Here is a 55,689-nt window from a genome sequence, read left to right as displayed (position 1 = left end):
AGGGGGAAGAATTGCTTGGCTGCGTCGATCTCATCCGTGGCTATCCCACACCGGATACCGCCTATCTCGGTCTGCTGCTGTTGAAGGAGTGCAGGCAAGGCCGTGGCATCGGCAGCCAAGTCGTCCTACGGCTCATGGAGATGGCGGCAAACTGGGGTTGCACCAACATGCGGCTCGGGGTCATAGAAACCAACCTGCCAGCCCTGCATTTTTGGACCAAGCACGGCTTCCAGCAAGTAGATCGCAAACAGATCGCCGGGTTCAGCGGCGATACCCTGGTCATGACCTGCATCGTTCGCCGTCCCCTTCCCTCGGACCTGCCATAGACTGCTGATTTTTCTGGCAATCCCTTGTATATGACCGACGCCGTGGCAGAATTTGCCCTTTCCCGTCTCGTTCGTCCGGAGTTTTGATGAAAAAGTGGTTCATCCCCCTGCTGGCCCTCTGGCTTTATGGCTGCAACGCAGGTCCCGGTGAAGAGACCATCCAGAGCCAGGTCACCGCCAGGTTGCAGGCGGGCACAGATGCTGACCTGTTCGACATCCGCGACTTCGCCGTGCTCGGCAAGGAGGAGCGGATGGAGGGGGTCTATCTGGTCAAGGTGAGCTACCAGCTCCACTTCAAGCAGGGACTGGATCAGTTGCAGGTGCTGCACGACGAGGATCTCGTCTATGACAGGGTCGGCCCCTTCCAGCAGGAGATGGGGCTGATGGAGCTCGAGCGCAAATATGGCGACTTTGAGGCAGGCCAGGCCCTGGCGCAGGAGACCCAGGTCTGGATGATGAAGACGGAGCAGGGCTGGCGCCTGGCCGAGCCAGACGCGACGCAGCAGGGATAATCCCGGGCCCCCCCTCCCCCTAGAGCAGATCCTTCAGCCGATACCAGAGCATCCCTAGCGCCAGCAACGGAGAGCGCAGCGCCGGGCCACCCGGGAAGGTCATGTGAGGGACGCGGCTGAAGAGATCGAAGCCCCGGCTCTCCCCCTTGATCGCCTCCGCCACCAGCTTGCCCGCCATGTGGGTGGCATTGAGGCCATGGCCCGAATAGGCCTGGGCATAGAAGACGTTGGGATGCTGCTCGAGGCGGCCTATCTGGGGCAGCCGGTTGGCGCCTATGCCTATCATGCCCCCCCACTGGAACTCGATGGCGGTACCCGCGAGCTCGGGGAAAACCCGCAGCAGCTTGGGCTGCATGAAGGCCTTGATATCGCGGGGGTCACGGCCCGAGTAGTTGCAGGCCCCGCCGAACAGCAGGCGACCGTCCGCCGACAGCCGATAGTAGTCGAGCGCCACATTCTGATCGCACACCGCCATGTTCTGTGGCAGCAAGCGCTGGCGCAGGCGCTTCTCCAGTACCTGGGTGGCGAGAATGTAGGAACCCGCCGGCAGCACCTTGCCCCCGAGATCGGGCTGGAGGTCGCCCAGATAAGCGTTGCAGCCGATCACCAGGTAGTCCGCGCTGACCCGGCCGTGGGCCGTGGTCACCTCGACCCGCTCGCCGTAATCGATGTGGGTCACCCTTGAGTGTTCGAACAGGGAGACCCCGAGACTGGCTGCCGCACGCGCTTCGCCGAGGGCCAGGTTGAGAGGATGCAGGTGACCGGAGCCCATGTCGATCATCCCGCCGATATAGCGATCCGACCCGACCACGGTGTGCATCTCCTCCCGTGCCACCATTTTCAGTGCGTGCCGGTAACCCAGGCTAGCCAGGTGCTCGGCATCCTCCTCGAACCCCCTCAGGTGGCGCGCCTTGGTGGCGAGATCGCAATAGCCCCAGGTGAGATCGCACTCGATATTGAAACGCTCGACCCGCTCGCGCACCAGCTGCACCGCTTCGATCCCCATGAGATCCAGCTCCCGCACGCCCGCTTCGCCAATCCAGCGGGCAAACTGGCTGGTATCGTGGCCGATGCCGCGGATCAGCTGGCCGCCGTTGCGCCCCGACGCTCCCCAGCCAATGCGGTTCGCCTCCAGCAGCACCACCTTGTAGCCGGCATCGGCCAGGTTGATGGCGGTGTTGAGGCCGGTGAAACCGCCACCGATGACGCAGACGTCCGCATCCAGCTCACCACTGAGCTCGGGCCACTGCCGATGGTCGTTGCGAGTGGCCGCGTAATAGGAGGCCGTGTGTTCCTGATGTCCCTGTCTTCCTGTCTGCATGCTCAGCATCCTGCCTGGTTGCATTCGTTTACTAAATTAAACGGGTGTCATCGATAATACTCAGCCCCCCATCCCCAATCCAGCCCGTCAGGATCACAGAAATGCAAAAGGCGCCCCGAAGGGCGCCTTTTCATGCAATCAAGGTGCTGCGAATTACAGTACGTCGATGGCGTTCAGGTCGGAGAAGGCCTTCTCCAGACGCGCGATCATGGAAGTCTGACCGGCACGCAGCCATACGCGCGGATCGTAGAACTTCTTGTTCGGCTTGTCGGCACCTTCCGGGTTGCCCAGCTGGCCTTGCAGGTAGGCTTCGTTGGACTTGTAGAAGTTCAGCACGCCTTCCCAGGTCGCCCACTGGGTGTCGGTGTCGATGTTCATCTTCACCACGCCGTAGGAGATGGATTCGCGGATCTCTTCCAGGGTAGAGCCGGAGCCACCGTGGAACACGAAGTCCAGGGACTTGGCAGGCAGACCGAACTTCTCGGAGACGTACTTCTGGGAGTTGTCCAGGATCTTCGGAGTCAGCTTGACGTTACCCGGCTTGTACACACCGTGCACGTTGCCGAAGGAGGCAGCGATGGTGAAGCGCGGGCTGATCTTGGACAGACGCTCGTAGGCGTAGGCCACGTCTTCCGGCTGGGTGTACAGGGAGGATTGGTCCAGGTGGCTGTTGTCCACGCCGTCTTCTTCACCGCCGGTGCAGCCCAGTTCCAGCTCCAGAGTCATGTTCATCTTGGCCATGCGGGTCAGGTACTCGCAGCAGATGTCGATGTTCTCTTCCAGAGACTCTTCGGACAGATCCAGCATGTGGGAGGAGAACAGCGGCTTGCCGGTTTCGGCAAAGTGCTTCTCGCCCGCGTCCAGCAGACCGTCGATCCACGGCAGCAGCTTCTTGGCGGCGTGGTCGGTGTGCAGGATCACCGGTACACCGTAGGCTTCGGCAACGGCGTGCACGTGCTTGGCACCGGAGATGGCACCCAGGATGGCAGCTTGCTGGCCTTCCAGCTTCAGACCCTTGCCGGCGGTGAACACGGCACCACCGTTGGAGAACTGTACGATAACCGGGGCTTTGACCTTGGCAGCAGCTTCCAGCACGGCGTTCACGGAGTCGGTACCGACGCAGTTGACGGCCGGCAGAGCGAAGCCGTTTTCCTTGGCGATGGCGAACACTTTCTGAACGTCATCACCAGTGATCACGCCGGGTTTTACGAAGTCGAAAATTTTCTTAGACATGTTTAATCGTCCTGTCTCGTATGCCGTTAATAAAAAGTGGGGGGTTCATCATGAACCGGCACAGCGGCCACATGATAAACGAAACGGGAGGCTTTTGCCCCCCGTCCCGGGTCAATTAGGCTTTGGCGCGCTCTTCGAGAATCGCGACAGCCGGCAGTACCTTGCCTTCTACGAACTCCAGGAAGGCGCCGCCGCCGGTGGAGATGTAGGAGACCTTGTCGGCGATGCCGAACTTGTCGATGGCAGCCAGGGTGTCACCACCGCCAGCAATGGAGAAGGCCGGGGAAGCGGCGATGGCTTCGGCGATCACCTTGGTGCCTTCAGCGAACTGGTCGAACTCGAACACACCGACCGGGCCGTTCCACAGGATGGTCTTGGCGTTCATGATGATGTCGGCCAGGGCCTTGGCGGAATCCGGACCGATGTCGAAGATCATGTCGCCGTCAGTCACGTCGGACACGGACTTGATGGTGGCCGGGGTGGATTCGGAGAATTCGCTACCCACAACCACGTCGGTGGTCACCGGAATGTTGGTCTCGGCAGCCAGTTTCTTGGCGGTGTCGATCAGGTCGTGCTCGCACAGGGACTTGCCGACGTTGTGACCGGCAGCAGCGATGAAGGTGTTGGCGATGCCACCACCGACCACCAGCTGGTCAGCGATCTTGGAGAGGGATTCCAGTACGGTCAGCTTGGTGGAGACCTTGGAGCCGCCCACGATGGCAACCATGGGGCGCTCGGGCTTGAGCATGGCTTTGCCCAGGGCTTCCAGTTCACCGGCCAGCAGGGGGCCTGCACAGGCAACCGGCGCGAACTGGGCCACACCGTAGGTGGAGCCTTCGGCACGGTGAGCAGTACCGAACGCATCCATTACAAAGACGTCACACAGGGCGGCGTATTTTTTGGCCAGCTCTTCGGTGTTCTTCTTCTCGCCTTTGTTGAAACGGCAGTTTTCCAGCACAACCAGCTCACCGGCGGCGACGTCTACGCCATCCAGGTAGTCTTTGGCCAGACGAACCGGGCAGGACAGTGCGTCTTTCAGATAGTTGACAACCGGAGCCAGGGAGAATTCTTCGTTGTATTCACCCTCGGTCGGACGACCCAGGTGGGAGGTGATCATCAGCTTGGCGCCCTTTTCCAGAGCCAGCTTGATGGTCGGCAGAGTCGCAACGATACGTGCATCGGAAGTGACCTTGCCGTCTTTTACCGGCACGTTCAGGTCAGCACGGATCAGAACGCGTTTGCCCGCCAGATCCAGGTCGGTCATCTTGATAACAGACATATTCAGTCCTCTATATATTTTCAGGTAATGTTAAAAAAACAGTAACCTTGCGCCCGGTGCAGACTTTCAGCCTGCGGCCATCATGGCCCGGGTGGTATCCAGCATGCGGTTGGCGAAGCCCCATTCGTTATCGCACCACATCAACATCTTGACGAGGTTGGCATCGCTGACCCGGGTCTGGGTACCATCAATGATGCAGGAGTGTGCATCATGATTAAAGTCTACGGAGACCAGTGGCTCTTCCGTGTAGTCCAGAATACCGTGTAATGTACCTCTGGATGCCCGTTGCAGGGCTTGATTTACGTCACTAACTGTCACTTTTTTACGAACAGTAATGCTCAGATCCATGGCGGTTACATTGATGGTGGGTACCCGCACCGCGATCGCCTCGAACTTGCCGGCGAAGTGGGGAAGGATACGTTCCAACCCCTTTGCCAGCTTGGTGTCCACCGGGATGATGGACTGGCTGGCTGCCCGGGTTCTGCGCAAGTCGCCGTGATAGGCATCGATGACTTGCTGATCGTGCATGGCCGAATGAATTGTCGTAATAGTACCACAATTTATCTCGAATTCTCGATGCAATGTTTCGATGACGGGGACCACGCAGTTGGTGGTGCAGGAGGCGTTGGAGACAATCCGCTCCCGCCCGGTCAGCACCAGGTGGTTGACCCCGTAGACGATGGTTGCATCCACGTCCGCGTCCGCCGGATGGGAGAAGAGCACCTTGCCCGCTCCCGCCCCCAGATGCAGCTCGGCATCGGCCCGGGAGCCGAACACCCCGGTGCAGTCCAGCACCACGTCCACTCCCAGCGCCCGCCAAGGCAGCCTGGACGGATCCTTCTCGGCAAACAGGGCGATGAGATCCTCCCCCACCTGCATGCTGTTGCCCGCCAGTTGTACCGGATAGCGGAAGCGGCCGTGACTGGTGTCGAAGCGGGTCAGGTGCACCATGGCCTCGGGGGCCGCCAGCTCGTTGATGGCCACTATCTTGATGGTCTTGTCGCGGCCGCTCTCGTAGAGGGCCCGCAGCACGTTGCGGCCGATGCGGCCATAGCCGTTGATGGCAATCTTGATCATGGAAACGTTGTGTCCTTAGCTGCGACAAAGGGATGGGAGGAAGGGGCGACTCACGAGAGCAGTGCCTCGCGAAAGACGCCGCGGGCCAGCAGTGCGGCACCGAATACCCCGGCGCTGTCCCCCAGGGCCGGCGCTATCATGGGGGTGGCGAAGCGGGGGTTGAACAGGAAGGGCAATACCGTTTCGCGCCCGGCGCGATAGAGGCTCTGCACATTGCCCACGCCGCCACCGATGACGATGACGTCCGGATCGAGAATATTGATCACGTTGGCGAGGGCCTGGCCGAACAACAGGTGCAACCTGTCCATGGTGAGCCTGGCGACATGATCATGGGCACTGGCCGCAGCAATCTGGGCGAGCGAGAGACGGCGTTTGGTCCTGGCCTCGTACCAGGCCTCCAGGGCCGGGCCGCTGATGAGGGTTTCGACGCAGCCGCGCTTGCCGCAGTAGCACTCTGGCCCCTCCGGCAACAGGACGTTGTGCCCCCACTCCCCGGCGATGCCGTGGTGACCGTTGAGGATCTGGCCGTTGATGACGATGCCGGCCCCGACTCCGGTGCCCATGATGATGCCGAACACCACGCGTGCAGAGGGGTGATGCTGGCGCACCGCCCCCAGATGGGTTTCCGCCAGGGCGAAACAGTTGGCGTCGTTGGCGATGAGCACGGGGACGCCCAGCCTGCGCTCAAGATCTTCCTTGAGCGGCTTGCCGTTGAACTCGGTGGTGTTGCTGTTTTTCAGCAGCCCGGTCTGGGGGTCCCGGGCCCCCGGCGTCCCCATGCCGATGAGTGCAGGACGCTGACCGAGTTTGGCGGCACACTCGTCCACCAGTTTGGCGATCTGGCCCAGCATGTGCTGGTAGCCGCCGTGCCGTTCAGTGGGAATGCGGTGGCGCAGCAACACCTCGTCGCCATCGAGCACCACGCACTCGCACTTGGTCCCGCCAAGGTCGATGCCCCAATCCCACGCCCGCTTCTCCATCCAGCCTCCTGCCCCTCAACGACCCCATCCCGGCCACGACGGCCAACATGGGGGTGCAGTGTAACCCGAGCCGCGACCAGGATGCAGCCCCCTGTGTCACGGACAGCAAAACGGGGCCCGCAGGCCCCGTTCATCACGCTGTTTGCCGCCCTCAGCGACCATGGTACCGGGCGGAGAGCTCATGCACCGCGTTGACGAACACGCCGGCATGTTCCGGGTCCACATCCTGATGGATGCCGTGGCCCAGGTTGAAGACATGACCGTTGCCATGACCGAAACCGGCCAGAATGGTGGCGACCTCTTCGCGGATCCGCTCCGGGGTGGCGTAGAGCATGGAGGGGTCCATGTTGCCTTGCAGCGCCACCTTGTCGCCCACCCGGCGTTTGGCGTCCGCGATGTCGGTGGTCCAGTCCAGCCCCAACGCATCGCAGCCGGTGGCGGCGATCTGCTCCAGCCACTGGCCGCCGTTCTTGGTGAACAGGGTGACCGGCACACGGCGGCCCTCATGTTCACGGACCAGGCCATCGACGATCTTGTGCATGTACTGCAGGGAGAAGTCACGGTAATCCCGCGGGGTGAGCACGCCGCCCCAGGTGTCGAATACCATGACCGCCTGGGCACCCGCCTTGATCTGGGCGTTGAGGTAGGCAATCACGCTGTCTGCCAGTTTGTCGAGCAGCAGGTGCAGGGTCTGCGGCTCTGCATACATCATCTGCTTGATCTTGGTGAACGCCTTGGAGCTGCCCCCCTCCACCATGTAGGTGGCCAGGGTCCAGGGGCTGCCGGAGAAGCCGATGAGCGGCACGTCGCCCTTGAGCTCGCGGCGGATGGTGCGCACCGCATTCATCACGTAGCCAAGCTCGTCTTCCGGATCCGGGATGGGCAGGGCCTGCACGTCGGCCATGGAGGTGATCGGGCGCTCGAAGCGCGGGCCTTCCCCGTGCTCGAAGTAGAGGCCCAGCCCCATGGCATCGGGCACGGTCAGGATGTCGGAGAAGAGAATGGCGGCATCGAGTGGATAGCGGCGCAGGGGCTGCAAGGTGACTTCACAGGCCAGCTCGGCGTTGCGACACAGGGACATGAAATCCCCCGCAACGGCGCGGGTCGCCTTGTATTCCGGCAGATAACGGCCAGCCTGACGCATCATCCATACCGGGGTCATGTCCACTTCCTGGCGCAGCAGGGCACGCAGGTATCGATCGTTTTTCAGCTCTTTCATCCCAGTTCCTGAGTCATGTCACGCATAAAATGGCGGACATGATACCACTTTGTGCAAGGCTGAGGGCGCCCCTGACGCCGCACATCGCCGCAGGAGTGCAAAGATGTGAGGGGGCGCATACAAGCGCCCCCGTTTTCCCTCAACGCGCCTCGGCGAGGCACTGTTCGATGAGCCGGCGCGCTATGGTGCCATGAGGGGGCAAGCGCGGCAGCCGGTCAGCCTCAAAGAAACCTGCCGCCACCAGTTCGTCATCCTGCACCCGGATCTCGCCGCTCTCGTAGTCGGCGGTGAAGCCCATCATCAGGCTGTGGGGGAAGGGCCAGGGCTGGCTCGCCACGTAACGCACATTGGTCACCCGGATGCCGCTCTCCTCGAACACCTCCCGCGCCACGCACTGCTCCAGATTCTCCCCTGCCTCCACGAAGCCGGCCAGCACGGTATACATGGGATCATCCGCCTGATAGTGACGGCGGTGGGCTGCCAGCAAGATAGCCGGCCCCTTGCGCACCGCGACGATGATGCAGGGGGAGATGCGCGGATAGACGACATGGCCATGATGACACCCCTGGGCCCACTCTCCTTCCCTCGGGGTCATGGGGGCGCCGCACTCACCGCAGAAACGATGGGTTCGGCGAAAAGTGGCGAGCTGCCAGGCCCGTCCTGCAAGGCGAAAGCCCTCTTCGTCCCCCGCCACCATGAGCTGGCGCAGCGGGGCCATGGCCCCGGTCTCCGCCTCCGCCCCCAGATCCAGCAGATGGCAAGGCAGGCCGTCCCACTCGTCGAAGCGCTCGAAGGGGGCGGTGTGCAGATGGGTGGGCAAAACGGCGCGGGCCCCTTGTGGAATGCGCCCCTGTTCATCCAGCAGGACGAGGTGATCGCCCCCCAGCACGAACCAGAAGGCCTGTTCAGTTGATGACATATGATGAAGGCTCTTGTTGAGAATGCTCGCGGCACAGGATCGTTCGCCTCATATTACGAGCGGGAAGGGCCGATGGCGACCCCCGACATGGCCCTCTTCTCGCCAGACACACCATGAAAAAAGGCCGCCTCTGGCGACCTTTCATCCTGTTGACCGCAGGGGCGATCAGTTCATCCAGCGCTCGCTGCTCTTGCGACGGCGCGGGAGCATGGGCAGGAGGATCCCGAGCAGGATGCCGCCCCCCACCATGGCACCACCGCGGATGAACCAGTCCATCTGCATGTCGTGCTCACGGTTGTCATAGCTCTGGGTCAGGGCGTCGTTCTGTTCCTTGAGGCTGCTCATCTCGGCGCTCTGGCTGTCCAGACGGGCTTTGAGGCTGGCGATCTCCTTGCTCTGCTCGGCGATCTTGCCATCCTTCTCGGCGAAGCGTTTCTCGTTATCGCCATTGAGGTTCAGCAGACGGGCCTTGGCTTCGTCCAGCTCTTTCTGAACCTGGGGAAGGCGTTCACGCAGGCTGATCTCCCCCTGCAGCTCGCTGTTCTTGATCCAGCCCTCGCGGCCACGACCGTCCACCACCTGGGTGAATCCGGCCTCCTGGTTCACCGCCTTGACCTCCAGCGGCTCACCGGCCTTGACGCTGCCGAGGATCCGGTACTGGGTACCCGGACCGTTGTGGATATAGGTAAAGATGTTGTCTGAAACATAGCGGGTATCGGCTAGTGCCTGTTGGGCACACAAGCAGATCAGGATCCCGAGAAGGGCGCGCATGGTCGATCGATTCTCTTCGTTGGATTAGGTTGCAGGCCGAATGTTAAGCCGCCTGCGGGTCAAAGGACAAGCAAAGAAAAGCGCCATCTCCCCGAGTGAGAGCTGTCTCGCAGCGCCGCCGGTTTACGACGCGACCATTCCAGACGTCGCACCTACTTCTGTTTCAGCGCCTGCACCTCGGCGCGCAGGGCTTTGAGCTCTTTGAGCAGTTGCGCCTGCTGTTCGCTCTGTTGGCGTCGCCACACCGCGGTGTCGTCGTTGGTCTTGCCGGGATGGACGAACAGGCTGGCCATGAAGCCGCTGAGGGCGCCAAACAACCCCACGCCAAAGAGGATCAGCAGGCTGGCGACGAAGCGCCCCTCCTCCGTCTTGGGCACCAGATCCCCGTACCCCACGGTAGAGAGGGTCACCAGCGTCCACCAGAAGGCATCGTAAGGAGTCTGGATCTGGCTGCCGGGTTGCCCCGTTTCCAGCCAGTACATGACGCCGGAGCCGACCCCCAGCAACAGGAAGAAGAGGAAGAGAATGCCGGAGAGGGTGGTTTCGTTGCGTTCACGACGGAACATGGCCAGCAGATCCGGTCTGTCCCGGAGCAACTGGTAGACCCGCCACAGCTGGATGAGCCGCGCCCAGCGCAGTTGTTCCACCATGGGCAGGCTGCCGGGCAGATAGAACCAGTTGCTCTTGAAGAAGGCCATCCTGTCGGAGGCGCGCGCCCAGCCATAGGCGAAGTGAGCGAGGAAGAAGTAGCAGATCAGGCTGTCGACATCATAAAAGAGCTGCAAAGTCTGGGGGCTCAGTTCACCGTGCCCCAGCCAGCGAGCTGCCACCAGGCAGACCGAAATCACGGAGAGAAACCCCATCAGCAGATCCATGGTACGCAAATGAGTTAAGTGATGTCGCATACATTTTCCAACTTTAAGCACGGTGCAAATTAATAAAAAGGAAGATAATGCCGATAGCTATGACGGCAAAGGAATAATGGACGTTGAAAGGAGAAAAATTATGCAGTTGAACCCGCTGGAGAGGCGCATGAGCAACATCCGACTGGTGCCCAAGGTGGTGCTGCTCATGGTGTTCAGCACCCTGCTGCTGCTGGCCAAACTCTGGTTCGATGCCAGCAACCTGGAAGCGACCCTGCTCAGCGAGGGCATTGATGCCGCCATGGCCAACACCATCGCCGATCGCCTGCTCTGGACCGGGCTGGTGGAGACGGCGCTCATGGGGGTCGTCTTCGTGGTGCTGCTGCTCACCGGCTCCCGCCTCATGGTCAAGCAGGTCCACTACCTGGTGGGGCTGCTGGAGCGTTTCGCCAACAAGGATCTCAGCCACAGCGTGCTGCTCAAGTCCCGGGACGAGTTCGGCGACATCGCCAAGGCGGTGGCCCACTCCCAGGAGAACCTCAAGGAGGTGTTCGGGACCCAGCGTGCCGCCTGCAAGGAGCTCAACGAGATCGCCTCCCAGGTGACTCTCTGCATGGATGAGGCGAACGAGGCCATCAACGAGGAGTTCACCCAGATTGAGCAGCTTGCCAGCGCCATGAGCCAGATGGTGGGTGCCATTCGAGAAGTGGCCAACCACGCGGAGCAGGCGTCCCACGCCACCGCCGAAACCAGCCAGCTGGCCGAGGAGGGCAGCCGCTGCGTGGCGGCTACCGTCAACACCATCGACACTCTCTCCGGCAACATCCAGCGCTCCTCCACCGTGGTCAACGAAGTGGAGCACGGGGTCGATCGCATCGGCTCCGTGGTGGACACCATCCGCAGCATCTCCGAGCAGACCAACCTGCTGGCCCTGAACGCCGCCATCGAGGCCGCCCGCGCCGGTGAGGCGGGTCGCGGTTTTGCCGTGGTCGCCTCCGAGGTGCGCGAACTCGCGAACCGTGCCCAGGCAGCCACCGTCGAGATCCAGAAGATGATCGAGCAGCTTCAGGGCAACGCCCGCCAGGCCGTCGGCCTGATGGCCGAGAGCGTGCAGCAGGCGGACAAGGGGGTGGAGCAGGTGACCCAGGCAGGTACCCAGCTCGACACCATAGTGCAACGGGTGCAGGGAGTGGCCGACATGAACCGCCAGATCGCCGCCGCCTCCGAGCAGCAGAGCTCGGTCGCCGAGGAGATGAATGCCAACCTGGAGCAGGTCAAACAGGTGGTGGAAGGCTCCGTCGTGGTGCTGCGGGAGCTGAAAGATGCCTCCGAACTGGTGGAACACCACAGCCAGACGCTGGACAGCCATATCCAGGCCTTCAAGCTGGCCTGATGCTGGCGCCCATCGTCAAACCTACAGGCTGGCCTGAGGTCGTGATTTGAGTACACTGGAAGGCCCCCTTAGGGGCCTTTCTTTTTTCATCACGGCAAGGAGCCAGGATGCAGACCACAGAACCTGCGCTTGAGATAAGCGACGACAAGGGACGCCTCGACGTCCCGCTCATTCACCGTTTCCTCAGTGAAGAGGCCTACTGGTGCCTCGGCATTCCCCTCGCCACCCTGCAGCGGGCCATCAACCACTCCCTGTGCTTCGGAGCCTATCTCGATGGCCAGCAGGTCGCCTTCGCCCGGGTCATCACCGACAAGGCCACCTTCGGTTATCTCGCCGACGTCTTCGTGCTGCCCGAACATCGCGGGCGCGGTCACAGCAAGGCCCTGGTGGCAGCGATCCTCGCCCACCCGGAGCTGCAAGGGCTGCGCCGTCTCTCCCTCGCCACCTCCGATGCCCACGGCCTCTACGCCGGTTTCGGTTTTGTGCCGCCGAGAAGCCCCGGCAGCCTGATGGAAATCTACGACCCCGAGATCTACCGGCGTCCCTGAGCCCGGCCGATCGCCAGATCCGTCGCCGGATCACCTTCCGGGCAGCGGCGCTGTGACGCCAGCGCCCGGGAGTGCTAGATTGGCAGCCGGCATTTCACTCTCCCTGCAGACTCGTCAACCACAAGGATGGCAACCGTGGCCCAGCACTCTCCCTCTTTCTCCGCCTTCTCTCCCTTGTTGCAGGAGCAGGCCCTGCGCCACTGGCAGCGGCTGCTCGCCCTGGCGCCCCAGTATGACGCACTGCCCGAGCCCACCCGCCAGACCCTGCTGACCCTGCTCGGCCTCTCCGACTTTGTCGCCGACTCCCTTATCAAGCAGCCGGGGCTGCTGGCCGAGACCCTGGCATCGGACGCACTGACCCGGGCCGAGCGCTGGCCCGCCTATGAACCTGAGCTCGCAGCCCTGCTCGCCGAGGTCGCGGACGAGGAGGCGCTCAAGCGCATCCTGCGCCAGTTCCGCCGCAGCCGCATGCTGGTGATCGCCTGGCGCGAGCTGCTCGGGGAGTCCGAGGTCGAAGAGAGCTTCATCCATCTCACCAAGCTGGCGGATGCCCTCATCTGTGGAGCCCGCGACTGGCTCTACGCCAAACAGTGCAGCGAGCTGGGCACCCCCATGGACGGCGATGGTAACCCCCAGCCGCTGCTCATCCTCGGGATGGGCAAGCTCGGCGGCGGCGAGCTCAACTTCTCCTCGGACATCGACCTTATCTTCACCTTCCCCGAGAACGGCTACACCGTTGGCGGGCGGCGGGAGCTCGCCAACCAGCAGTTCTTCATCAAGCTGGGGCAGCGTCTCATCAACGCCCTCCACCAGCCCACCCAGGATGGTCAGGTGTTCCGGGTCGACATGCGGCTGCGCCCCTTTGGCGATGCGGGGCCGCTCGCCATCTCCTTCGCCGCCATGGAGGACTACTACCAGCATCACGGCCGCAACTGGGAACGCTACGCCATGGTCAAGGCGCGGGTGCTGGGCCCCCAATGCGAACACGCCATGGCCCTGACCGAACTGCTGCGCCCCTTCGTGTTCCGCCGCTATATCGACTTCGGCGTCATCGACGGCCTGCGCCAGATGAAGGCGATGATCGCCGCCGAGGTGCGCCGCAAGGGACTGGAGGGCAACATCAAGCTGGGGGCCGGGGGCATTCGCGAGGTGGAGTTCATCGCCCAGGCGCTGCAACTCATCCGTGGCGGGCGCGAGCCCGCCCTGCGGGTACGCCACCTGCCCGAGGCGCTGGCCGCCATCGCCCAGGGGGGCGCCCTGGAGGGGAGCCAGTGCGAACGCCTGCTCACCGCCTATCGCTTCCTGCGCCGGGTGGAAAACATCTTGCAGGAGATCGGCGATCAGCAGACCCAGACTCTGCCCACCGAGGATCGGGATCGCCAGCGGCTCATCGCCACCCTCGGCTTTACCGACTGGGACGCCTTCATGGCCCACCTCGATGAGGAGATGGCCGCCGTCCATCAGGAGTTCGTCGCCGTGGTGGGGGAAGAGAAGGAGGCCCCCGCCCACCTGGAACAGCTCTGGCTCGATCTCTGGCGCACCGAGCTTGATGCCGCCGAGCTGGAAAAACTGCTGACCACGCAGGGAGTGGTGGAGCCCGCCCCCCTCTGCGCCGCCCTGCTGCGTTTCAAGGAGGAGTACAAGCGCCGTCAGGTGGGGCCCCAGGGACGCATCGCCCTGGACTGGCTGATGCCGGAGCTGCTGCGCCTGGTGGTGGCGAGCCGCGAGCCCGCCCGCCTGTTCGAGCGGGTCTGCACCCTGCTGACCCGCATCTTCACCCGCAGCGCCTATCTGCAACTGCTGGCGGAAAACCCCGCCGCCCTGCGCCAGCTGGTGCGCCTGTGTGACGAGAGCAACCTGGTGAGCGAGCAGCTGGCCCGCTACCCCATCCTGCTGGACGAGCTGCTCGACCCGCAACACCTCTACCACCCCACCCCGCTGGATCAGTACAAGCCCCAGCTGCGCCAGTTCCTGCTGCGCATCCCCGAGGAGGACGTGGAGCAGCAGATGGAGGCGCTGCGCCAATTCAAGCAGGTGCAGCTCCTGCGCATCGTCGCCGCCGACATCGCCGGTGCCCTGCCGCTGATGAAGGTGAGCGACCACCTCACCTGGCTGGCGGAGGCGATCACCGAGGAGGTGGTCAATCAGGCGTGGGCCCAGATGAGCGAACGCTACGGGGTACCGCCCGAGGTGGCGGTGAGCGGCCAGCGCGGCTTTGCGGTGGTGGCCTACGGCAAGCTGGGGGGCATCGAACTCGGCTACGGCTCGGATCTCGATCTGGTGTTCCTGCACGGCGGCGACCCCAACAGTTACACCGATGGCCGCAAGCCCATCGACAGCCGCCAGTTCTACCTGCGCCTGGCCCAGCGGATCCTGCATCTGTTCAGCACCCGCACTCCGTCCGGCATCCTCTACGAGATCGACATGCGGCTGCGCCCCTCCGGCGACGCCGGCCTGCTGGTCTCATCGCTGTCGGCCTATGAGCAGTACCAGCAGCAGGAAGCCTGGACCTGGGAGCATCAGGCCCTGGTGCGAGCCCGTCCCATCTATGGCGATGATGCCGTGGTCGCCGAATTTGCCCGTATCCGCCGCGACGTGCTGGCCAAGGAGCGGGATCTGCCCACCCTGGCCCGCGAAGTGCGGGAGATGCGCCAGAAGATGCGGGATCACCTGCTCAAGGCGGGAGAGGGAGAGTTCGATCTCAAGCAGTCCCCCGGTGGCATGGTGGACATCGAGTTCATCGCCCAGTACCTGGTGCTGGCCCATGCCTGCGGTGAGCCGGACGCCCTCACCCGCTGGTCAGACAATGTGCGCATCTTCGATGAGTGCGTCATGGCGGGGGTGCTCACACTGGAGCAGGCGGAGGGGCTCAAGCAGGCCTATCTGGAGATCCGCAACCTTGGCCATCGCCTCAATCTCTCGGAGATCTCCCGCAAGGTGGGGGACGATCAGTTGCCGCGAGAGCGGGGCCATGTGCTGGCGGTCTGGCAACAGCTGCTGGGAGAATAAGCAGAAGGGGCGCCATGGCGCCCCTTCTCGTTGACGAAAGGCTTGTTGAAGATGACCTAGCGCCCGCCCGCCACATCGATAAAGGTACCGGTGGCATAGGAGGCCTCGTCCGACAGCAGCCAGGCGATGGCGGCCGCCACCTCACGGGGTTCGCCGCCCCGTTGCAGCGGAATGGCCCCCTTGATCCTGTCCACCCGGCCGGGCTCGCCGCCGTCGGCATGCATGTCGGTGTAGATGAAACCAGGACGCACCCCGTTGACCCGGATCCCCTGAGCCGCCAGCTCCAGCGACAAGCCTCTGGTCAGCACGTCGACGGCCCCCTTGGCGGCGGCATAATCCACGTACTCCCCGGGGGAGCCCAGGCGCGCAGCGGCAGAAGAGACGTTGACGATGGCGCCCCCCGCCGTCATGCGGCGCACCGCCTCGCGGCAGCAGAGAAAGCAGCTGGTGACATTGGTGGTCAGGGTCTGGTTGATGCGCTCTGCGCTCATCTCCAGCACCCGCATCTGGGGCTGCAACCTGCCGGCGTTGTTCACCAGATGAGTGACGGGGCCGAGCCTCGCGTCCATCTCCTCGAACAGGCGCACCACCTCGGCCTCCACGCTGACATCGGCCTGCACCGCGATGCACTCGACCGGATGGGTGGCCAGGATCTCGGCCACCACCGCCTCGGCGGACACCCTGTCCTGACGATAGTTGAGACAGAGATGGTAACCCTGCGCCGCCAGATAGCGGGCTGTCGCGGCCCCGATACCTCTGCCGCCGCCGGTGATCAGCACCCGTTTGTTCATGAACCCTCCTGGCTCCCGGTTTCGAAGACTGTTTCGCATAGTACCTCATGTTGCCGACCACACCTCGTTCCGTGACGCCCGGCACCACAACAAAGAGCCCGCACGGGGCGGGCTCTTGATGGCAACAACGGGAAGTTGGCTATTTGAACAGGCCCTTGAGCAGCTGGTCGGCCATCCCCTTCACCCCTTCGTTGTCGGCCTTGTCACCCAGCAGCTTCTTGAGACCGCGCTCGGCCTCCTTGCGGGCCTTCTCCTCCAGCACCTTGTTGTTGCTGAGCAGCTCCTTCACGTCAAGCTTGTAGCTCGGCGCCTGCCAGTGGCCGCCGATGCGCACCGGTATGGTGATGTCCTTGAGCTCGTCCACCGTCTTGCCCCCCTGCCCCTTGCTGCTCTCCACCACGGAGGTGAGGAACAGGAAGTCGAGGGTCTCCGGCACCAGAGCAGTCTGGCCCTGCCCCTTCACTCGCAGGGCGGGGGCAAAGAGCTGGATGTCGTCGCTCCTGGCAATCCCGTTGGCAATCTGGAAGCTGGCGGTGAGGGCGCTGAAATCGGTCTTGCGCACCTCCTTCACCTGATCCGCCCCCTTGCCGGTCAGGGTGGCCCGCGCCTCACGGATCATCTCCGCCAGGTTGATGCCGTGCAGGGCGCCATCGCTCAACTTGAGCTTCACCTGGCCCTGCATCCGGCTGCGCAGCGCCTGCTCGGAAAGACCGCTACCCTGCACCTCGACCTCCAGATCCCCCTTGCCTTCCAGCAGGTCGGTCTGGGCCAGGGTCTGCAGCAGGGGCCGCACATCGACCCCCTGCACCCGCTTGTGCACCTGATAGCGGGCGGGTTGCTGACGGGCATCGAGCAGACCGCTCACCGTCACCTGGCCGCCGGCCACCCCGGCACTGAACTGCTTGAGGGTGAGCTGACCACCCGCCAGCGCCAGTTGCAGATCGACGGCGCTGAGATCCAGCCCCTTGAGGCGCAGGCTGCCCAGTTGCAGGCGGCCAGCCAGGTCCACCGCCTTGAGGGCGGTCAGATCAGGCTCTACCGTGGAGAGCGCCCTGTTGGCGGGCGCCGCAGCCTGCTCCTTTGCTCCGGCCGGTGCAGCCGCTCCCGAGGTGGCGGCCACAGGTGCAGCCTTGGCCGGTTGACCGAGCCAGCCGTCGAGATCCAGCTTCTCCCCCTTGAGGTCAAAGTCCACTTTGGGTACGGCCCCCAGACGAACGGCGCCGCTGCCGCTCAGCAGGGCATCGTCTGCTCCCAGCACCAGGTTGCTGAGGGCGACGCTCTGCTTGTCGAGCTCCGCGCGGGCAAAGCCGGCGAGCTTCACCTGCATCTGCGGGTGCGGCAGGGCATCACCGCTGAGCTTGGCGGCCAGCACGGCATCCGATATCTCCAGCAGTTGCCGGTTTTCATCGAGGCGCGCCTTGAGGGTCCCCTCCAGCGTACCGGCCAGGCTCGGCTTGTCCGCCGCCCCCTGTGCCCCGCTGAGGCTAAGGCTCAGACTGCTCCACTCCCCCAATGCCAGCCGATCGGCCTTGAGGGTGAAGGCATCGAGCCGCTGCGCCGGCTGGTTCAGGCTGCCGCTGAGATTGAGATCCTTGAGCTCGCTCTTCATGGCCTCCCGGGCCGGTTTGAGCTGGGCCTGACCCTTGAGATCAAAGGCCAGATCCCCCTGTGCCCCCTTGGCGGCCAGGGTCACCGGTACCCACTCCCCCGGGGTCAACTGCCCCAGATCGAGATCCAGCCTGTCGAGCCGGGAGACGGTGCCGTTGCGATCGTCCCGCACCAGGGCGCTGGCATCCACCAGCGCGATGCCTTGCAGGCTGATCTGCCAGGGCTGCTTGTCACTGGCGGCTGGGGGCGTCGTTGCGGCGGGCTCGGAGGTCGTCGCCTCCCCCTTGGGGTCGGCGGAGGCCTTGAGCAGGTCACTCAGGTTGGAGCTGCCATCAGCCCTGGTCTGGATAAACAGATGGGCGCCACTCAGGGTCACCTTGCCGATCTCAAGCCGGTGGGAGAGCAGGGGCAGCAAGCCTACCGAGGCCTCACCCTGCTCGAATCGCACCAGGTCGGGCTCGGCGAAACCGGCGGGGTTGCGCAGCGCCACCTGCTCGAGGGAGAGGCCCAGGCTTGGCCAGAAACGCCAGCCGATATCACCTTGTATCACCAGCTCGCGGCCGGTGCTCTTGCGCACCTGTTCCACCAGCTGGGGCTTGAACTGGTTGGGATCGATGAGGGACACCAGGGCGGCGATGGCCACCACGGCCGCCAGCGCCAACCCCAGCAGGATGCAGATGATCTTCTTCACGATGGACTCCTTGAATGCGGATCTTGTGGCTGACTATACCACCGGGGGGATGACAGATGGGGCCCGTCTGCCAAAACGGGCCAGCAGCGAGACAGGGATGGTCGCAGGCCCACGTTCAAACACGCGGCAATGAAAAGGGCCCCGCAGGGCCCTGATGATAGTGGATAGCTGGCGCCCGTCTCGCCCGGATCAAGGCTGACGCGGCAGCTCCCTGTAGCCCATCTCGTACAGGGTGAAGGCATAGATGTCCGCACTCTGCTCGATAAGCTTGGCCACCGGCGTGCCCGCCCCGTGCCCGGCATTGGTCTCGATGCGGATGAGCTGGGGATGGGGGCCGGCATTGTCGGCCTGCAGGGTGGCGGCAAACTTGAAGGAGTGGGCCGGCACCACCCGATCGTCGTGATCCGCCGTGGTCACCAGGGTCGAGGGGTAGCTGACCCCGGCCCGGACGTTGTGCAGGGGCGAGTAGCCCTTCAGGTAGTCAAACATCGCCTCGCTGTCGGCGCTGGTGCCATAGTCATAGGCCCAGCCCGCCCCGGCGGTGAAGGTGTGATAGCGCAGCATGTCGAGCACCCCCACCGCCGGCAGGGCGACCCGCATCAGATCCGGCCGCTGGGTCATGACCGCCCCCACCAGCAGGCCGCCGTTGGAGCCACCGCGGATCGCCAGCCGATCGGTACGGGTGTAGCCCTCGGCCTTGAGGTACTCGGCCGCCGCGATGAAGTCGTCGAACACGTTCTGCTTGTTCTGCTGGGTGCCCGCCAGATGCCAGGCCTGGCCGTACTCGCCGCCCCCGCGCAGGTTCGCCACCGCATAGACGCCCCCCAGATCAAGCCAGTTGGCCACCGACACGCTGAAGCTCGGGGTCAGGCTCACGTCAAAGCCGCCGTAGCCGTAGAGGATGGTCGGGTTGCTGCCATCGAGTTTCAGCCCCTTGCGGTAGCTGATGATGAGCGGCACCCGGGTGCCGTCCTTGCTCCGGTAGAAGCGCTGCTCGGAAACGTAATCCGCTGGCTTGAACGGCGCCGCCGAGGCGCGATAGAGGCTGATGGCGCCGCTCTTTGGCTCGAACCGGTAGAGAGTCGGCGGCTGGGCATAGTGCTCGAAGCTGAAGTAGAGGGCGGGATCGTCGTGCTTGCCGTTGAAGCCGCTGACGCTGCCAAGGCCGGGCAGCGCCACCTCGCGCACCCGCTTGCCTTCGTAGTCGAACTGCTCGACCCGGGCGGTGGCATCCACCATGTACTCGGCGAACAGATAGCCGCTGCCGCTGTGTACCGTCAGCACCTGCTGGCGCTCGGGGATGAGGTCCCGCCAGTGGGCCGGGCCCGGGTTGGCGGCATCCACCGTCACCAGCCGGCCGTTGGGGGCGTCCCGGTTGGTCAGCAGGTAAAGGGTGCCGCCCTTGTTGTCCACCAGGCTCACGTCCGCATCCAGATCCCCCTGCACCGTCAGCAGCGGCGCGTTCTCCTGGCTCAGATCCTTCACATAGAGGCGGTTGCCCGAGGTGGAGTTCGCCGCCGAGATAAGCAGGAAGCGGTCATCTTCGGTGACGGTCGCCCCCACGTAACGGTGGTGCTGGGCCGGGATGGCGCCGAACACCAGCCGGTCATCCTCCTGCGCCGTGCCGAGCCGGTGGAAATAGACCTTGTGCTGATCGGTCCTGGCCGACAGCTCGCTGCCGTCGGGCTTGTCGTAGCTCGAGTAGAAGAAGCCCTCGTTGCCGAGCCAGCTGATGCCGCTGAACTTCACGTCCTTGAGGGGCGCCTCCAGCGGCTGCTTGCTCTCTACGTCCATCAGGTGGATCTCGCGCCAGTCGCTGCCCGCCAGCGACAAGGAGTAGGCCAGGATGCGGCCATCGCGGGAGAAACTCAGCTGATCCAGCGCCGTGGTGCCGTCGGGGCTGAGGGTATTGGGATCGAGGAACACCTCCGCCGGCTTGCCCTCCTGCTGGCGCCACAGGACGTTCTGGTTCTGCAGACCGTCGTTCTTGAAGAAGTAGTGGTAGCGCCCTTCGCGAAACGGCGCTCCCTCCTTGGCGTAGTTCCAGGAGGCGGCCAGCTTCTCCTTGATGGCGGCGCGATACGGGATCTGCGCCAGGTAACCCTGAGTCACCCGGTTCTGGGCCTTGACCCAGGCCTCCGTCTCGGGGCTGCGATCATCCTCCAGCCAGCGATAGGGGTCGGCCACGGCCTGGCCGAAGTAGTGATCCACCTGCTCACCCTGGCGGGTGACGGGGTAGTGAAGGCGCGTATTCCCTGACATGGCATCCTCTCTGGTTGGCTGGCCGCTGCACGCACAGAGCAGTGACAGGGCCAGCAGGCTGACAATGGCTCGCATCGAGGCGGCTCCCTGCGGTTTGAGTGAGCGGGCAGGTTAACAAAGCGCGCCGGATGGCCCAACCCCCCGACCGGTGGCAGAGGGTGGCCCGTCGGCACGGGGGAGCCATATGAATTTTTTCGCTTAAGTTTGCCGCTTTATTTTGTTTGTTATCCGGCCCTTGGGTCACAGGATGGAATAAGACACCAGCCAACGTGAGCCATTCAGGATAAAGCATGCCGTACAGCTACCTATCACATCTGCGTTGCAGCAAGACCGGCGAGATAGTGGATGCCGATCAGCCCCAGCAGTTGAGCCCGGTCGGTGCCCCCTTGTTGGCCAGCTACGACCTCGAGGCCCTGAAACAGGCCTGGCACCCGGCCGCGCTGCTGGGCCGCCCCGCCAGCCTGTGGCGCTACCACGAGCTGCTGCCGGTGCGCGACCCCGCCCAGGTGATCACCCTGGGGGAAGGCTTCACTCCCCTGCTGCCCCTGCCCGCTTTCGGCAAGCAGATTGGCATTCCGGATCTCTGGATGAAGGATGAGAGCATCATCCCCACCGGTTCTTTCAAGGCCCGCGGCGCCGCGGTCGGCGTCTCCCGCGCCCGGGAACTCGGCATCACCCACTTCGCCATGCCCACCAACGGCAACGCCGGGGCGGCCTGGGCGCTCTATGGCGCCCGCGCCGGGCTGCGCAGCACCATAGTCATGCCCCAGGCGGCCCCCGCCATCACAAGACTGGAGACCTCGCTGGCCGGTGCCCGCCTCTATCTGGTGGACGGCCTCATCAGCGACGCCGGTCGCCAGGTGGCCGAGGCGGTGGCCGAGCAGGGGCTGTTCGATGCCTCCACCCTCAAGGAGCCCTATCGCATCGAGGGCAAGAAGACCATGGGGCTGGAGATCGCCGAGCAGCTCGGCTGGACCCTGCCGGACGTCATCCTCTACCCCACCGGTGGCGGAGTCGGTCTCATCGGCATCTACAAGGCGCTGCGGGAGTTGCAGGAGCTGGGCTGGGTCAAAGGCCCGCTGCCGCGACTGGTGGCGGTGCAGGCGAGCGGCTGCGCCCCCATCGTCCAGGCGTGGCAGCAGGGGGAGCGCGAATCGCGCTTCTGGCCCGATTCCCAGACCCTGGCGTTCGGCATCAACGTGCCCAAGGCGCTGGGGGACTTTCTGGTGCTGGACGCCCTCTATCGCACCGAGGGGTGCGCCGTCGCGGTGGATGATAGCGCCATCCAGCGCGAGATCCGACAGCTCGCCGCGCGCGAAGGCAGCTTCGTCTGCCCGGAAGGGGCGGCCGCCTTCGCCGCCGCCCGCCAGCTGCGGGAAGCGGGCTGGATACGGGGGGGCGAGCGGGTGGTGGTGCTCAACACCGGCGCCGGCATCAAGTACCCGGACGCCATCACTGTCGTGCCCCAGCGGCTGCGCCGCGACGGGAGGATCCCGGCATGAGCGTCGACTGGTCCTTTGTTCTCACCACCCTGCCGGCGTTCGGCCAATCGGTCTGGGTCACCTTGCAGCTCGGCGCCATCGTGATCCTCACCTCGCTCGCCGTGGCGCTGCTCAATGTGACGCTGCAAAGCCTGCACAAGCCCTGGCTGAACGGGCTGATCCGCGCCTATGTCGAGCTGGCCCGCAACACGCCGCTCTTGATCCAGCTGTTCTTTCTCTACTTCGGGCTGCCGGCGCTCGGCATCTCGCTCTCCGGCTTTGCCACGGCGGTGATCGCCATGACCTTCCTCGGTGGCGGTTACCTCACCGAGGCGCTGCGGGCGGGCATTCAGGCAATCCCCCCCAGCCAGCTGGAAGCGGGCCGGGCCATCGGCCTCTCCCGCTGGCAGCTGCTGCGCCACGTCCAGCTGCCTCAGGCCTGGCTCGCCAGCCTGCCGGCGCTGTTTGCCAACTTCATCTTTCTGCTCAAAGAGACCACGGTGGCCTCGGCGGTGGCGGTGCCGGAGCTGCTCTACACCACCAAGAACTACATCGCCCTCTACTACAAGACCTACGAGATGCTGGCGGTGCTGACCTTGATGTGCGTGCTGATCTTTCTGCCGCTCTCCCTTGCCCTGCGCGTCGTTGAAAGGAGGCTGCAACATGGTCAGTTCGGTCATTGAACAACTGATGCAGACACCTATTGTCCAGCTGCTGCCGTCATTCGCCACCCATGCACAAAGAAGGAGGGATCACTATGGCCAGTCCGGTCACTGAGCAGCTGACGCAGGCGCTGCCGCTGCTGGCGGTGGGCGCGGGCCAGACCCTCGCCATCTCGCTGCTCGCCATCCTGTTCGCCACCTTGGGCGGGGTCGGTTACGGCGTGCTGGCCCAGCAAGGGGGAAGGCTGACTCGGGGAGTGCTGCGGGTCTATCTGGAGCTGTTTCGGGTGGTGCCCGTGCTGGTGTGGCTCTACCTCTTCTTCTTCGGGTTGCCGATCTTCTTTGGCCTGGATATCCCGGCCTTCTGGTGCGCCGTGCTGGTGCTGGCCCTGTGGGGCGCCAGCGAGGTGGGGGAAGTGGTGCGCGGTGGTCTCAAATCCCTCGCCCGCGGCCAGCAGGAGGCCGGCCTGGCGCTCGGGCTCTCCCGCTGGCAGCTCTATCGCCACGTGCTGCTGCCCCAGGCGCTGCAACGGCTGACGCCGCCGACCATCAACATCTACACCCGCATCATCAAGACCAGCTCGCTGGCGGTGCTGATCGGGGTGGTGGAGGTGATCAAGGTGGGCCAGCAGATCATCGAGCGCACCTATGGCTCGCTGCTCATCTACAGTCTGCTGTTCCTGTTTTTCTTTCTGGTCTGCTATCCGCTCTCGCTCGCCTCGCGCCGGCTGGAGCAACAATGGGGTAATGCGGTATGACACCTCTGCTTGAGCTCAATGCTGTCAGCAAACAATTCGGCCAACACCGGGTACTGGACGAGGTCAGCCTCACGGTGAACGCCGGGGAAGTGATCGTCATCCTGGGGCCGAGCGGCTGCGGCAAGAGCACCTTGCTGCGCACCCTCAACGGGCTCGAACCCATTCAGGGGGGCGACATTCGCTTCGACGGAGAGAGGCTGGATGCCAACACCGACTGGCAGCGGGTACGCCAGCGCATCGGCATGGTGTTCCAGAGCTATCACCTCTTCCCCAACCTGACGGTGCTGGAGAACGTGCTGCTCGGCCCTGTGCAGGTGCAGAAGCGGGAGCGGGCCGAGGCCCTGCTGCAGGCGGAGCAGCTGCTGACTCGCATCGGCCTGTGGGAGCGGCGCCACGACTATCCGCGCCAGCTCTCCGGTGGCCAGCAGCAGCGCATCGCCATCGTGCGGGCGCTGTGCATGAACCCCCAGGTGATGCTGTTTGACGAGGTGACCGCTGCGCTGGATCCCGAGATGGTACAGGAGGTGCTGGAGGTGATCCGGGATCTCGCCGGCAGCGGCATGACCCTGCTCATCGTCACCCACGAGCTGGCCTTCGCCCAGGCGGTGGCGGATCGCATCGTCTTCATGGACGGCGGCCACATCCTGGAGCAGGCCGCCCCCCATCAATTTTTCGACAATCCCAGGAGCCAGCGTGCCCGCCAGTTCCTCGCCAAGTTTTCTTATACAACTGTCAGCAAACGAAAGGAGTCAGCATGAAGATAATTACCTCGGTCCTGTTTAGCGCCCTCATCGGCCTGGGCCTCGCCAGCGGCGCCGCCCAGGCAGAAGACGGTTCCCTCGCCAAGATCAAGGCGCGGGACAAGCTCATCGTCGGCGTCTTCACCGACAAGCCGCCGTTTGGCTATGTGGACGAGAAAGGAAACTACGTCGGCTTTGACACCGACCTCGGTCGCCGTTTCGCCAAGGACCTGCTGGGAGACGAGAACAAGGTCGAGTTCGTGGCGGTGGAGCCCGCCAGCCGCATCCCCTTCCTGCAGAGCGACAAGGTGGATCTCATCCTCGCCAACATGACGGTGACCCCGGAGCGGCGGCAGGTGGTGGACTTCACCAACCCGAACCTCAAGGTCGCGGTACAGGTGCTGGTGCCGGAAGGCAGCGACGCCAAGAAGCTCGACGATCTGGCCGGCAAGCGGCTTATCGTCACTACCGGCACCACGGCCGACATCTGGCTGACCCGCAACCACCCGGACTGGAAGGTGCTCAAGTTCGAGAAGAACACCGAATCCCTGCAGGCCCTGGCCCAGGGCCGCGGCGATGCCTATGCCCAGGACAACCTGGTCTTGTTCAGCTGGGCCAAGGAGAACCCGGGCTATCGGGTGCTGCCCGAGAAGCTGGGCTCGGAAGACCCCATCGCGCCGGCGGTGAAGAAGGGCAATATCGAGCTGCGGGACTGGGTCAACGACCGTCTCGCCAAGCTGGGGGAAGAGAAGTACCTGCTCAAACTCTACGACCAGTATGTGCGCGACAAACTGAGCGCCGATACCGATCCCAACGACGTGATAGTGGAAGGAGGCAAGTGGCAGGGTTGAGCCCTGCCCCACAGCAGTGCTGAGTGTGAAGTGTGTGATCTTTGGTTCCGTTGGTCTGCAAACCGCAAGGTTTGGTTTTCAGGCGTCCCCTCCGGGTGGCGCCTTTTTTTTGTTTGCAAGACCCCGGCAGGCGGGACACCCGCTCTGTGAGCCAGCTCCCCCTGCCCCGGGATGCCCTGTGCCATCCTCACTGAAACGGCAGCGGGAGGAGAAACCCATGTGGATAGAGGCCGAGCCCGTCTACGGCGCCCTGGTGTCCCTGGCCATCGGGCTCATCATCGGGCTGGAGCGGGGCTGGCAGGTGCGCCAGCTCGGAGACAACCAGCGCATCGCCGGGATGCGCACCTATGGCCTCATCGGTCTGCTCGGCGGGGTCTGCGCCCTGCTGCTGCCCACCCTGGGGCCCTGGCTGGCCCTGCTCGGTCTGCTGAGCGTAGTGACGGGGTGCGGCCTCTCGGTCTGGCTGGCCCAGCGCTGGCAGGGGGAGTTCGGCCTCACCAGCTCGGTGGCCATGGTGCTCACCTATCTGCTGGGGCTGATGTCGGTGCTGCAGAGCCCGAGCGAGGCGGTGGCCTGCGCCGTGCTGGCGGCCCTCCTGATGGGGCTCAAGGGCAAGATCCAGCAGGGGATGCTGTTCTTGAGCGAAATGGAGTTTCACGCCACCTTGCGTTTTCTGCTCATCTCTCTGGTGCTGCTGCCGGTGCTCCCCGATACCGAGATGGGTCCCCTCAATGCCTTCAATCCCTTCAAGATCTGGCTCATGGTGGTGGTGATCGCCGGCATCTCGTTCTGTGGTCACTTCGCGGTGCGCCTGCTCGGCACCCGCTCCGGGCTGGTGCTCACCAGCATGCTGGCGGGGCTCGCCTCCTCCACCGCCCTCACCCTGCAATTTGCCCGCCTCAACAAGGAGCAGGGAGGGCTGGAGCGGCTGCTGGCCACCGGCATTCTGCTGGCGGGAGCCACCATGTGGCTCAGGCTGCTGGCACTGGTGCTGATCATCCACGGGGAGCTGGCGCTGCGTCTGGCCGCCCCCCTGCTGCTGCTGGCAGCCATCGTCTACGGCTTTGCCTTCTGGTTCTGGCGCCAGCGGGAAGAGATGCCGGACGGCCCGGTACAGCCCGAAACCCGCAACCCGCTGGATCTCGCCACCGCCATCAAGTTCGGTCTGCTGCTCGCCCTCATCGGCTTCATGGCCACCCTGCTGCAAAGCAAGGTGGGCAACTCCGGGGTCTATCTGCTGTCGCTGGTCTCCGGCATCACGGACGTGGACGCCATCACCCTCTCCCTCTCCCAGCTCGCCCAGAAGGAGCTGGCCCTGGAGGTGGCGGCCAGGGGCATACTGCTCGCCGGGCTGGTCAACTCCCTGGTGAAAGGGGTGCTGGCACTGGTGATTGGCGGACGCAGCCTGGGGCGGCGGGTCTTGCTCCCCTACCTCGTCTCCATCCTGCTCATCCTGCCCCTTGTCCTGATGACAGGATGACGGGGATCACCTGACGGGCCCGGCACTCTGACACCCTTTCCCCTTGTCGCGTATACTGCCCCCTCTTGCAGCAGGAGGAGATGACCATGGCAAGCGACTGGGACAAGGTACTGGCGGGGGGCGCCCTGGACAGCCAGAGCGAGGAGATAGCGAACGACCGCATTCGCGGCCAGGCGCTGCTGAGCCGACTCAACGCCTCACCGGCGGGGGATCACGCCCTGCGCCAGCAGATCTGCCGCGACCTCTTCGCCCACTGTCCTGACTCCTGCTGGATCAGCACCCCCTTCACCTGCGAATTCGGCCGCAACATCCACATCGGCGAGAAGACCTTCTTCAACTTCAACGTCACCATACTCGACGTGGGCGAGGTGCACATCGGCAACCATGTGTTGCTGGCCCCCAACGTGCAGATCTACACCGCCACCCACACCATGGACTATCTGGAGCGACGCAACTGGACCGCCTACAACAAGCCGGTGCGGATCGGCGATGACTGCTGGATTGGCGGCGGGGCCATCATCTGCCCAGGCGTCACCATAGGGCCCCGCTCCATCATAGGGGCCGGCGCCGTGGTCACCCGGGACATCCCGGCGGACTCCCTGGCGGTGGGCAATCCGGCCCGGGTGATCCGCACGCTACAACCGGGCGAGACTCGGGATCAGGCGTGCCTGTCATGATGGCCCTTGCCCTGCTGCCTTTGGGTTGGGCAGGCTGGCTCGGCGCGCACGATGCCAACTGGTGGCCGCTGGCCCTGATCCTGCTGATGAGCCTGCTGACCCTGGTCGTCTACGCCTGGGACAAACGCCAGGCCATTCGTGGCGGCTGGCGCGTGCCCGAGGCCCGCCTGCATCTGCTTGAGCTGTGCGGCGGCTGGCCCGGCGCCCTGGTCGCCCGCCAGTGGCTGCGCCACAAGACCCAGAAAGGGAGCTACCGCCTGCGGTTCTGGGCCATCGTCTGGGGGCAGTTGCTGCTGCTCGGGATCTGGCTCGGCTGGCCGCTCTGGCCGCTCTGAACAACCAGGCGGGCATTGCCGCCCAAGGTCGGGTATGAGACAACGACAGCGCGGGAGACAGATCCTCTCGTTCAAATCTTGAAAGGAGTCATTCATGACCATGTGGACAGGTATCGTCCTGATCGTCTTTATCAGCGTGTCGTTCAGCTATCTCACCAAACGCTCCCGCTACCAGATGGGGGATGCCCGCATTACCGACCGTCTCGGCAAGCAGGACATGATCATCAAGGAGTTGCAGGAGCGCATCGCCAATCTGGAGGCCATCGTCATCGAGGAGGAGAAGCGCCGCCCGTTCAAGGAGCTCTGATCCGGCAAGCCGGGCGGCAAACCGGCCAGCCCCCGGGCTGCAAGGGTTTGCCGCCGCCCCCTCCCGCGCTCACCCGCCTCCTGCCAGGTAAAAACTAAATTCACAGCAGGATCAGTCCCCTGCCATTTTTAGGCTGAATGTTCGCCAAGCTGGCCCATTCCCTGCTCCGTCATGACATCAGTCGTACGGAGAGTGACATCATGATCGCCATCAGCACCCTGCTTCCCCTCGCCTCCCTTGCCCTCAAGCTCGGCAGCAAGCTGCTCGGCGATGGTACGCCACAGGCCAAGGCCGAGACTCCCGTGCAGGAAGAGCGGCTCGCCCCCACGGTGCAGAGCCTGTTCCAGCGCCTCGGCATCAAGGATGCCGACAGCGAGCAGAACCGCCCTGCCATCAACCACTTCATGGGGGCGCTGATGCAGACCCTGGGTCAGGAGTACTCAGGCCAATCGCTGCCCCAGGCCATCGACGCCGCCCGCACCCAGCTGGCCGACGGCACCCAGAGCACCCGCCTCGATGCGCTGCAGAGCGAACTCGACACCCTCAAGGGCTCCCTCGGCAACAGCGACCTCAACCTCGATCAGTTGCTCTACGCCTTCAAGCAAACCCTGCCCCAGGGCCCGGGGGAAGGCGTCGGCAAGCTGCTCAATGCCAGCGCGTGAGCGGGAGTGGAACCATGAAAAACGGCAACCAGACGGTTGCCGTTTTTGTCGGGCAGCTCCCTGGGTGCCATGCTAGGACTGTGAAGGAGGCGGGTTCAGCATGGCGTCGGCCAGTGCGGTCTGCCCGCGCTCCTGCAGGGCATTGGCCGCTCCCAGGCGATCCGCTGTCTCCTTGTTCTGACCCAGCTTGAACTTGCCGACCAGCCGCTCAATCTCGATCTCTATGCCCACCACGGCCTGCACCATGGTCTCGAGATAGTCTCTCGGTGCATCCGCCATCTTCCAGGGAATGGACTCTCCCGCCTCGTGGGTACGGGTCAGGGTCGCGAGCAGGCGACGCACGAAGCGGGCATCGTCCCTCACCCGGATACGGCCATGGGCGTGCACCACGGCATAGTTCCAGGTGGGCACCTGCTTGTGATGCACCTGCTTGCCCGGATACCAGCTGGGGGAGATGTAGCCGTCGGCGGCGCGGAAGATCACCAGCACCTCGTCGCCCTCTTTCACCTCCTGCCAGAGTGGGTTGTTGCGGGCCACATGGGCCCGCAGCACACCGTGGGCCCCCTGCGCCCCATCGAACTCGAACGGCAGGTGGTTGGCATCCAGCCCCCCTTCACCACAGGTGATCAGGGCCCCCAGGGGGTGCGCCTGCATCAGCTGGTGCAGCGCCTCGGGGTCGGTAACGGCGAAATGGGGTGGCAGGTACATGGGAACTCCTTGATCCGGTTGACGCGTCCATACGCATTGCAGCGGGATCATGCCCTGCCCGGCGCGGGCCGTCACCCTGAATGTGCCCCACTGAGCCAGTTCATTGCCGCAGGTGGCCGCAATGCCACATCATCATCCACAAGCGCGATATAAAACCCTATGTTCACGATGCGAATATCACTTTCACAGCCCAAGTGAATGGAAATACAACATCAATGACAAAGATAATTCCGCTTTACACCCCGCCCCCCTTCGCCAGATAGCCGATACGGTAGATCTCGCCCCCGCCAGGCAAGGGCGATGAGAGGGACGGGAGAAAATCCGCCTCCAGCCATTCCCATCGGGTGAGATCCCAGCCGCTCACCATGGCCTCGCCGTGCAGGTCGGCCAGCTCGCCGTGGGAAGTGACCTTGGTGCGCCGCAGCCTGGCCATGCAAGCCCCGTCGAGGGAGGCCGGATCCGGCGCCCGCAGCAGATGCCAGGTCTCGATGCGGGGCCAGCCGAAATGCCGGGTGAGCGCCGCGAATCCCTCGCTTGCCAGGAATCGGTGCATCGCCTCGGCGCTGTGCCACACATAGAAGGGGGCATAGCGGTTCTCCTGCCCCGGCAGGGCCCCATCGTCCTGACGGCTGTAGAGATAGGCCTTGAACAACAGACCGGGAAAGCCGTCCAGTCTGGCGCCATTGCTGGCGATCCGCTGCTCGATCAGCGCCATGTCGTAGTCTGCGGGCAGGGTGAATCGGTAGTGCATGGCGATCATGAGGCCACCTCCTGTCTGAACATCCGGCCCTGGCCGAAACTCCACGCCTCGGCATCGGTCTGCTGGATCACCACCATGAGGTTGTCGGGGTGGATCCCAAGCTCGGCCTCAAGGCGCTCGGCGAGACGTGCATAAAGACGCTCCCTGGTCGCGGTGCTGCGCACCTTGCCCGCCAGGATCTGGAAGAGGATGAAACCCTGGTCCCGGCGGCCGGTCTGGTAGTGGGGGTCATAGATGAGCGCACTGGCAGGCAAGATCTCGAGGATCTGGAATTTATCCTTCGGCGGCACCTCGAACACCTCCACCAGGGTCTGGTGGTAGAGGGCGCTGAGTTGTTGCAGGTGTGCGTCGCTCATCCCCTCGCACAGGGTGATACGGGTCAGCGGCATGGGGTCACCTCCTCGCGGGGGGGCAGATAGCCCACAGCCGTCACTGCGGCGGGCAAACCGGCGTAGAAGGCAAGATGGGTGAACAGCTCTTCCAGCTCATCCCGGGACAGGCCGTTTTGCCGGGCGAATGCAATATGCCAGGGCAGTTGTTGCACCCGGCCCAGGGACGCCAGGATGGCCAGGGTGATCAGGCTGCGCTCGCGGGCCGAGAGGGTGGGGCGCTGCCAGATATCGCCAAACAGCGTCTCTTCCGCCAGTCGGGCGAGTCGGGGGGCAAGCTGCGCCAGGGTGGCGCGATCGGGAACATCGGGTGTCATGGCAATCTCCTTGGTGGATGAAGCCACTCTCCCTCACTGCTACAATTTAAAAAATCGAAATATTCAAGACCAATCATCCCGATTATAAGGATAGTTATGTCACCCCTTCCCCCCAGCCTGGATCTCGATGCCCTGCGCAGCTACGTGCTGGGGCTGGAGTGCGGCAGCTTTGCGCTGGCGGCGCAGCGGCTGTGCCGCTCCACCTCGGCGGTCAGCGCCCAGTTGAAAAAACTCGAACAGCAGTGCGGCACCGATCTGGTCATGAAGCAGGGACGTCACCTGGTGCCGACAGCCAGCGGTGAGCGCCTGCTGGGCTACGCCAAGCGGCTGCTGGCGCTCAATGACGAAGCCGTGCTCGCCCTCAAAGGGGAATTGCTGCAAGGGGAGATCCGGCTCGGGGTGCAGGAGGACTTCGGTGAATCTTTGCTCCCCGCCGTGCTGGGTCCCCTCTGTCGCCAGCACCCGGCCCTGCGCATGACGACCCGCATCGATCGCAACGGGGCTCTGGTGCAGGGGATCAGGGAAGGCACCCTCGACATGGCTCTCGCCTGGCAGCCACAGGGAGAGCGGGAGGATCTTCCCCTCATCGAGGTGGTGCAACTGGCCTGGATTGCCCACCCCGAGTGGGACCTCGCCCCTTTGCTCGCGCGCGGGGAGCCCCTGCCCCTGGTGCTCTTCGATGCCCCCTGCCTGATGCGGGCACGGGCCATCCGCGCCCTCGACGATGCCGGGATCCCCTGGCGGATCTCCTTCACCAGCCAGAGCCTGGGCGGGATCTGGGCCGCCGTGCAGGCCGGGCTCGGGATCACGGTGCGTTCCCCCATCGGCATGCCGGCCAGTCTCGCCACCCTCGGCGGCGTGCTGCCCTCACCGGGCACCCTGGGGGTGGTGCTGCTCGCCGCCAGCCATGAAGCCGACGAGGCCAGATGCCAGTTGCAACGACTGCTCACGGACGCCGTGCATCAGGCCAGCGCCGGACACAGGGGCTGAACAGCGCCTGGTCAACGCGCCCCACGGCGCCGAAGCGTGCCCATAAAAAACGGCAACCCTGGGGTTGCCGTTCTGCCTTCTTACTCCCATGGCGCGCCGGTTGGCTTAACCCGCCCGCTTGCTCAGCCAGGCCTCGGCGGCGGTGAGGGCTGCCTCTATCTGCTCGCGAGCAACGCCTCCCTTGGCAACCCGCTTGGCCAGGGTCGCTTCCAGCTCCAGGTTCGGGTAAACATCCTCCCCCACCACGGGGCTGAAGCGCTGGAACTCGGGGAGGGAGAGCTCTTCCAGGGGCTTTTTCACCTGGATCGCATAGACCACGGTCTCGCCGACGATATGGTGCGCCTCACGGAACGGGATGCCCTTGGCCACCAGATAGTCCGCCAGCTCGGTGGCGTTGGCGTAACCGCCCTGGGCCGCCGCCTTGGTCCGCTCGCCATTGACCTTCAGATCGATCAGCACCAGCGCCGCCATGTCGAGGCAGTCGTGCCAGGTGTCGAGGGCGTCGAACAGCCCCTCTTTGTCTTCCTGCATGTCCTTGTTGTAGGCCAGCGGCAACGCCTTGAGGCTCATCAGCATGCCCATCTGGGCGCCGACCACCCGGCCGGTCTTGCCACGAATGAGCTCCAGCGCGTCCGGGTTCTTCTTCTGGGGCATCAGAGAGGAACCTGAGGTCACCGCATCGGAGAGCTCCACAAAACCGGCTTCACCTGTGTTGTAGAAGATAAGGTCTTCGGCAAACCGCGACAGGTGGGTCATGGAGAGGGACGCCACGTGCATCAGCTCCACCACGTGATCCCGATCGGACACCGAATCCAGGCTGTTGCGGGTCGCGCCGCTAAAGCCCATGTCGAGCGCCAGGGCTTCGCGGTCGATGGCATAGGCGGTGCCCGCCAGGGCGCCGCAGCCGAGGGGGCTGGTGTCGAGGCGCTTGAGGGCATCCTGCAGACGGGAATGGTCCCGCTCCAGCATCTCCACATAGGCCAGGGCCCAGTGGGCGTAGGTGACCGGCTGGGCCCGCTGCAGGTGGGTGTAACCGGGCAGCACCGCGGCCTGGTTGGCACGGGCGGAGGCCACCAGCCCCTGTTGCAGGGCGGTAATGGAGCCGAGCAGCAGCTCACCCTGCGCCTTGCACCAGAGTTTCAGGTCGGTGGCGACCTGATCGTTGCGCGAGCGACCGGTGTGCAGTTTCTTGCCCAAATCGCCGACGGCGGCGATGAGCTGGCTCTCGACCCAGGAGTGAATGTCTTCGGCATCCGAGCTCAGGATCTGCTGGGGATCCTGCTGCACCGAGGCGAGCAGCACGTCCATCGCCTGCTGCAACTTGGCCTGCTCACCCTCGGTCAACACGCCCACCTTGACCAGCGCTTTGGCCCAGGCCATGGAGCCTTGAATATCCTGCTCCGCCAGACGGTAGTCGAACCGCAGCGAATCGTTGAACTGCTTGAACCGGCTATCGGCTCCCTGACTGAAGCGTCCACCCCAAAGTGCCATACTGCTCTCCTTGAATGCGTTGTCGGCGGCGCCTTGCGCCGTCGAACTTGAAATCTTGCCCTGTTTTTCTGCGAGCCTGTTATCTCACAGAAGCGGCCAGGGCGCAGCCGCTCTTGTCACACCCGATGAGGATGGCAAAGGGCCTCTCTGCCTGTAAAAGAGGGGGCCATGCCCCCTCGAATCAACGGGTGATAGCGCTTGCTTAGCCGTGGGTATGGTCGCCACCGATGGCTTGATGCTGCTCTTTCATGGCGCGGATCCGGCTCGCCAGAGTGTAGAGACGGATGAAACCTTCGGCATGGCTCTGGTCGTACACTTCGTCGGCACCGAAGGTGGCGAAGTCTTCGGAGTAGAGGCTGTTCGGCGACTTCTTCTGCACCGCGGTGACCTGACCCTTGTACATCTTCAGCACCACTTCACCGTCGAGCTCCTCGGCGATGGCGTTGGCGGAGGCGACAATGGCCTTGCACAGCGGGGTGAACCAGCGACCGTCATACACCAGGTGGGAGAACTCGGCACCCAGCTTTTCCCGCCAGGCGCGGGTCGGTCTGTCCAGTACCAGCTCTTCCACGGCGCGCAGTGCGGCAACCATCACGGTACCACCCGGGGTCTCGTAGCAGCCACGGGACTTCATGCCCACCATCCGGTTCTCGGTGATGTCGATCCGGCCCACGCCGTGCTTGCCGGCACGCTCGTTCAGGGTGGTCAGGATCTGGTGCGGGCTGAGCGGCTGATCGTCAACGGCGACCACTTCGCCCTTGGCCACGGTCAGCTTGACGTATTCCGGCTCGTTCGGGGCATCCTCTGCAGAGACGGTCCACTGCCAGACCGCTTCGGACGGCTCGTTCCAGGTGCTCTCCAGCTCGCCACCCTCGGTGGAGATGTGCCAGGCGTTGGCGTCGCGGCTGTAGATCTTCTTCAGGGTCGCCTTGCAGGGGATGTTGCGGGCTTCCAGATAGGCCAGCAGATCTTCCCGGGAACGCATGTCCCACAACCGCCACGGGGCGATCACTTTCAGCTGGGGCGCCAGAGCAGCCACCGCCCCTTCGAACCGCACCTGGTCGTTGCCCTTGCCGGTGCAACCGTGGGAGATGGCATCAGCCCCTTCCGCCAGGGCAGCCTCGACCATCGCCTTGGCGATCACCGGACGGGCCATGGAGGTACCCAGCAGGTAGGTGCCTTCATAGACGGCGCCGGTCTTCAGGGTCGGGTAGACATACTCTTTGACGAACTCTTCCCGCAGATCCTTGACGATGCACTTGACCGCGCCGGAGGCGATGGCCTTCTGCTCGATACCTTCCAGATCGTCACGCTCCTGGCCCACGTCGGCGACGAAGGCGATGATTTCAGCGTCATAGTGCTCCTTCAGCCAGGGAATGATGGCCGAGGTATCCAGTCCGCCCGAGTAAGCCAGTACGATCTTGTTGATTCCGCTCATTTACTTCTCTCCGTGATGATTCGATAAAAAGGGGTGATTCCGGGTCGGTTGCCGGATTACTTCTGGCCCTGTCCGAACAGGGTCAGCAGCACGGCGTTCTGGATATGCATCCGGTTTTCTGCCTCATCCATGATGAGGGAGGCTGGGCCGTCCATGACCTCCGAGGTGATCTCCAGCTCCCGGTGGGCCGGCTGGCAGTGCAGCACATGCTGGATGCCGGTCCGATCGAGCAGGGCCTGGTTGATCTGATAAGGCATGAAGATATCTTTTACCTGCTCCATTGGTGTGTTGTCACCCATGGAAACCCAGGTATCGGTATAAACCACGTCAAAGCCTTCGATATCCGCGACATCATCGCTGATATGTATGGTCGCGCCAGATTGAGCTGCCAGCGCCTGGGCCTGCAGGAAGATCTGGGTATCCGGGCCATGGCCTTTCGGGCAGACCAGGGTCACATCGGTACCGAGGGTCGCCCCCAGCAGCAGCAGGGAGTGGCTCACGTTGTTGCCATCGCCGAGATAGGCCAGCTTCACCTTGGACAGATCGCTGTAGTGCTCGCTGATGGTCATGAAATCCGCCAGCCCCTGGCAGGGGTGGTAGAGGTTGCACAGGCTGTTGACCACAGGCACCGAGCCGAACTCGGCCAGCTCGACCAGGGTCTGGTGATCGAACACCCGGGCGACGATGGCGTCACACCAGCGGGACAGGTTGCTGGCGAAATCCTTCACCGACTCCCGCTTGCCGAGCGCCCCGTTCTGTTGATCCAGATAGACGCTGTGACCGCCCAGTTTGGCGATGCCGATGTCGAAGGTGACCCGGGTACGCAGGGAGGGCTTCTCGAACAGGGTGACCACGCTCTTGCCCGCCAGGGCCTGGCTGTATTTCTTCGGATCGGCCTTGACCGCCTTGCCAAGCGCCAGCAGCGCCTCGATCTGGGCCTTGCTTAAATCACTGTCTTTCAGAAGATGTTGCATCGGATTGTCCTTTTCCCGGTGGAGATCAGAGGGTGACCTGGGTGCCGACCGCGCCGCCAGCCAGCAGCTTGAGCAGCTGATCCGGGTAGCGCCAACTGGCGACACAGACCGGCTTGCCCAGAGTTTCGGCGGCGTGCAGGGCGGCTTTCACCTTGACGGCCATGCCGTCCGTGATAACTCCCTTCTCCATCAGGTCCAGCGCGCTCTGCTTGTCCAATTGCGGCACCAGCTTGCCCTTGCCATCCAGAATGCCGCTCACATCCGACAGCATCACCAGATCGGCACCCAGCGCTTCGGCGATGGCGGTGGCCGCCTGATCCGCATTGACGTTCATCATCTGTCCGTCGGCGGTGATGCCGATGGAGCTCACCACCGGCAGGAAGCCCTGCCCCAGGATGCCGGCCACCAGCGCCGGGTTGCCCGGCTTGCAGTCACCGACCGCACCGAGATCCGGATCGAGCTGGGTCACCTGGCACAGACCGCCGTCGGCGAGGCACAGACCCACAGCAGGAATGCCGGTGGAGATGGCCTTGGCCATCATCATTTTGTTGGCGGTCCCGGCCAGGGCACCGGCAATCACGGGGATCTGCTCGAACGGGGTCACCCGCAGGCCGTTCTTCTTGGTGGAGGTCATGCCCAGCCCCTTGAGCAGGTCGTCCACCAGGCAGCCACCACCGTGCACCAGCACCAGAGGACGGTGCTGATCATCCAGGAAGGTCTTCAGGGTGGCGAACAGGGCAGTCAGGGCCTCGTCGTTCTCGATCAGGGCACCACCCAACTTGATTACCAGCGTCTGCTTGTCCATCTTCTCGATCCTTTCTTAAAGCGTTAAATCAGGCCGGTGGCCGGTTCAAAACCAAACTTGATATTTATGCACTGCATGGCTTGCGAGGCGGCCCCCTTGAGCAGGTTGTCGATGGCAGAAACCACCACCAGCATGTTGCCCTGCTGCTGCCAGGCGATGTCGCAGTAGGGCGTGCTCGCCACGCCACGGATGGAGGGCATCTGGCCGGTGAGGCGTACCAGCGGCTTGCCTTCGTAGGCCTTGAGGTAGGCCTGATCCACCTGGGTCGGCGTCACCCCTTCCGCCAGTTGCACATAGATGGTGGCCAGGATGCCCCGCACATAGTTGCCGAGGTGGGGCTGGAACAGCACCTCCTTGCCGAGGTGGTGGCTGATCTCCGGCTGGTGCCTGTGATTGAAGGTGCCGTAGGGATTGAGGCTCACTTCGCAGAAACTGGTGTTGATGGCGGCCTTGCGACCGGCCCCGGAGACGCCGGAAACCGCATTGATGATGGGCTGCCACCCCTGGGCAATCAGCCCGGCCTGTTGCAGCGGCTTGAGGGCGCACAGGGAGGCGGTCGGGTAGCATCCCGGCACGGCAATCAGCTGGGCGGCCTTGACGGCATCGGCATTCCACTCGGCCAGACCGTAGGCGGCCTGCTCCAGCCACTGCTCATTCTCGTGGGTGAAGCCGTAGAAGGAGGAGTAGAACTGCTGATCGTTGACCCGGAAGGCACCGGAGAGATCGAACACCGGCAACCCCTTGGCCAGGAACTTGGGCGCGAGTTCCGCACTCACCTCGTGAGCAGTAGCCAGCACCACCAGATCGGCCTGGGTCAGGATCCGGGTCATGCCGTCTTCGTCCAGAGGCAGCAGCGGCTGATCCAGCTTGCCCACCCACTGGGGATGCAGGGAAGAGAAACGTTTGTGGGCGTCCTGGCTGCCGGCGGAAACATAGAGGCCGAACAGCTCGAGTTGTGGATGGTTCTGGACCAGAGCGGCCAGTTCGGCCCCCGCGTAGCCACTGGCACCGACGATAACGGTCTTAAGCATGTTTGAGTATTCCAAGTCTGGGTTCGAAATTCACAGCATGGTGCTGCGGTGCAAGGGGTCGGCTATCGCCCCTTTGATGCAACGAGTGCGGAGGGGCAATTCAGGCGGATATGCGTCGTCGGTTACAGATCAGGTGACAGAACATTAACTTTCCCTTACAACTAGAGGCCTTGTCGATGAGCACTCGAACAGAATATTCATGCACTCACTTTGCATTTGTATTTTCTAACAGAAACACTCCGGGGACGCAAGGAGGAGCTGATGGCCAAACTGGATTTTTTTTCACTTTATAAGAATATTATTGCGATTCCCTCTATCAGCAGCACGGATACTCGCTGGGATCAGAGCAACGAGGCGGTGATCCGGCTGCTGGCCGACTGGTTCGGCCAGCTTGGGTTCCAGTGCGAGGTCACGGCCCTGCCGGATCTGCCGGGCAAGTTCAACCTGGTGGCGACCTATGGTCAGGGAGAAGGGGGGCTGCTGCTCGCGGGTCACACGGATACCGTTCCCTTCGATGAAGGAGCCTGGACCAAAGACCCCTTCAAGGTGACCGAAGAGGGCAACCGCCTGTACGGGCTCGGCACCATCGACATGAAGGGCTTCTTCGCCTTTATCGTGGAAGCGCTCAAGGAGGTCGACCTCAAGACCCTGAGCAAGCCGCTGCGCATCCTGGCCACCGCCGATGAAGAGACCACCATGGCCGGGGCCCGCGCCATCGCCGCCGCAGCCGAACTCAAACCCGACTACGCGGTGATCGGCGAACCCACCGGGCTGGTGCCCGTGGTGGCCCACAAGGGCCACATGTCGGAAGCCATTCGCATCACAGGCCGAAGCGGCCACAGTTCGGATCCCGCCAACGGCGTCAACGCCATGGAGATCATGCACAAGGCCATGGGTCAGGTGCTCAGGCTCCAGCAGGATCTGAAGGAGAAGTACGCGGATCACCGCTTCGCCGTGCCCCAGCCCACCCTGAACCTCGGCTACATCCAGGGGGGCGACAGCCCGAACCGCATCTGCGGCTGCTGCGAGCTGCACATCGACATGCGTCCCACCCCGCAGGTGGGTCCCGACGAGCTGATGGGCATGTTGAAAGAGGCGCTCTCCCCCATCGAGATCCACCAGCCCGGCTGCCTGCACCTGCAGCACCTGCACGAACCCATTCCGGCCTATGCCTGCCAGGATGACTCCGAGCTGGTGCGGGAGGCGGAAAAGGCGAGCGGCCGGGCCGCCGAGTCCGTGAACTATTGCACCGAAGCCCCCTTTATCCAGCAACTGGGTTGCGAGACCATAGTGATGGGCCCAGGCCATATCACCCAGGCCCACCAGCCCGATGAATACCTGGATCTGTCGTTCGTCAAGCCGACCACGGCGGTGCTGCAGCACCTGATCAGGCGCTTCTGCGTCTAGCCAAATAGGGATGTAAGTAAGTTACATGACAGGCGCCTTGGGACAGGTGAGGGAAATACATGTTCTGAATCGGCTTGTTATTTGACCTTGCGCAGACAATCTGGGTAGATTGTCCCCCTAAGATGACGGAGCATATGTTGTAATCGCACAACAATAAGTGAGGTCGCCTCCCGCCTGGAAGGTCAGGAGGCACCAACAAAATAAGGATGTGGAATGAACGAAAAGTACGCCGCACTACGGGCCAACGTAGGCATGTTGGGCCAACTGCTGGGTAAATCCATCAAGGATCATCAGGGGCAGGCCTTCCTCGACAAGATTGAGACCATTCGCCAACTTGCCAAGTCTTCCCGCAAGGGGAACGAGGCAGACAGAGAGCGCCTGCTCGACACCCTGCGTACCCTCTCCGATGACGAACTGCTGCCCGTGGCCCGTGCCTTCAGCCAGTTCCTCAACCTGGCGAACGTGGCGGAGCAGTTCCACACCATCTCCCGTCGCTGCGAAGAGCAGGTCTGCACCCCGGACCCGCTGGAGCAGATGTTCGACAAGCTGAAAGCCTCCAACCTGTCCCAGGAGGCCATCATCCAGGCCGTGCGCGAGCTGGACATCGATCTGGTGCTGACCGCTCACCCCACCGAGGTGACCCGTCGCACCCTGATCCACAAGCACGTGCAGCTCAACGACTGCCTCGAGGCCCTGGAACTCTCCGATCTGCTGCCCCGCGAGCGGGACAAGATCCAGAGTCGCATCGAGCAACTGGTCAACCAGGCCTGGCACACCAACGAGATCCGCGAACAGCGCCCGACCCCGGTGGACGAAGCCAAGTGGGGCTTCGCCGTGGTGGAAAACAGCCTGTGGCCGGCCATCCCCGAATTCATGCGCAATCTGGACGAGCGCCTGCAACACCATCTGGGTGTGCGGCTGCCGCTGGATGCCGCGCCGGTCAAGTTCACCTCCTGGATGGGCGGTGACCGCGACGGCAACCCCTTCGTCACCGCCAAGGTGACCGCCGAAGTGCTGGAGCTGGGCCGCTGGATGGCGGTGAGCCTGTTCTACAAGGACATCAAGGAGCTCACCTCCGAGCTCTCCATGGCCGATTGCACTGACGCCGTGCGTGCCCGGGTCGGTGATAACCCGGAACCCTATCGCGCCCTGGTGCGGGAGCTGCGCGAGCAACTGCGCGAGACCCAGGAGTACCTGACCGCCAAGGTACAGGGCCAGGCGAGCGAGAGCCGGGATCTGGTCAAGAGCACCGCCCAGCTGCGCGAGCCCCTGGAGCTCTGCTACCACTCCCTGCACGCCTGCGGCATGGGCAACATCGCCGACGGCATGCTGCTGGACGTGCTGCGCAAGCTGGCCTGCTTCGGCATCCACCTGGTCAAGCTGGACATCCGTCAGGATGGCGAGCGTCACGGCCAGGTCTTCTCCGAGCTGACCCGCTACCTGGGTGTGGGCGACTACGCCGAGTGGAGCGAAGAGGACAAGCAGGCCTTCCTGCTGCGCGAGCTGAACTCCCGCCGCCCCCTCATCCCGAGCGACTGGGATCCCAGTGCCGAGACCCGCGAGACCATCGACACCTGTCGCGTCATCGCCCAGCACGACCCCGATGCGTTCGGCATCTATATCATCTCCATGGCCGGTGCCCCGTCCGATGTCTTGGCGGTCCAGCTGTTGCTGAAGGAAGCCGGCTGCAAGTTCCGCATGCCGGTAGCCCCGCTGTTCGAGACTCAGGAAGACCTGATGGCGGGCACCGCCGTGATGGAACGCCTGCTGTCGGTGGACTGGTATCGCGGTTACATCCAGGGCCGTCAGTACGTGATGATCGGCTACTCCGACTCCGCCAAGGATGCGGGCATGATGGCCGCAGGCTGGGCCCAGTACGCCGCCATGGAATCCCTGGTGGCGCTGGCTGAAGCCAACAACATCCGCCTCACCCTGTTCCATGGCCGCGGCGGTACCGTCGGCCGTGGCGGCGCCCCCGCCCATCAGGCGATCCTCTCCCAACCCCCGGGATCCCTGCGCGGCGGCCTGCGGGTCACCGAACAGGGGGAGATGATCCGCTTCAAGTTCGGCCTGCCGAAAGTGGCCATCCAGAGCCTGAACCTCTACACCAGCGCCGTGCTGGAGGGGAACCTGCTGCCGCCGCCCAAGCCGAAAGAGAGCTGGCGCGCCGTGATGGAGCAGCTGGCGTCTGTCTCCTGCGATCACTACCGCAGTATCGTGCGCGGTCACCCGGACTTCGTGCCTTACTTCCGTGCTGCCACCCCGGAGATGGAGCTCGGCAAGCTGCCGCTCGGTTCCCGCCCCGCCAAGCGCAAGCCCAACGGCGGTGTCGAGAGCCTGCGCGCCATCCCCTGGATCTTCGCCTGGACCCAGAACCGGCTGATGTTGCCGGCCTGGCTCGGCGCCCACAAGGGATTGCAACAGGCCATCGACGACGGCCAGAAGAGCGTGCTGGACGAGATGAGCCGCCAGTGGCCCTTCTTCCGCACCCGTCTCGAAATGCTGGAGATGGTGTTCCTCAAGGCCGACCTCTGGCTGGCGGAATACTATGACACCCGCCTGGTACCGGAGAACCTGTGGGCACTCGGCAAGCAGCTGCGTCAGGAGCTTGCCGACTCCATCGAAGTGGTGCTGAAACTGCGCCCGCAGGGCGACCTGCTGGACGATCAGCCCTGGATCAAGGAGTCCATCAAGCTGCGCAACCCCTACACAGACCCGCTCAATGTGCTGCAGGCCGAGCTGCTCAATCGCTCCCGCAACCACCCGGAGACCCTGCACCCCGAGCTGGATCAGGCGCTGATGGTCACCATCGCCGGCATCGCCGCCGGCATGCGCAACACCGGCTGATCCCGGACCGTTGCAAACAAGGGCGCCCCGGCGCCCTTTTTCGTCTCTGCCGGGCACGGGGATCCCGATATTGCCGCCAGCACAGCCCCCTCTAAGGGAAAAAAACATCCACAACAAACAGGGCGCCATGATGGCGCCCTGTTTTATTTCGCGATATAGCCTTTCATCAGGAGACCTGGTTGCGACCACGACGTTTTGCCTCGTAAAGTCGCTGGTCCACACACTGAAGCCAGTCATCCATGCGCCTGTAACTCATCTGATAGGGTGTGAGCCCCACGCTGATGGTGACGGTGATCGCCTGATGCTGGTACAGGAAGGTGTGCTGCTCCACCTGGCGCCGGATGCGCTCCATGATGGTGTGGGCCTCCTCCAGGGTCGTGCCCCGCAGCAGCAGGATGAACTCCTCCCCGCCAAATCGCGCCACCAGATCCTTGCTGCGCACCGCCTGCATCAGCAGCCCCGCCAGCGACGCCAGCACGGCATCTCCGGCAAGGTGTCCATATACATCATTGATTTGTTTGAAGAAGTCGATATCTATCAAGGCCAGGCAGCAGGCCTCCCCTTCGGCAGGATGGTGCTGGACGTGATCCAGCAACACGTTGGCCTGCTGGAAAAAGCTGCTGCGGTTGGGCAGCTTGGTCAAGAAGTCATGCTCGGCGTTGAAGCGCAGCACCCGCTCCATGCGACTGCGCTCGTCCTCCAGGTTGCGGGCGTGGATAAGGGTGCCAAGGGCCGTGGTGAGGGGCTCGAGCAGGCTGACATGGGTCTCGTCAAAGCCACCCGGGCGGTTGGCCAGAGCGATCATGCCGATCGCCTCTCCCTTGTGGCGGATGGGAATGCCGAGGAAGCTCTCCAGGTGCGGATGACCACGGGGGGAGACACCGCGACTGGCTGGATGGCTCGGCAGATCGTTGCAGCACACCAGGGTATTGTGGGTCACCACGTGCCCAAACAGGTTGTCGAGCTTGCTGAAGATGAGCCCGCCCCGGCTCTGGCGCTGCTGCTCATACCAGGCATGGGTCGCCTCGTCCCAGGAGACATTGGAGATGGAGGGAACATAGAGACTGGGACGACCATCCTCGTACTGGATGATGCCGATGAAACCATAGGAGCTTTCGCTCACGCTCAGCAGCCGCTCGAAGACGGTGTCGCAGGCGGAGCCGAGATTGCGATCGAGCAGAAAACTCTGGTGCGCGGCCACCACGATGTCAAACAGCTGGCTCTGCTGCTCGACCCGCTGCTTGGCCATCACAGCCGAGGTAATGTCGTGCGCCAGCTTGACCACCCCCAGCAGGGTGCCGGCCTCGTCGCTCACGGGCATGTAGGTGGCATGGAGCCAGAGGGGGCTGCCACCTTGCCTGACCCGGCGAAACTCCCCCGACTGGATCTCGCCACCCAATACCTTCTGCCAGAAGAGATCATGCTCTGCCTGCAGATCCGGCGGCAACAGCATGAGATGGGACTGGCCCACCAGCGCTTCGGGGGGATAGCCCAGCATGTCGCAAAACAGGGGGTTGACCGACACCATGCGACCATCGAGATCGAACTCGACCATGCCATAGGCCCGATCAAGGGCGGTCAGCCTGGCAAGGGTCTCATATCGATCCATCGCGTCGATATCGCGAGCGCAAAGTGCTGTGGTATTCATGGCTACGATTCCTTTCGATCGCCGGCGCATTGCATTGGAATGCGGGGACAAGTGCCCAAATCATAGGATCCGGCACCCGGTTACGCTAACACAGGCCCCGATTGGGTGTGAAGACTGGTTCTTGCCACATCCGGCTCCCGGGCGCAGACTGTCTGGCCTTGCCACGGTTCGAGGAGACCCCATGACACCCGCCATCAACTTGCTGAAAAAGCTCAAGATCCCCCACAGGCTCTACCCCTACGAGTGTGAAGCCCACGACGACTTCGGCAAGCATGCCGCCACCCAACTGGGTCTGCCCGAGGCGCAGGTGTTCAAGACCCTGCTCGCCCATCACGACAAGCAGGCGGTGGTGGCCATCGTGCCCTCCTCGGGCATGTGCAGCCTCAAGCAGCTCGCCAAGGCCACCGGGCTCAAGAAGGTGGAGATGATGAAGCCGGCGGAAGCCGAAAAGCTGACCGGCTACAAGGTGGGTGGCATCAGCCCCCTGGCCCAGAAGAAGCTGCTGCCCACCGTGCTGGACGACTCCGCCATGGCCTTCGACGAGATCCTGGTGAGCGGTGGCAAGCGGGGGCTCTCGGTCGGCGTGGCCCCCGGGGACATGGTTCGGCTGATGAACTGGATTGCGGCCCCCATCGGCGATCACCACGACTAAACAAACAGAAGAGGCACCATGACTGGCGCCTCTTGCGTCTGGATGTCGGATCTGGCGCCTTGCGGGCGAAGCGCCCAAGGAACCCGACCGGAAACCGCCCCGTCCCGGCGGGTGATCTGCCGCCCTCAACACGCCGCAGAGCGGTAGGCGGCGGTCAGTTCGGAGAGTCGGCGACGCTGACGCCCGGCATGGTCGAAGTTGCCGTCCTCCAGCCAGCGCTCGAAGCACCCTTTCAGGGCGGGCCACTCGCTGTCGATGACGGAGAACCAGGCCGTATCCCGGTTGTGTCCCTTGTCCACCCGCGCCTGACGGAAGGTCCCCTCATAGTGAAAGCCCAGGCGCAGGGCCGCCTGGCGCGAAGGCAGGTTCAGGGCATTGCACTTCCATTCATAGCGCCGGTATCCCAGGGCAAAGGCATTGGCCATCATCAACACCATGGCCGCCGTCGCCAGCCGTGACTGCTGCATGGCGGGGGAGAAGTGCAGCCAGCCCACCTCGATGCTGCCCGCCAGGGGATCGATGCGCAGGTAGCTCGCCAGCCCCAGCGCCCGTCCGCTCCCCTCGTCGATGATGCCGTAGAACTGGGGATCCCGCTTGGTGGCGACCTCCCGCAGCCAGACCCCCATGGCGGCCTCGTCCGCGAAAGGGCCGCTGGTCAGGTAAGTCCACATGGCCCCGCTGTCGGCACTGAATGCCTGCCACAGATCCCCCAGGTGGCGCTCGGGATCAAGGGGCTCGAGACGACAGCCCCAGCCATGCAGTGCGCGGTGGGGAGGGAACTCGGCGCCGCGCCATTCTGGCAGCGCACGCCCCAGAGGCTGCCCAAAGTCGTTGAAAAGGGCGGCACCGGGCAGGGAGGCGTCGCCCCCCTCATTGCAACGTTCAACAGGCACAGGCAATTCCCCCTTCCAGCAGCACTCCGGGCTCGCTGCCCGTGGCGACGGCGAAACCGTCCTGACGCCACCAGTGCAGACCCCCTATCAACTCCTTGACCTCAAACCCGAGGGACGCCAGCTTGTAGGCCCCCTGGGTCGAACCGTTGCAGCCGATGCCGTCGCAATAGCAGACATACACCAGGTTCCGGTCCAGTGCCGCCGTGGTCGTCGCCGTCATGGTCCTGTGGGGGAAGGAGATGGCGCCGGGAATGTGCCCCTCGGCATAGTGTGCGGGGGAGCGGGTATCGATGACCACGATCCCCGCCGCCCCGGCCAGCAGATCGGCGGCCAGATCCGCCGGATCGGTACGAAACTTCAGCTGGGCCTCGAAAAAGGCGCTGGCTTCGGCGGCCCCTGCCACCCCTGTGCTCAATACATGACTCATCCTGAACGCTCCTGATGACTAGATGACGATCTCTGTGGTGACGACGGTGTTGACCGAGTTGGCGATGAAGCACTCCTCATGGGCCTGGTGGTGCAACTGCTCCAGATCCGCCAAGGCGGGCTCCCGCTCTCCCCCGAAGATCACCCTGGGACGCAGGGTGACCCGGGTCATGGCGAGGCGACCTTGTCCGTTTTTCGCCATGATGCCGACCGCTTCGTCCCGGTAGCTCTCTACCCGATAGCCCGCCTTCGCCGCCAGCCAGAGGAAGGTGAGCATGTGGCAACTGGAGAGGGCCGCCACAAACGCCTCTTCCGGGTCCACATGTTCCGCCACCGAGTAAGGCAGCGGCACCACATGGGGAGAGGAGGAGGCCGGCACCCTGACCCCGCCATCAAACGCCCACTCATGGGCCCGGCTGTAACGCTGATCGACGAAGGGCTCATGCTCCCCCCGCTGCCAACTGATGGTGGCACTGTATTCCGACATGCAGACTCCTTGTGTTGCCAATCCGTGCCGCCTGCTGGCGCCACCCTGTGACCACCAATGTAGCGACAAAATGGCCTTGCCACGCCGACCAATTTTGCCAATATGGGCAGACCAATTTCATCGAGCCGCCACCATGACCATCCACCCCACCCGCTCTGCCCGTCGGTCGCCAGCCCCACAGCCGCGCCATGCCCTGCGGGCAGGATCCCTGCCTCGAAAGGGGCGCAACCCCCGCGCCAACGGGAGCGCATCATGACCGTTCTGCCAACGCTCTTCGCCAGCCAGCAGCAAGGGGATCTGCCCCTGCACGAACAACTGGTGCGTACCCTGCGCGAGGCCATCCTGGCGGGCCACCTGCCCCTGCACAGCCGCCTGCCCGCCAGCCGTCTCCTGGCCCGGGATCTCGGGATCTCCCGCAGCACGGTGGAACTGGCCTATGGCCGGCTCGAGGCGGAGGGGTATCTGGTGCGCAAGGTGGGCGCCGGCAGCTTTGTCGCCCTGGCGGCGGTGCGCCCCGCGCCGCGCCCGCCCCAGTCAGCGGCTGGCCTCTCCCGCCGCGGCCAGGAGATGGCCCTGGGTGGCGCCTGTCACGACGTGCCCGAGGTGGGCACCACCTTTGCTTCCAGCCAGCCGGATCCCCGTCTCTTCCCCCAGGCACTCTGGGGTCGGCTGATGCAGCAACAGTGGCGCCAGCGCGCCAGCGACTGGATGAACTACGGGGATCCCCAGGGGCTTGGGGAACTTCGCGCCGCCATCAGCAGCTATCTGGTGCAGTCCCGCGGCGTGGTGTGCGAGCCGGATCAGATCCTGATCCTCACCAGCTCCCAGCAGGGGATCCTGCTGGCGACCCAGTTGCTCATCGATGCCGGTGACACCGTCTGGGTGGAAGACCCCGGTTATCCCGGGGCTCGCACCGCCATGGAGAGCGCCGGTGCCCGGGTGCATCCGGTGCCGGTGGATGAAGAGGGGCTCAACCCTCATGGGGATCATCCTGCACCGCGCCTCATCTACTGCACCCCGGCACACCAGTATCCCCTTGGCGTCCCCATGAGCCTGCCCCGCCGCATGGCGCTGCTGGCCGAGGCAGAGCGTCACGGCGCCTGGATCCTGGAAGACGATTACGATGGGGAGTACCAGTATGATCAGCGTCCCCTGCCCGCCCTGCAGGGGCTCGACGGCCAGGGGCGGGTGATCTATGTGGGCACCTTCAGCAAGGTGCTGTTCGGCTCGCTGCGCCTCGCCTACCTGGTGCTGCCCAGGCCGCTGATGGACTCCTTCTGCCGCGCCCGGGCCGCCGTCGACGGCCACAGCAACCAGTTGCAGCAAGCGGTCACGGCAGACTTCATCCGGGGCGGGCACTTCGCCACCCACCTGCGCCAGAGCCGCCTCCTCTACCAGAGCAGACGGGATCTGCTGCTGGCGGAACTGGCCGAGCACTGCCCGGGGCTCACCCCCATCCACAGCGGCGCCGGCCTGCAGTGCGCCGTGCTGCTGCCCCCCGGTGGCGAGGCGCGCTGGACCAATGCCGCCAATACCTGCGGGTTGGGGCTGCGCCATCTGGGCCAGTTCTACCTGGGCCCGCCGACACTGGAGGGGTGGCTGCTCGGCTTCGGCTGCCTCGACAACCAGACGCTGCGCCAACTCTGTCGTCGCCTGGGTCTCTTGATGAAATCCGCATGACCCCCTTCTCAAGAGGTCAGATCTGCCAGAGCCTGATAGCGCTGTGTCGACGGGAATGGCCCGTCTATACTGGGCACAATCCCGTTGCCGAACCCGGTCAAGATGCATCGAATCCTGCTCCTTTTGCTCGCCCTCTCCCTCCCGTCCCTCACGATGGCGGCCACCCGCTTCACCCTGATCACCGGGGAAACCCAACAGGATGTCCGCATGAATTATTACCGGGCGGCGATGCGGCTGGCGCTGGAGAAAACACGTCCTGAGTACGGCGACTATGAACTGCTCGACGCCATCAGGATGAACAAGGCGAGGATGCGGCTCGAAGTGCAAACGCCGGGCAAGAATGCCCTCTTCATCGTCGACAGCTGGCCCCAGGAGATCCCTCAACCCGGCGTCACCCTGGTCCCCTTCCCCATCGATCTGGGCGTGCTCGGCTACCGGGTCTGTTTTGTCGGCAGCGCCCGTGCCCAGGCCCTGGCCGGGGTTCACACCCTGTCCCAGTTGCAGCAGTTCACACAAGGGGTGGGCACCGGCTGGCGGGATGCCGACATCCTTCGCTACAACGGCTTCAGGGTGCAGGAGGTGGATAACTATGAGTCACTGTTTCGCCTGGTGGCCCGTGGCCGGATCGATCTCTTCTGCCGTGGTGCCAACGAGATATTGAGCGAGTGGAAAATCCACAGACCCGGCCTGCCGGGGCTGACCGTGGATAGCCATGTCGCCCTCTTCTATCCGCTCATCCACTCCCTCTATAGCCACGCCACCTACAGCAAGGAGCGCGAGCGCCTTTTGCGCGGCCTGCAACTGGCCTGGAAAGATGGCTCCCTGCAGCGCCTCTGGCGCCATCATTTCCAGCCTTCCCTGGTCTTTGCCCGGCTCGATTCACGCCAGATCTTCCGGCTGACCAACCCGCAGTTGCCCGACGAGAGCACCGACTACCGCTCCTATCTCTATGACCCGATGAGGGATGACTTTGGCATCGCTCCCTGACTGGCTCGCCGGTTCTCCCCTGTCAGGCAGGCTCCCCTTGCACACTCTCTGCCTGGCGCTGCTGCTCTGGTTGCTGCCGACCTGCGTCATGGCCGCCCCCGGCAGCATTCGTGCCTGCATGGAGAACAGCGATTCGCCTCCCTGGTTGCTGATGTCCGGCGAGGGGATAGTGCAGTTCCACCTCAAGGAGGTGGCAAACCGGATCGGGCATCCCATCATTCTCACCCCCCTTCCCTGGAAACGCTGCCTCTCCCTCGTCAGCCAGGGCCAGCTCGATGCCGCAGTCAAGCTGAGCTACAGCGAAGAGCGTGCTCGCACCATAGGGGTCTATCCCATGCGACAGGGGGCACCTGATCCCGCCAAGCGCCTGCTCACCGAGAGCTACAGCCTCTACCAGCCAAAAGGCGGACAGGTTCGCTGGGATGGCCGGCAGCTCGTCGCCCATGGCGTCATTGCGGCGCAGTCCGGTTTCTCCATCGTCGCCCAGCTGCAGGAGAGCGGTGTCAGGGTGGATGACTCCAGCAGGGAGCCACTGATCCTGCTCAAGAAGGTCGCGATGCAGCGCGCCGTTGCCGCCGCCCTGCAAACCGGGGTCGCAGAACGGACCCTGGCCGCCCACCCGCAGCTGCAGGCCACACTCGAGCGGATCACCCCTCCCCTGGTCGAAAAACCCTACTACCTCATCTTCTCCCACCCCTTCCATCAGGCCCACCCCGATCTCAGCCAACAGGTGTGGGACGAGATTGAGGAGGTGCGACACTCCGCAGCCTATGCCCGCTTCGTCACAGGCATGGCGTCACCGGGGACCCCCTAACCCCAGGCCCGCCCCTCAGCCCTGCTCGCGGCACAGGGCAAGCCAGGCCTCGGCGGTGCGGGAGAGGTAGCGATCCCCTGGCCAGATCACCCCGAGTCGCCAGCTCAGCGCCGGGGCCAGAGGGCGCAACACCAGCCCATCCGGCGTCAGCCGCCGGCAGATGGGCTCCGGCAGGAAGGCGACCCCCATACCGCTTCGTACCATGGCGGTGAGAAAGTCCCACTGGCTGCTGCGGGCCGCCACCTGAGGCACGAACCCGGCTTGCTCGCAGGCCTGCTCCAGCCGCTCGCTCAGGGTGAAGGCCTGGGTATAGAGCAGGAAGGGTTCGTCCCGCAGAGCCTCCAGCCGGATCTCGCCCCCCTCGCGCCAGCGGGGCAGGTCCGGTAGCACCACCCGGATGGGGTAACTGTCCAGATCCAGGGCGCAGAGAGCCCCCTCTTCCCTGGTCGGCAGCATGGTGATGGCGAGATCCAGCTCCCCCGCCAGCACCGCCTGCTCGATGCGCCGCCCGCCATATTCGACGATGGAGAGCTCCACGCCGGGGTAGCGGCTGCGATAGGTACGAATGAGATCCGCATAGACATGGCCCACCATGGGCGGGATGCCGAGGGCAAGACGCCCGGATTGCAGGCTCTGCAGATCCGCCAGCTCCGCCTCCAGCTGCTGCATCTCCGCCAGGATGGTCTGGGCCCGATTGAACAGCACCTGGCCGCTGTCGGTCAGGGTGAAGCGGCGACCGACCCGGCTCAGCAGGGGCTGGCCCAGCTCCTCTTCCATGTTGCGGATCATTTTGCTGATGGTGGGCTGGGTGACGAACAGCTTCTCGGAGGCGCGGGTGAAGCTCTGCTCCCGCACCAGCTCGACGAAGTAACGCAGGGCTCGAATATCCATGGTGCTCTCTTGACGGGGATGGCTGGCTAAATCATGCCTCTTTGGCATGATTTTGATAATTTAAATTCATTTTTTGCAGGTTTTGTCCCTCTCTATACTGTGAGCAGGTTCACAGAAAGACGCTTGCCATGAAAACCCTCTGCCTTCGCTGGTTGCAAACCCCCTTCCAAATCGCCCTGCTGGCGGCCATCTGGTTGCTGGCCGACATCGCAGTGCGCACCTTGCACCTGCCCCTGCCCGCCAATCTCACCGGCATGTTGCTGCTGCTGGTCTGCATCCTGCTCGGGGTGGTCAAGGCCCAGTGGTTCAGTGCCGGGGCCCGCTGGCTGCTGGCGGAGATGCTGCTCTTCTTCGTCCCGGCCGTGGTGGCCGTGGTCAACTATCAGGAGCTGCTGCTGCAGGAGGGGTGGCGCATCATGGTGGTCCTCATCGTCAGCACCGTGCTGGTGCTCGGCACCACGGCCCTGGTGGTGGACAGGGTCTATCGCCTCGAGCTGAAGCTGGCCCGCCGGAGTCGCCGCCATGTCTGACACCCTGCTCGGCCTGCTCTGCTTCGCCCTGACCCTGCTCTTCTACTACGCCAGCAAGTGGCTCTATGGCAAAAAGCGCATCCTGCCCCTGATGCCGCTGCTGCTGGCCCCCACCCTGCTGGTGGCCGTGGTGATGTTGTTCCACATTCCCTACCGGGACTACATGGCCGAATCCCACTGGCTGCTCTGGCTGCTGGGCCCTGCCACCGTCGCCTTCGCGGTGCCCGTCTACGAGAATCGCCAGCTGATGCGCCGCCACTGGCTTTCCCTCTCGGTCGGGGTCGTGGCGTCCGTGGTGATGGCGGTGGGCAGCACAGTGCTGCTGGCCCGCTGGCTCAACCTCTCCGAGCTGTTGCAGCGCAGCATGGCCATGAGATCCATCACCACCCCCTTCGCGGTGGAGGCGACCCGTTCCGTGGGTGGCAACGCCGATCTCACCGCCCTGTTCGTGGTGCTGACAGGCGTCATCGGCATGGCGGTGGGAGAAAGCGTGCTCACCGTGCTCGCCATCCGCAGCCGCCTTGGCAAGGGCGCGGGCTTTGGTGCCTCGGCCCACGGGGCCGGGACAGCCAGGGCCTATCAGATGGGCAACGAGGAGGGGGTGGTCTCCAGCATGGTGATGATGATCGCCGGCATGGCCACCGTGCTGCTCGCCCCCCTCCTGGGCCGGCTGTTCTGGTAACTCCGCTACCCGATAACAGAAGAGGCGCCCTGGGGCGCCTCTTCTCATTGCATCGTGTCACGCAGCCTCAGAGGCTGGCGCAGATCTGCCAGAGATCGTACTGGATGGCGGCGGCCGTCACTTCCCGGCCCGCTCCCGGCCCCTGGATCACCAGGGGGTTGGTGCGATAGCTGTCGCTCTCGATGGCGAACACGTTGTCGCAGGGCAAGAGGTTGGCAAACGGGTGATGGGGCTCCAGCGCCTCCAGCCCGACGCGGGCCTTGCCGTCGTGCTCGAAGCGGGCGACATAACGCAGCACCTTGCCGACCCGGCGCGCCCCCTCGAAGGCGGTCTGGATAGGGTCATCCAGCTCCTTGAGCCTGTCCATGAACTGATCCGCACTCACCTTGCGCAGGACCACCGGCACCAGGTTCTCCAGCTCGATGTCGGCGGAGTCGAGTTCGAAGCCCGCCTCCCGCGCCAGGATGAGCAGCTTGCGGCGCACATCCTGACCGGAGAGATCCTCCCGGGGATCCGGCTCGGTCAGGCCGTGTTGCCACGCCTCGTCCACCAGTTCGGAGAAGGGGCGAGTGCCGTCATACTGCTGGAACAGCCAGGAGAGGGTGCCGGAGAAGATGCCGGAGACCCCCTGGATGCGGTCACCGCTCTGGCGCAGCATCTGGATGCTGGACTGGATGGGCAGCCCGGCCCCCACGGTGGCGTTGTAGCGCCACTGCACCTGGTGGTCGCGACAGGTCTGCTTGATGCGCTGGTAAAACTCGCTGTCGGCGGCACCGGCAAACTTGTTGGCGGCGATGATGTGGATGCCGAGCTGGGCAAAGTCCGGGTAGTAGCGGCTCACCGTCTCGCTGGCGGTCATGTCGAGCGCGATCAGGGAGTCAAAGCTGTGCTGCTCCAGCTGGGAGAGCAGCTCCGGCCAGATGAGCGGCTTGGGATGGAAGTTGTCCTGTACCTTGAGGGGATCCAGCCCCTCTTCGTCCAGCAGCCCGCCCTTGGAGTCGAAGACCCCGTAGAGGGTGAGCGCCAGATTAAGCTCATGCTCGAGGCGCGCCTTCTCGCGGGCATAGAGCCCCAGCCAGTGACCGCCGATATTGCCCTTGCCGAACACCACCAGCCCGACCCGGGTCGGGCGGCTGAACAGGGCACTGTGCAGAGCGATGAGCAGCGGCTCCAGCACGATCTGGCGCAGCACGGCCACCAGGCTCAGGCCGTCTTTGGCCACCTGCACGAACTCCAGAGGCTGATCCGCCAACAGCTGGTAGAAACGGTGGCACTGCTCGGCATTGTCGGTGACGCCGGCCCCCACCAGGGCGACCAGGCTGAACCCCTCCTTCTGGATGAGGCCGGTAAAGTTGCCCTGCAACTGGAAGTCACGGAGCACCTCGAAGGCCCCTTGTGCCACTTCCAGGGTGTAGGCCAGACGCAGCACCCGCCGATCCGGCTGGCGCTGCAGGGTGAGCGGATGGAGGCGATGGCGGGCCAGATGGGCCTCGATGGCCGCTACTGTCTGCTCAAAGTCAGTCTGCGGCAGCACCTTGAGCTCGATGAGGGCTATCTGATCCACCGAGGAGACGATGCGGGCACCGCCGGAGCGGGGTGCACGGCGCAGGATGTGGGTGCAGCCTTCGTCCGGATTGTAGCTGCAGCGCAGGGTGAGGCGCTGACGGCTGTCGGCCACCGGCTGCAGAGTACGCGAATGCAGCACCGAGGAGCCCAGGCGCGCCAGCTCGTTGGCCTCGGCCAGGCTCAGGCGCTCCAGCAGACGAGCCTCTTTCACCCGGCGCGGGTCGGCACTGTAGACCCCGGCCACGTCGCTCCAGATGGTGGTGGACTCGCCGTCCGCCAGCGCCGCCAGGAGGCTGGCACTGTAGTCGGAGCCGTTGCGCCCCAGCAGCAGGGAACGCCCCTCCATGTCGGCGGCAATGAAGCCGGTCACCACGATGCGACCGGCGTGCTCGGCCAGCCGAGCCTTGAGCAGCTCGCTGGAGAGGGCGGTGTCCACCTTGATGAGGGCGCCGTCTTCTGCGCGCAGGAAACTGCGAGCATCGAGCCAGGCGGCCGCCTCACCCCGGCTGGTGAGCAGGGCAGCCAGCAGGCGGGCGGACCACACCTCGCCAAAGGCGAGCAGGCCGTTGCGCTCGAAGCGGTCAAACTGCCCCTCCAGGGTCTTGGCGATCAACTGCATGTCGTCCGTCAGTTGCTGGCTCAGATCGAGGTGAAGCTCCCCTTCCAGCAGGCCGTCGATCAGGCTCTGCTGATAGGCGTGCAGGGCGGTGATGGCTTCGCCTGCGGCCTCATCCCCCGCTTCCGCCAGCTCCACCAGCTGGATCAGCCGGTTGGTGGTCTTGCCTGCGGCGGAGACCACCACCAGCTCGTTGCCCCCCACCTGTTGCTCGACGATGCTGGCGACCCGGCGATAACAGACCGGATCCGCCAGGCTGCTGCCGCCGAACTTGTGTACATGGCGCCGCTTGAAGACTGCCTCTGTTGCCACCACACACTCTCCTTGTTGTTGTTCCATTACTTCACCTGCTCTGCCTGTTGTGCCAACTGCGCCTGTTCAAACCCCTGGGCCAGATCGGCCACCAGATCCTCACCGTGTTCGATCCCCACCGACAGACGCAGCAACTGGGCACTGATGCCCGCCGCCTGCTGGGCCGCAGGGGTCATGGCCCTGTGGGTCATGCTGGCCGGATGGGCCACCAGACTCTCCACCCCGCCGAGGGACTCCGCCACCGAGAAGAGGCGCAGCCCCGCGAGGAAGGCGCGCAGCCCCGTCTCGTTGCAATCGAGCTCAAAACTTAGCATGGCGCCAAAGCCGGACTGTTGACGGCGCGCAATGTCGTGGCCTGGATGGCTCGGCAGGCTGGGGTGATAGATCCGCTTGACCAGCGGCTGCTGCTGCAAGAAGGCGAGGATGCGATCCGTGTTCTCCTGATGGGTGCGCAGGCGCGGAGCCAGGGTGCGCAGACCCCGCAGGGTGAGGTAGGAGTCAAAGGCACCGGAGGTGAGCCCCAGGCAGTTGGCCCACCACACCAGGGAGTCGGCCAGAGCCTGATCCTTGGCGATCGCCACACCCCCTACCACGTCGGAGTGGCCGTTGATGTACTTGGTGGTGGAGTGGACCACCACGTCGGCACCAAGGGACAGGGGCTGTTGCAGCAAGGGGGAGAGGAAGGTGTTGTCCACCACCACCTGGGCCCCCACCCCGTGGGAGGCCTCGGCGATGGCGGCGATGTCCACCACCCGCAGCAGCGGGTTGGAGGGGGTCTCCACCCACACCAGTGCGGGTTTCTGGGCCAGCGCGGCGGCCAGCGCCACCTCGTCTCCCTGATCCACGAACTGCACCTGGTAGTGGCCCTTGGCCGCCAGATACTCGAACAGACGCCAGGTACCGCCGTAGCAGTCGTGGGGAGCGATCAGCAGATCCCCCGCCTTGAGCAGAGCCGTGGTCACCAGGTGAACGGCCCCCATGCCGGTGCCGGTCACCACGGCGCCGGCCCCCCCTTCCAGGACCGCCAGGGCGTCTGCCAGATTGGTGCGGGTCGGGTTGCCGGAGCGGGCATAGTCGTATTGACGGGGCTCGCCAAAGTCGGCAAAGGTGTAGTTGCTGGAGAGGTAGATGGGGGGCACCACGGCACCGTGCTGCGTGTCTGTCTCAATCCCGGTGCGTACCGCCAGGGTGGCCTTGTGGGTCATGTCACTCTCCTTGATGGGTTGCCGGAGCCGGTCCGCCTCGTGGGTCGTCCAGCCCCGCTCTCATTTTCGCTGGCCGGACTGCCGGCCCATGGTGCACCACACTACGCCACCTTAAAAAAGCCGTCAACACTTCTAGACGTCTAAATGGCTTTGCTGTTGGATTGCCATTGAATTCCTTAAGGGTTAAAATCCGCGCTCACGGCCAAACGACTACAGGTGGAACATGGGTACAGAGTGGAACGGCGACTACGTCAGCCCCTATGCAGAGCACGGCAAGAAGAGCGAACAGGTCAAGAAGATAACCGTCTCGATCCCGCTCAAGGTGCTGAAGGTGTTGACCGATGAGCGCACCCGTCGCCAGGTGAACAACCTGCGTCATGCGACCAAC

53 protein-coding genes (2 of these 53 cut by a window edge) are annotated in these 55,689 nt (G+C 64.1%); 25 read left to right on the top strand and 28 right to left on the bottom strand.

Annotated elements, in window-relative coordinates; translation table 11 throughout:
• Together AB5Y68_RS20570 and AB5Y68_RS20565 are read left to right on the top strand one after the other, a co-directional pair.
• Positions 1–326, top strand: partial view of a GNAT family N-acetyltransferase gene (locus tag AB5Y68_RS20570; protein WP_050498250.1) — the 3' portion only. It extends 127 nt beyond the left edge of the window; the window shows 326 of its 453 coding nt (coding positions 128–453); its start codon lies beyond the left edge, outside the window; the stop codon is at positions 324–326.
• A gap of 86 nt (positions 327–412) precedes the next feature.
• The gene (locus AB5Y68_RS20565; RefSeq protein ID WP_039040544.1) at positions 413–838 is read left to right on the top strand and encodes a hypothetical protein; all 426 of its coding nucleotides are present in this window, start codon (positions 413–415) and stop codon (positions 836–838) included.
• Between the two features lie 19 nt (positions 839–857).
• On the opposite strand, the gene AB5Y68_RS20560 is transcribed toward AB5Y68_RS20565, so the two are convergent.
• The 9 genes from AB5Y68_RS20560 to AB5Y68_RS20520 form a co-directional block, all read right to left on the bottom strand.
• The gene (locus tag AB5Y68_RS20560; protein ID WP_039040545.1) at positions 858–2,159 is read right to left on the bottom strand and encodes an FAD-binding oxidoreductase; all 1,302 of its coding nucleotides are present in this window, start codon (positions 2,157–2,159) and stop codon (positions 858–860) included.
• A gap of 153 nt (positions 2,160–2,312) precedes the next feature.
• Positions 2,313–3,392: a class II fructose-bisphosphate aldolase gene (fbaA, locus tag AB5Y68_RS20555; protein WP_010675658.1), complete on the bottom strand. Its 1,080-nt coding sequence runs from the start codon at positions 3,390–3,392 to the stop codon at positions 2,313–2,315.
• Positions 3,393–3,507: 115 nt separating this feature from the next.
• Complete coding sequence (locus AB5Y68_RS20550; RefSeq protein WP_039040546.1) at positions 3,508–4,671, bottom strand: phosphoglycerate kinase; 1,164 nt, start codon at positions 4,669–4,671, stop codon at positions 3,508–3,510.
• 66 nt (positions 4,672–4,737) lie between these two features.
• A complete protein-coding gene (gene epd / locus AB5Y68_RS20545) occupies positions 4,738–5,748 on the bottom strand; it encodes an erythrose-4-phosphate dehydrogenase (RefSeq protein WP_039040547.1) in 1,011 nt (336 codons plus the stop codon).
• A 50-nt stretch (positions 5,749–5,798) separates the two neighbouring features.
• A complete protein-coding gene (locus tag AB5Y68_RS20540) occupies positions 5,799–6,728 on the bottom strand; it encodes an ROK family protein (RefSeq protein WP_039040548.1) in 930 nt (309 codons plus the stop codon).
• Positions 6,729–6,879: 151 nt separating this feature from the next.
• Complete coding sequence (gene hemE, locus AB5Y68_RS20535) at positions 6,880–7,947, bottom strand: uroporphyrinogen decarboxylase (protein ID WP_039040549.1); 1,068 nt, start codon at positions 7,945–7,947, stop codon at positions 6,880–6,882.
• A 139-nt stretch (positions 7,948–8,086) separates the two neighbouring features.
• A complete protein-coding gene (gene nudC, locus AB5Y68_RS20530; RefSeq protein WP_039040550.1) occupies positions 8,087–8,866 on the bottom strand; it encodes an NAD(+) diphosphatase in 780 nt (259 codons plus the stop codon).
• A gap of 165 nt (positions 8,867–9,031) precedes the next feature.
• Positions 9,032–9,637, bottom strand: a complete 606-nt coding sequence (locus AB5Y68_RS20525) for a TIGR04211 family SH3 domain-containing protein (RefSeq protein WP_010675664.1) — start codon at positions 9,635–9,637, stop codon at positions 9,032–9,034.
• A gap of 152 nt (positions 9,638–9,789) precedes the next feature.
• Entirely contained in the window at positions 9,790–10,542 is a 753-nt protein-coding gene (locus tag AB5Y68_RS20520; protein ID WP_029314808.1) for a potassium channel family protein, read from the bottom strand.
• Positions 10,543–10,642: 100 nt separating this feature from the next.
• Between AB5Y68_RS20520 and AB5Y68_RS20515 the strand changes: the two genes are divergently transcribed.
• The 3 genes from AB5Y68_RS20515 to glnE all read left to right on the top strand — a co-directional run bounded on the left by AB5Y68_RS20515 (position 10,643) and on the right by glnE (position 15,450).
• Positions 10,643–11,893: a methyl-accepting chemotaxis protein gene (locus tag AB5Y68_RS20515; RefSeq protein WP_010675666.1), complete on the top strand. Its 1,251-nt coding sequence runs from the start codon at positions 10,643–10,645 to the stop codon at positions 11,891–11,893.
• A gap of 107 nt (positions 11,894–12,000) precedes the next feature.
• On the top strand, positions 12,001–12,441 hold the full coding sequence (locus AB5Y68_RS20510) for a GNAT family N-acetyltransferase (RefSeq protein ID WP_039040551.1): 441 nt from the start codon (positions 12,001–12,003) through the stop codon (positions 12,439–12,441).
• A 135-nt stretch (positions 12,442–12,576) separates the two neighbouring features.
• The gene (gene glnE, locus AB5Y68_RS20505; RefSeq protein WP_039040552.1) at positions 12,577–15,450 is read left to right on the top strand and encodes a bifunctional [glutamate--ammonia ligase]-adenylyl-L-tyrosine phosphorylase/[glutamate--ammonia-ligase] adenylyltransferase; all 2,874 of its coding nucleotides are present in this window, start codon (positions 12,577–12,579) and stop codon (positions 15,448–15,450) included.
• A gap of 56 nt (positions 15,451–15,506) precedes the next feature.
• Here glnE and AB5Y68_RS20500 read toward each other — a convergent pair whose 3' ends face one another.
• The 3 genes from AB5Y68_RS20500 to AB5Y68_RS20490 all read right to left on the bottom strand — a co-directional run bounded on the left by AB5Y68_RS20500 (position 15,507) and on the right by AB5Y68_RS20490 (position 20,877).
• Positions 15,507–16,241 (bottom strand): SDR family oxidoreductase, encoded by a 735-nt coding sequence (locus AB5Y68_RS20500; protein WP_039040553.1) that lies wholly within the window; start codon positions 16,239–16,241, stop codon positions 15,507–15,509.
• A gap of 139 nt (positions 16,242–16,380) precedes the next feature.
• Positions 16,381–18,540: an AsmA family protein gene (locus tag AB5Y68_RS20495; protein WP_039040554.1), complete on the bottom strand. Its 2,160-nt coding sequence runs from the start codon at positions 18,538–18,540 to the stop codon at positions 16,381–16,383.
• Between the two features lie 189 nt (positions 18,541–18,729).
• Complete coding sequence (locus AB5Y68_RS20490) at positions 18,730–20,877, bottom strand: prolyl oligopeptidase family protein (protein ID WP_039040555.1); 2,148 nt, start codon at positions 20,875–20,877, stop codon at positions 18,730–18,732.
• A gap of 215 nt (positions 20,878–21,092) precedes the next feature.
• On the opposite strand from AB5Y68_RS20490, the gene AB5Y68_RS20485 reads away from it, so the two are divergent.
• The 10 genes from AB5Y68_RS20485 (at position 21,093) to AB5Y68_RS20440 (ending at position 28,755) form a co-directional block, all read left to right on the top strand.
• Positions 21,093–22,304, top strand: coding sequence for a threonine synthase (locus AB5Y68_RS20485; RefSeq protein WP_069651908.1), 1,212 nt, complete (start codon positions 21,093–21,095; stop codon positions 22,302–22,304).
• Positions 22,301–22,966: an amino acid ABC transporter permease gene (locus tag AB5Y68_RS20480; RefSeq protein ID WP_368204381.1), complete on the top strand. Its 666-nt coding sequence runs from the start codon at positions 22,301–22,303 to the stop codon at positions 22,964–22,966. The genes AB5Y68_RS20485 and AB5Y68_RS20480 overlap by 4 nt, the downstream gene beginning before the upstream one ends.
• A gap of 74 nt (positions 22,967–23,040) precedes the next feature.
• Positions 23,041–23,703, top strand: coding sequence for an amino acid ABC transporter permease (locus tag AB5Y68_RS20475; protein WP_368204380.1), 663 nt, complete (start codon positions 23,041–23,043; stop codon positions 23,701–23,703).
• Positions 23,700–24,461, top strand: a complete 762-nt coding sequence (locus tag AB5Y68_RS20470) for an amino acid ABC transporter ATP-binding protein (protein ID WP_039040559.1) — start codon at positions 23,700–23,702, stop codon at positions 24,459–24,461. The genes AB5Y68_RS20475 and AB5Y68_RS20470 overlap by 4 nt, the downstream gene beginning before the upstream one ends.
• A complete protein-coding gene (locus AB5Y68_RS20465; RefSeq protein ID WP_039040560.1) occupies positions 24,458–25,294 on the top strand; it encodes a transporter substrate-binding domain-containing protein in 837 nt (278 codons plus the stop codon). Before AB5Y68_RS20470 ends, AB5Y68_RS20465 begins: the two co-directional genes overlap by 4 nt.
• Positions 25,295–25,511: 217 nt before the next feature.
• Positions 25,512–26,774 (top strand): MgtC/SapB family protein, encoded by a 1,263-nt coding sequence (locus AB5Y68_RS20460; RefSeq protein ID WP_039040561.1) that lies wholly within the window; start codon positions 25,512–25,514, stop codon positions 26,772–26,774.
• Positions 26,775–26,860: 86 nt separating this feature from the next.
• Positions 26,861–27,451, top strand: a complete 591-nt coding sequence (locus AB5Y68_RS20455; protein ID WP_039040610.1) for a sugar O-acetyltransferase — start codon at positions 26,861–26,863, stop codon at positions 27,449–27,451.
• The gene (locus tag AB5Y68_RS20450) at positions 27,448–27,786 is read left to right on the top strand and encodes a DUF1294 domain-containing protein (protein ID WP_039040562.1); all 339 of its coding nucleotides are present in this window, start codon (positions 27,448–27,450) and stop codon (positions 27,784–27,786) included. The genes AB5Y68_RS20455 and AB5Y68_RS20450 overlap by 4 nt, the downstream gene beginning before the upstream one ends.
• Before the next feature lie 94 nt (positions 27,787–27,880).
• Positions 27,881–28,093 (top strand): hypothetical protein, encoded by a 213-nt coding sequence (locus AB5Y68_RS20445; RefSeq protein WP_039040563.1) that lies wholly within the window; start codon positions 27,881–27,883, stop codon positions 28,091–28,093.
• Between the two features lie 200 nt (positions 28,094–28,293).
• The gene (locus AB5Y68_RS20440; protein WP_039040611.1) at positions 28,294–28,755 is read left to right on the top strand and encodes a hypothetical protein; all 462 of its coding nucleotides are present in this window, start codon (positions 28,294–28,296) and stop codon (positions 28,753–28,755) included.
• Between the two features lie 72 nt (positions 28,756–28,827).
• Here the strand turns inward: AB5Y68_RS20440 and AB5Y68_RS20435 are convergent, their stop codons facing one another.
• The 4 genes from AB5Y68_RS20435 to AB5Y68_RS20420 all read right to left on the bottom strand — a co-directional run bounded on the left by AB5Y68_RS20435 (position 28,828) and on the right by AB5Y68_RS20420 (position 30,929).
• On the bottom strand, positions 28,828–29,463 hold the full coding sequence (locus AB5Y68_RS20435) for an FMN-binding negative transcriptional regulator (RefSeq protein ID WP_039040564.1): 636 nt from the start codon (positions 29,461–29,463) through the stop codon (positions 28,828–28,830).
• Between the two features lie 235 nt (positions 29,464–29,698).
• Positions 29,699–30,223, bottom strand: coding sequence for a DUF4865 family protein (locus AB5Y68_RS20430; RefSeq protein ID WP_039040565.1), 525 nt, complete (start codon positions 30,221–30,223; stop codon positions 29,699–29,701).
• Complete coding sequence (locus AB5Y68_RS20425) at positions 30,220–30,612, bottom strand: tautomerase family protein (RefSeq protein ID WP_010675683.1); 393 nt, start codon at positions 30,610–30,612, stop codon at positions 30,220–30,222. The genes AB5Y68_RS20430 and AB5Y68_RS20425 overlap by 4 nt, the downstream gene beginning before the upstream one ends.
• Positions 30,603–30,929 (bottom strand): carboxymuconolactone decarboxylase family protein, encoded by a 327-nt coding sequence (locus AB5Y68_RS20420; RefSeq protein WP_010675684.1) that lies wholly within the window; start codon positions 30,927–30,929, stop codon positions 30,603–30,605. The genes AB5Y68_RS20425 and AB5Y68_RS20420 overlap by 10 nt, the downstream gene beginning before the upstream one ends.
• Before the next feature lie 96 nt (positions 30,930–31,025).
• On the opposite strand from AB5Y68_RS20420, the gene AB5Y68_RS20415 reads away from it, so the two are divergent.
• Positions 31,026–31,919, top strand: a complete 894-nt coding sequence (locus tag AB5Y68_RS20415; protein ID WP_039040566.1) for a LysR substrate-binding domain-containing protein — start codon at positions 31,026–31,028, stop codon at positions 31,917–31,919.
• 105 nt (positions 31,920–32,024) lie between these two features.
• Here the strand turns inward: AB5Y68_RS20415 and argH are convergent, their stop codons facing one another.
• From argH to argC, 5 genes are all read right to left on the bottom strand, one after another.
• The gene (argH, locus tag AB5Y68_RS20410) at positions 32,025–33,410 is read right to left on the bottom strand and encodes an argininosuccinate lyase (protein WP_039040567.1); all 1,386 of its coding nucleotides are present in this window, start codon (positions 33,408–33,410) and stop codon (positions 32,025–32,027) included.
• Positions 33,411–33,612: 202 nt separating this feature from the next.
• Complete coding sequence (locus tag AB5Y68_RS20405; RefSeq protein ID WP_010675687.1) at positions 33,613–34,848, bottom strand: argininosuccinate synthase; 1,236 nt, start codon at positions 34,846–34,848, stop codon at positions 33,613–33,615.
• Positions 34,849–34,904: 56 nt separating this feature from the next.
• Positions 34,905–35,822, bottom strand: a complete 918-nt coding sequence (locus tag AB5Y68_RS20400) for an ornithine carbamoyltransferase (RefSeq protein ID WP_010675688.1) — start codon at positions 35,820–35,822, stop codon at positions 34,905–34,907.
• Positions 35,823–35,847: 25 nt separating this feature from the next.
• Positions 35,848–36,627 (bottom strand): acetylglutamate kinase, encoded by a 780-nt coding sequence (gene argB / locus AB5Y68_RS20395; RefSeq protein WP_010675689.1) that lies wholly within the window; start codon positions 36,625–36,627, stop codon positions 35,848–35,850.
• A 23-nt stretch (positions 36,628–36,650) separates the two neighbouring features.
• Positions 36,651–37,658: an N-acetyl-gamma-glutamyl-phosphate reductase gene (argC, locus tag AB5Y68_RS20390; RefSeq protein WP_010675690.1), complete on the bottom strand. Its 1,008-nt coding sequence runs from the start codon at positions 37,656–37,658 to the stop codon at positions 36,651–36,653.
• A 261-nt stretch (positions 37,659–37,919) separates the two neighbouring features.
• On the opposite strand from argC, the gene argE reads away from it, so the two are divergent.
• On the top strand, positions 37,920–39,065 hold the full coding sequence (gene argE, locus AB5Y68_RS20385; RefSeq protein ID WP_039040568.1) for an acetylornithine deacetylase: 1,146 nt from the start codon (positions 37,920–37,922) through the stop codon (positions 39,063–39,065).
• 213 nt (positions 39,066–39,278) lie between these two features.
• A complete protein-coding gene (gene ppc / locus AB5Y68_RS20380; RefSeq protein ID WP_010675692.1) occupies positions 39,279–41,912 on the top strand; it encodes a phosphoenolpyruvate carboxylase in 2,634 nt (877 codons plus the stop codon).
• A 166-nt stretch (positions 41,913–42,078) separates the two neighbouring features.
• On the opposite strand, the gene AB5Y68_RS20375 is transcribed toward ppc, so the two are convergent.
• A complete protein-coding gene (locus AB5Y68_RS20375) occupies positions 42,079–43,560 on the bottom strand; it encodes a sensor domain-containing diguanylate cyclase (protein WP_042014802.1) in 1,482 nt (493 codons plus the stop codon).
• Between the two features lie 181 nt (positions 43,561–43,741).
• On the opposite strand from AB5Y68_RS20375, the gene ybaK reads away from it, so the two are divergent.
• The gene (gene ybaK, locus AB5Y68_RS20370; protein WP_010675694.1) at positions 43,742–44,212 is read left to right on the top strand and encodes a Cys-tRNA(Pro) deacylase; all 471 of its coding nucleotides are present in this window, start codon (positions 43,742–43,744) and stop codon (positions 44,210–44,212) included.
• Positions 44,213–44,337: 125 nt separating this feature from the next.
• On the opposite strand, the gene AB5Y68_RS20365 is transcribed toward ybaK, so the two are convergent.
• Genes AB5Y68_RS20365 through AB5Y68_RS20355 form a run of 3 tightly spaced genes read right to left on the bottom strand, consistent with a single transcriptional unit; the run spans position 44,338 to position 46,018 of the window.
• Positions 44,338–45,105, bottom strand: a complete 768-nt coding sequence (locus AB5Y68_RS20365) for a GNAT family N-acetyltransferase (protein ID WP_234704033.1) — start codon at positions 45,103–45,105, stop codon at positions 44,338–44,340.
• Positions 45,095–45,532, bottom strand: a complete 438-nt coding sequence (locus AB5Y68_RS20360) for a rhodanese-like domain-containing protein (protein ID WP_039040570.1) — start codon at positions 45,530–45,532, stop codon at positions 45,095–45,097. Before AB5Y68_RS20360 ends, AB5Y68_RS20365 begins: the two co-directional genes overlap by 11 nt.
• A gap of 18 nt (positions 45,533–45,550) precedes the next feature.
• Positions 45,551–46,018: an OsmC family protein gene (locus AB5Y68_RS20355; RefSeq protein WP_039040571.1), complete on the bottom strand. Its 468-nt coding sequence runs from the start codon at positions 46,016–46,018 to the stop codon at positions 45,551–45,553.
• A gap of 252 nt (positions 46,019–46,270) precedes the next feature.
• On the opposite strand from AB5Y68_RS20355, the gene AB5Y68_RS20350 reads away from it, so the two are divergent.
• The 3 genes from AB5Y68_RS20350 (at position 46,271) to AB5Y68_RS20340 (ending at position 49,499) form a co-directional block, all read left to right on the top strand.
• Complete coding sequence (locus AB5Y68_RS20350; RefSeq protein WP_039040572.1) at positions 46,271–47,698, top strand: PLP-dependent aminotransferase family protein; 1,428 nt, start codon at positions 46,271–46,273, stop codon at positions 47,696–47,698.
• Between the two features lie 102 nt (positions 47,699–47,800).
• Positions 47,801–48,685: a hypothetical protein gene (locus AB5Y68_RS20345; RefSeq protein WP_039040613.1), complete on the top strand. Its 885-nt coding sequence runs from the start codon at positions 47,801–47,803 to the stop codon at positions 48,683–48,685.
• A gap of 37 nt (positions 48,686–48,722) precedes the next feature.
• Entirely contained in the window at positions 48,723–49,499 is a 777-nt protein-coding gene (locus tag AB5Y68_RS20340) for an ABC transporter substrate-binding protein (protein ID WP_010675700.1), read from the top strand.
• Between the two features lie 15 nt (positions 49,500–49,514).
• Here AB5Y68_RS20340 and AB5Y68_RS20335 read toward each other — a convergent pair whose 3' ends face one another.
• A complete protein-coding gene (locus AB5Y68_RS20335; protein WP_039040573.1) occupies positions 49,515–50,390 on the bottom strand; it encodes a LysR family transcriptional regulator in 876 nt (291 codons plus the stop codon).
• Positions 50,391–50,518: 128 nt separating this feature from the next.
• Here AB5Y68_RS20335 and AB5Y68_RS20330 point away from each other — a divergent pair, with 128 nt between their 5' ends.
• Complete coding sequence (locus AB5Y68_RS20330; protein ID WP_039040574.1) at positions 50,519–50,920, top strand: CidA/LrgA family protein; 402 nt, start codon at positions 50,519–50,521, stop codon at positions 50,918–50,920.
• Positions 50,913–51,602, top strand: coding sequence for an LrgB family protein (locus AB5Y68_RS20325; protein ID WP_010675703.1), 690 nt, complete (start codon positions 50,913–50,915; stop codon positions 51,600–51,602). Before AB5Y68_RS20330 ends, AB5Y68_RS20325 begins: the two co-directional genes overlap by 8 nt.
• Before the next feature lie 67 nt (positions 51,603–51,669).
• On the opposite strand, the gene AB5Y68_RS20320 is transcribed toward AB5Y68_RS20325, so the two are convergent.
• Both AB5Y68_RS20320 and metB read right to left on the bottom strand, forming a co-directional pair.
• A complete protein-coding gene (locus AB5Y68_RS20320) occupies positions 51,670–54,123 on the bottom strand; it encodes a bifunctional aspartate kinase/homoserine dehydrogenase II (RefSeq protein ID WP_039040575.1) in 2,454 nt (817 codons plus the stop codon).
• A complete protein-coding gene (gene metB, locus AB5Y68_RS20315) occupies positions 54,123–55,301 on the bottom strand; it encodes a cystathionine gamma-synthase (RefSeq protein ID WP_039040576.1) in 1,179 nt (392 codons plus the stop codon). The genes AB5Y68_RS20320 and metB overlap by 1 nt, the downstream gene beginning before the upstream one ends.
• Before the next feature lie 223 nt (positions 55,302–55,524).
• Between metB and metJ the strand changes: the two genes are divergently transcribed.
• On the top strand, positions 55,525–55,689 hold the 5' portion of the coding sequence (gene metJ / locus AB5Y68_RS20310; protein ID WP_005327165.1) for a met regulon transcriptional regulator MetJ. 159 nt of this gene lie beyond the right edge of the window; the window shows 165 of its 324 coding nt (coding positions 1–165); it begins with the start codon at positions 55,525–55,527; its stop codon lies beyond the right edge, outside the window.

The organism is Aeromonas sp. R6-1 (assembly GCF_040908165.1).
Taxonomy (GTDB): Bacteria; Pseudomonadota; Gammaproteobacteria; order Enterobacterales; family Aeromonadaceae; genus Aeromonas; species Aeromonas caviae.
This window is presented reverse-complemented; position numbering and strand designations above follow the sequence as displayed.

Bases quoted from the DNA above. Each gene is read 5' to 3' on its own strand.
- AB5Y68_RS20565 (WP_039040544.1), top strand. From the start codon at position 413: ATGAAAAAGTGGTTCATCCCCCTGCTGGCCCTCTGGCTTTATGGCTGC.
- AB5Y68_RS20560 (WP_039040545.1), bottom strand. From the start codon at position 2,159: ATGCAGACAGGAAGACAGGGACATCAGGAACACACGGCCTCCTATTAC.
- fbaA (WP_010675658.1), bottom strand. From the start codon at position 3,392: ATGTCTAAGAAAATTTTCGACTTCGTAAAACCCGGCGTGATCACTGGT.
- AB5Y68_RS20550 (WP_039040546.1), bottom strand. From the start codon at position 4,671: ATGTCTGTTATCAAGATGACCGACCTGGATCTGGCGGGCAAACGCGTT.
- epd (WP_039040547.1), bottom strand. From the start codon at position 5,748: ATGATCAAGATTGCCATCAACGGCTATGGCCGCATCGGCCGCAACGTG.
- AB5Y68_RS20540 (WP_039040548.1), bottom strand. From the start codon at position 6,728: ATGGAGAAGCGGGCGTGGGATTGGGGCATCGACCTTGGCGGGACCAAG.
- hemE (WP_039040549.1), bottom strand. From the start codon at position 7,947: ATGAAAGAGCTGAAAAACGATCGATACCTGCGTGCCCTGCTGCGCCAG.
- nudC (WP_039040550.1), bottom strand. From the start codon at position 8,866: ATGTCATCAACTGAACAGGCCTTCTGGTTCGTGCTGGGGGGCGATCAC.
- AB5Y68_RS20525 (WP_010675664.1), bottom strand. From the start codon at position 9,637: ATGCGCGCCCTTCTCGGGATCCTGATCTGCTTGTGTGCCCAACAGGCA.
- AB5Y68_RS20520 (WP_029314808.1), bottom strand. From the start codon at position 10,542: ATGCGACATCACTTAACTCATTTGCGTACCATGGATCTGCTGATGGGG.
- AB5Y68_RS20515 (WP_010675666.1), top strand. From the start codon at position 10,643: ATGCAGTTGAACCCGCTGGAGAGGCGCATGAGCAACATCCGACTGGTG.
- AB5Y68_RS20510 (WP_039040551.1), top strand. From the start codon at position 12,001: ATGCAGACCACAGAACCTGCGCTTGAGATAAGCGACGACAAGGGACGC.
- AB5Y68_RS20500 (WP_039040553.1), bottom strand. From the start codon at position 16,241: ATGAACAAACGGGTGCTGATCACCGGCGGCGGCAGAGGTATCGGGGCC.
- AB5Y68_RS20490 (WP_039040555.1), bottom strand. From the start codon at position 20,877: ATGCGAGCCATTGTCAGCCTGCTGGCCCTGTCACTGCTCTGTGCGTGC.
- AB5Y68_RS20485 (WP_069651908.1), top strand. From the start codon at position 21,093: ATGCCGTACAGCTACCTATCACATCTGCGTTGCAGCAAGACCGGCGAG.
- AB5Y68_RS20480 (WP_368204381.1), top strand. From the start codon at position 22,301: ATGAGCGTCGACTGGTCCTTTGTTCTCACCACCCTGCCGGCGTTCGGC.
- AB5Y68_RS20475 (WP_368204380.1), top strand. From the start codon at position 23,041: ATGGCCAGTCCGGTCACTGAGCAGCTGACGCAGGCGCTGCCGCTGCTG.
- AB5Y68_RS20470 (WP_039040559.1), top strand. From the start codon at position 23,700: ATGACACCTCTGCTTGAGCTCAATGCTGTCAGCAAACAATTCGGCCAA.
- AB5Y68_RS20465 (WP_039040560.1), top strand. From the start codon at position 24,458: ATGAAGATAATTACCTCGGTCCTGTTTAGCGCCCTCATCGGCCTGGGC.
- AB5Y68_RS20460 (WP_039040561.1), top strand. From the start codon at position 25,512: ATGTGGATAGAGGCCGAGCCCGTCTACGGCGCCCTGGTGTCCCTGGCC.
- AB5Y68_RS20455 (WP_039040610.1), top strand. From the start codon at position 26,861: ATGGCAAGCGACTGGGACAAGGTACTGGCGGGGGGCGCCCTGGACAGC.
- AB5Y68_RS20450 (WP_039040562.1), top strand. From the start codon at position 27,448: ATGATGGCCCTTGCCCTGCTGCCTTTGGGTTGGGCAGGCTGGCTCGGC.
- AB5Y68_RS20445 (WP_039040563.1), top strand. From the start codon at position 27,881: ATGACCATGTGGACAGGTATCGTCCTGATCGTCTTTATCAGCGTGTCG.
- AB5Y68_RS20440 (WP_039040611.1), top strand. From the start codon at position 28,294: ATGATCGCCATCAGCACCCTGCTTCCCCTCGCCTCCCTTGCCCTCAAG.
- AB5Y68_RS20435 (WP_039040564.1), bottom strand. From the start codon at position 29,463: ATGTACCTGCCACCCCATTTCGCCGTTACCGACCCCGAGGCGCTGCAC.
- AB5Y68_RS20430 (WP_039040565.1), bottom strand. From the start codon at position 30,223: ATGATCGCCATGCACTACCGATTCACCCTGCCCGCAGACTACGACATG.
- AB5Y68_RS20425 (WP_010675683.1), bottom strand. From the start codon at position 30,612: ATGCCGCTGACCCGTATCACCCTGTGCGAGGGGATGAGCGACGCACAC.
- AB5Y68_RS20420 (WP_010675684.1), bottom strand. From the start codon at position 30,929: ATGACACCCGATGTTCCCGATCGCGCCACCCTGGCGCAGCTTGCCCCC.
- AB5Y68_RS20415 (WP_039040566.1), top strand. From the start codon at position 31,026: ATGTCACCCCTTCCCCCCAGCCTGGATCTCGATGCCCTGCGCAGCTAC.
- argH (WP_039040567.1), bottom strand. From the start codon at position 33,410: ATGGCACTTTGGGGTGGACGCTTCAGTCAGGGAGCCGATAGCCGGTTC.
- AB5Y68_RS20405 (WP_010675687.1), bottom strand. From the start codon at position 34,848: ATGAGCGGAATCAACAAGATCGTACTGGCTTACTCGGGCGGACTGGAT.
- AB5Y68_RS20400 (WP_010675688.1), bottom strand. From the start codon at position 35,822: ATGCAACATCTTCTGAAAGACAGTGATTTAAGCAAGGCCCAGATCGAG.
- argB (WP_010675689.1), bottom strand. From the start codon at position 36,627: ATGGACAAGCAGACGCTGGTAATCAAGTTGGGTGGTGCCCTGATCGAG.
- argC (WP_010675690.1), bottom strand. From the start codon at position 37,658: ATGCTTAAGACCGTTATCGTCGGTGCCAGTGGCTACGCGGGGGCCGAA.
- argE (WP_039040568.1), top strand. From the start codon at position 37,920: ATGGCCAAACTGGATTTTTTTTCACTTTATAAGAATATTATTGCGATT.
- ppc (WP_010675692.1), top strand. From the start codon at position 39,279: ATGAACGAAAAGTACGCCGCACTACGGGCCAACGTAGGCATGTTGGGC.
- AB5Y68_RS20375 (WP_042014802.1), bottom strand. From the start codon at position 43,560: ATGAATACCACAGCACTTTGCGCTCGCGATATCGACGCGATGGATCGA.
- ybaK (WP_010675694.1), top strand. From the start codon at position 43,742: ATGACACCCGCCATCAACTTGCTGAAAAAGCTCAAGATCCCCCACAGG.
- AB5Y68_RS20360 (WP_039040570.1), bottom strand. From the start codon at position 45,532: ATGAGTCATGTATTGAGCACAGGGGTGGCAGGGGCCGCCGAAGCCAGC.
- AB5Y68_RS20355 (WP_039040571.1), bottom strand. From the start codon at position 46,018: ATGTCGGAATACAGTGCCACCATCAGTTGGCAGCGGGGGGAGCATGAG.
- AB5Y68_RS20350 (WP_039040572.1), top strand. From the start codon at position 46,271: ATGACCGTTCTGCCAACGCTCTTCGCCAGCCAGCAGCAAGGGGATCTG.
- AB5Y68_RS20345 (WP_039040613.1), top strand. From the start codon at position 47,801: ATGCATCGAATCCTGCTCCTTTTGCTCGCCCTCTCCCTCCCGTCCCTC.
- AB5Y68_RS20335 (WP_039040573.1), bottom strand. From the start codon at position 50,390: ATGGATATTCGAGCCCTGCGTTACTTCGTCGAGCTGGTGCGGGAGCAG.
- AB5Y68_RS20330 (WP_039040574.1), top strand. From the start codon at position 50,519: ATGAAAACCCTCTGCCTTCGCTGGTTGCAAACCCCCTTCCAAATCGCC.
- AB5Y68_RS20325 (WP_010675703.1), top strand. From the start codon at position 50,913: ATGTCTGACACCCTGCTCGGCCTGCTCTGCTTCGCCCTGACCCTGCTC.
- AB5Y68_RS20320 (WP_039040575.1), bottom strand. From the start codon at position 54,123: ATGGAACAACAACAAGGAGAGTGTGTGGTGGCAACAGAGGCAGTCTTC.
- metB (WP_039040576.1), bottom strand. From the start codon at position 55,301: ATGACCCACAAGGCCACCCTGGCGGTACGCACCGGGATTGAGACAGAC.